The sequence below is a fragment of the Rhizobium sp. 05L429 genome (assembly GCF_056397645.1).
The window spans coordinates 57,672-114,540 of sequence record NZ_JBFTNV010000024.1; the positions used below are offsets into that span (position 1 = coordinate 57,672).

56 protein-coding genes (2 of these 56 only partly in view) are annotated in these 56,869 nt (G+C 59.9%); 37 read left to right on the top strand and 19 right to left on the bottom strand.

What is annotated here, in order from left to right; genetic code table 11:
- On the top strand, positions 1-1,873 hold the 3' portion of the coding sequence (locus tag AC1DNW_RS23300) for a bifunctional rhamnulose-1-phosphate aldolase/short-chain dehydrogenase (protein ID WP_113307853.1). The gene continues 224 nt to the left of window position 1, outside the view; only the last 1,873 of its 2,097 coding nucleotides appear in the window; the start codon falls outside the window, past its left edge; its stop codon occupies positions 1,871-1,873.
- A gap of 63 nt (positions 1,874-1,936) precedes the next feature.
- Positions 1,937-3,229, top strand: a complete 1,293-nt coding sequence (gene rhaI, locus AC1DNW_RS23305; RefSeq protein ID WP_113307852.1) for an L-rhamnose catabolism isomerase — start codon at positions 1,937-1,939, stop codon at positions 3,227-3,229.
- 24 nt (positions 3,230-3,253) lie between these two features.
- Here rhaI and AC1DNW_RS23310 read toward each other — a convergent pair whose 3' ends face one another.
- From AC1DNW_RS23310 to AC1DNW_RS23320, 3 genes are all read right to left on the bottom strand, one after another.
- Positions 3,254-3,712 (bottom strand): carboxymuconolactone decarboxylase family protein, encoded by a 459-nt coding sequence (locus tag AC1DNW_RS23310; RefSeq protein WP_113301670.1) that lies wholly within the window; start codon positions 3,710-3,712, stop codon positions 3,254-3,256.
- A 278-nt stretch (positions 3,713-3,990) separates the two neighbouring features.
- Entirely contained in the window at positions 3,991-4,680 is a 690-nt protein-coding gene (locus tag AC1DNW_RS23315) for a RibD family protein (protein WP_113307851.1), read from the bottom strand.
- Between the two features lie 35 nt (positions 4,681-4,715).
- The gene (locus AC1DNW_RS23320; protein WP_477854496.1) at positions 4,716-5,390 is read right to left on the bottom strand and encodes an HAD family hydrolase; all 675 of its coding nucleotides are present in this window, start codon (positions 5,388-5,390) and stop codon (positions 4,716-4,718) included.
- A 152-nt stretch (positions 5,391-5,542) separates the two neighbouring features.
- Here AC1DNW_RS23320 and AC1DNW_RS23325 point away from each other — a divergent pair, with 152 nt between their 5' ends.
- The 7 genes from AC1DNW_RS23325 to AC1DNW_RS23355 all read left to right on the top strand — a co-directional run bounded on the left by AC1DNW_RS23325 (position 5,543) and on the right by AC1DNW_RS23355 (position 11,945).
- On the top strand, positions 5,543-6,412 hold the full coding sequence (locus AC1DNW_RS23325) for a sigma-70 family RNA polymerase sigma factor (protein ID WP_113307850.1): 870 nt from the start codon (positions 5,543-5,545) through the stop codon (positions 6,410-6,412).
- A 491-nt stretch (positions 6,413-6,903) separates the two neighbouring features.
- On the top strand, positions 6,904-7,527 hold the full coding sequence (locus AC1DNW_RS23330; protein ID WP_162748437.1) for a c-type cytochrome: 624 nt from the start codon (positions 6,904-6,906) through the stop codon (positions 7,525-7,527).
- An 8-nt stretch (positions 7,528-7,535) separates the two neighbouring features.
- Positions 7,536-8,789: a c-type cytochrome gene (locus AC1DNW_RS23335; RefSeq protein ID WP_477854497.1), complete on the top strand. Its 1,254-nt coding sequence runs from the start codon at positions 7,536-7,538 to the stop codon at positions 8,787-8,789.
- A 7-nt stretch (positions 8,790-8,796) separates the two neighbouring features.
- Positions 8,797-8,964 (top strand): hypothetical protein, encoded by a 168-nt coding sequence (locus AC1DNW_RS23340; protein ID WP_477832974.1) that lies wholly within the window; start codon positions 8,797-8,799, stop codon positions 8,962-8,964.
- Positions 8,964-9,521: a cupredoxin domain-containing protein gene (locus tag AC1DNW_RS23345; protein WP_113301674.1), complete on the top strand. Its 558-nt coding sequence runs from the start codon at positions 8,964-8,966 to the stop codon at positions 9,519-9,521. The genes AC1DNW_RS23340 and AC1DNW_RS23345 overlap by 1 nt, the downstream gene beginning before the upstream one ends.
- Complete coding sequence (locus tag AC1DNW_RS23350) at positions 9,511-11,133, top strand: b(o/a)3-type cytochrome-c oxidase subunit 1 (RefSeq protein ID WP_477854498.1); 1,623 nt, start codon at positions 9,511-9,513, stop codon at positions 11,131-11,133. Before AC1DNW_RS23345 ends, AC1DNW_RS23350 begins: the two co-directional genes overlap by 11 nt.
- The gene (locus tag AC1DNW_RS23355; protein WP_477854523.1) at positions 11,133-11,945 is read left to right on the top strand and encodes a c-type cytochrome; all 813 of its coding nucleotides are present in this window, start codon (positions 11,133-11,135) and stop codon (positions 11,943-11,945) included. Before AC1DNW_RS23350 ends, AC1DNW_RS23355 begins: the two co-directional genes overlap by 1 nt.
- 67 nt (positions 11,946-12,012) lie before the next feature.
- Here AC1DNW_RS23355 and AC1DNW_RS23360 read toward each other — a convergent pair whose 3' ends face one another.
- The gene (locus AC1DNW_RS23360; protein WP_113307846.1) at positions 12,013-12,861 is read right to left on the bottom strand and encodes an IclR family transcriptional regulator; all 849 of its coding nucleotides are present in this window, start codon (positions 12,859-12,861) and stop codon (positions 12,013-12,015) included.
- A 608-nt stretch (positions 12,862-13,469) separates the two neighbouring features.
- Positions 13,470-13,685: a hypothetical protein gene (locus tag AC1DNW_RS23365; RefSeq protein WP_113307845.1), complete on the bottom strand. Its 216-nt coding sequence runs from the start codon at positions 13,683-13,685 to the stop codon at positions 13,470-13,472.
- Between the two features lie 129 nt (positions 13,686-13,814).
- On the opposite strand from AC1DNW_RS23365, the gene AC1DNW_RS23370 reads away from it, so the two are divergent.
- Positions 13,815-14,438 carry a TetR/AcrR family transcriptional regulator gene (locus AC1DNW_RS23370; RefSeq protein ID WP_113307844.1) on the top strand — a complete coding sequence of 208 codons (624 nt, stop codon included), beginning with the start codon at positions 13,815-13,817 and terminating at the stop codon, positions 14,436-14,438.
- Between the two features lie 86 nt (positions 14,439-14,524).
- Positions 14,525-14,710 (top strand): hypothetical protein, encoded by a 186-nt coding sequence (locus tag AC1DNW_RS23375; RefSeq protein WP_113301680.1) that lies wholly within the window; start codon positions 14,525-14,527, stop codon positions 14,708-14,710.
- A gap of 97 nt (positions 14,711-14,807) precedes the next feature.
- Here AC1DNW_RS23375 and AC1DNW_RS23380 read toward each other — a convergent pair whose 3' ends face one another.
- Both AC1DNW_RS23380 and AC1DNW_RS23385 read right to left on the bottom strand, forming a co-directional pair.
- Entirely contained in the window at positions 14,808-15,248 is a 441-nt protein-coding gene (locus tag AC1DNW_RS23380; protein ID WP_113301681.1) for a DUF1810 domain-containing protein, read from the bottom strand.
- A gap of 74 nt (positions 15,249-15,322) precedes the next feature.
- Positions 15,323-15,616, bottom strand: coding sequence for a hypothetical protein (locus tag AC1DNW_RS23385; RefSeq protein ID WP_113301763.1), 294 nt, complete (start codon positions 15,614-15,616; stop codon positions 15,323-15,325).
- A 273-nt stretch (positions 15,617-15,889) separates the two neighbouring features.
- On the opposite strand from AC1DNW_RS23385, the gene AC1DNW_RS23390 reads away from it, so the two are divergent.
- Both AC1DNW_RS23390 and AC1DNW_RS23395 read left to right on the top strand, forming a co-directional pair.
- Positions 15,890-17,260: an amidase gene (locus AC1DNW_RS23390; protein ID WP_113307994.1), complete on the top strand. Its 1,371-nt coding sequence runs from the start codon at positions 15,890-15,892 to the stop codon at positions 17,258-17,260.
- Between the two features lie 70 nt (positions 17,261-17,330).
- Complete coding sequence (locus AC1DNW_RS23395; protein WP_113307843.1) at positions 17,331-18,191, top strand: TIM barrel protein; 861 nt, start codon at positions 17,331-17,333, stop codon at positions 18,189-18,191.
- Here the strand turns inward: AC1DNW_RS23395 and AC1DNW_RS23400 are convergent.
- Positions 18,188-19,078, bottom strand: coding sequence for a helix-turn-helix domain-containing protein (locus tag AC1DNW_RS23400; RefSeq protein ID WP_113307842.1), 891 nt, complete (start codon positions 19,076-19,078; stop codon positions 18,188-18,190). The genes AC1DNW_RS23395 and AC1DNW_RS23400 overlap by 4 nt on opposite strands.
- A gap of 116 nt (positions 19,079-19,194) precedes the next feature.
- Between AC1DNW_RS23400 and pobA the strand changes: the two genes are divergently transcribed.
- The 6 genes from pobA (at position 19,195) to AC1DNW_RS23430 (ending at position 25,026) form a co-directional block, all read left to right on the top strand.
- Positions 19,195-20,367 (top strand): 4-hydroxybenzoate 3-monooxygenase, encoded by a 1,173-nt coding sequence (gene pobA, locus AC1DNW_RS23405; RefSeq protein ID WP_113307841.1) that lies wholly within the window; start codon positions 19,195-19,197, stop codon positions 20,365-20,367.
- A gap of 69 nt (positions 20,368-20,436) precedes the next feature.
- Complete coding sequence (locus AC1DNW_RS23410; protein WP_113307840.1) at positions 20,437-21,609, top strand: ABC transporter substrate-binding protein; 1,173 nt, start codon at positions 20,437-20,439, stop codon at positions 21,607-21,609.
- Between the two features lie 94 nt (positions 21,610-21,703).
- Positions 21,704-22,567 carry a branched-chain amino acid ABC transporter permease gene (locus tag AC1DNW_RS23415; protein WP_113301686.1) on the top strand — a complete coding sequence of 288 codons (864 nt, stop codon included), beginning with the start codon at positions 21,704-21,706 and terminating at the stop codon, positions 22,565-22,567.
- The gene (locus AC1DNW_RS23420; protein ID WP_113307839.1) at positions 22,564-23,568 is read left to right on the top strand and encodes a branched-chain amino acid ABC transporter permease; all 1,005 of its coding nucleotides are present in this window, start codon (positions 22,564-22,566) and stop codon (positions 23,566-23,568) included. The genes AC1DNW_RS23415 and AC1DNW_RS23420 overlap by 4 nt, the downstream gene beginning before the upstream one ends.
- Positions 23,565-24,329, top strand: coding sequence for an ABC transporter ATP-binding protein (locus tag AC1DNW_RS23425; RefSeq protein ID WP_113307838.1), 765 nt, complete (start codon positions 23,565-23,567; stop codon positions 24,327-24,329). The genes AC1DNW_RS23420 and AC1DNW_RS23425 overlap by 4 nt, the downstream gene beginning before the upstream one ends.
- A complete protein-coding gene (locus AC1DNW_RS23430) occupies positions 24,310-25,026 on the top strand; it encodes an ABC transporter ATP-binding protein (RefSeq protein ID WP_113307837.1) in 717 nt (238 codons plus the stop codon). Before AC1DNW_RS23425 ends, AC1DNW_RS23430 begins: the two co-directional genes overlap by 20 nt.
- A gap of 7 nt (positions 25,027-25,033) precedes the next feature.
- On the opposite strand, the gene AC1DNW_RS23435 is transcribed toward AC1DNW_RS23430, so the two are convergent.
- Positions 25,034-25,723: a GntR family transcriptional regulator gene (locus AC1DNW_RS23435; protein ID WP_477854499.1), complete on the bottom strand. Its 690-nt coding sequence runs from the start codon at positions 25,721-25,723 to the stop codon at positions 25,034-25,036.
- 280 nt (positions 25,724-26,003) lie between these two features.
- Between AC1DNW_RS23435 and AC1DNW_RS23440 the strand changes: the two genes are divergently transcribed.
- Genes AC1DNW_RS23440 through AC1DNW_RS23450 form a run of 3 tightly spaced genes read left to right on the top strand, consistent with a single transcriptional unit; the run spans position 26,004 to position 29,451 of the window.
- Positions 26,004-27,131: a tartrate dehydrogenase gene (locus tag AC1DNW_RS23440; protein WP_113301690.1), complete on the top strand. Its 1,128-nt coding sequence runs from the start codon at positions 26,004-26,006 to the stop codon at positions 27,129-27,131.
- Positions 27,132-27,167: 36 nt separating this feature from the next.
- Positions 27,168-28,646, top strand: coding sequence for an NAD-dependent succinate-semialdehyde dehydrogenase (locus AC1DNW_RS23445; protein ID WP_113307836.1), 1,479 nt, complete (start codon positions 27,168-27,170; stop codon positions 28,644-28,646).
- A 10-nt stretch (positions 28,647-28,656) separates the two neighbouring features.
- Entirely contained in the window at positions 28,657-29,451 is a 795-nt protein-coding gene (locus AC1DNW_RS23450) for an aldolase/citrate lyase family protein (RefSeq protein WP_113307835.1), read from the top strand.
- 90 nt (positions 29,452-29,541) lie between these two features.
- Here the strand turns inward: AC1DNW_RS23450 and AC1DNW_RS23455 are convergent, their stop codons facing one another.
- The 6 genes from AC1DNW_RS23455 to AC1DNW_RS23480 form a co-directional block, all read right to left on the bottom strand.
- Positions 29,542-30,267, bottom strand: coding sequence for an SDR family oxidoreductase (locus AC1DNW_RS23455; RefSeq protein WP_477854500.1), 726 nt, complete (start codon positions 30,265-30,267; stop codon positions 29,542-29,544).
- Positions 30,268-30,279: 12 nt separating this feature from the next.
- A complete protein-coding gene (locus AC1DNW_RS23460) occupies positions 30,280-31,341 on the bottom strand; it encodes a sn-glycerol-3-phosphate ABC transporter ATP-binding protein UgpC (protein ID WP_113307833.1) in 1,062 nt (353 codons plus the stop codon).
- 61 nt (positions 31,342-31,402) lie between these two features.
- Complete coding sequence (locus tag AC1DNW_RS23465; protein WP_113307832.1) at positions 31,403-31,609, bottom strand: DUF2160 family membrane protein; 207 nt, start codon at positions 31,607-31,609, stop codon at positions 31,403-31,405.
- 4 nt (positions 31,610-31,613) lie between these two features.
- Entirely contained in the window at positions 31,614-32,450 is an 837-nt protein-coding gene (locus AC1DNW_RS23470) for a carbohydrate ABC transporter permease (protein WP_113301696.1), read from the bottom strand.
- A gap of 4 nt (positions 32,451-32,454) precedes the next feature.
- Positions 32,455-33,330 (bottom strand): carbohydrate ABC transporter permease, encoded by an 876-nt coding sequence (locus AC1DNW_RS23475; RefSeq protein ID WP_113307831.1) that lies wholly within the window; start codon positions 33,328-33,330, stop codon positions 32,455-32,457.
- Positions 33,331-33,424: 94 nt separating this feature from the next.
- The gene (locus AC1DNW_RS23480; RefSeq protein WP_477854501.1) at positions 33,425-34,858 is read right to left on the bottom strand and encodes an extracellular solute-binding protein; all 1,434 of its coding nucleotides are present in this window, start codon (positions 34,856-34,858) and stop codon (positions 33,425-33,427) included.
- 295 nt (positions 34,859-35,153) lie between these two features.
- On the opposite strand from AC1DNW_RS23480, the gene AC1DNW_RS23485 reads away from it, so the two are divergent.
- The 6 genes from AC1DNW_RS23485 (at position 35,154) to AC1DNW_RS23510 (ending at position 41,130) form a co-directional block, all read left to right on the top strand.
- Complete coding sequence (locus AC1DNW_RS23485; RefSeq protein WP_477854502.1) at positions 35,154-36,038, top strand: sugar phosphate isomerase/epimerase family protein; 885 nt, start codon at positions 35,154-35,156, stop codon at positions 36,036-36,038.
- Between the two features lie 64 nt (positions 36,039-36,102).
- Entirely contained in the window at positions 36,103-37,317 is a 1,215-nt protein-coding gene (locus AC1DNW_RS23490; protein ID WP_113307829.1) for an ROK family transcriptional regulator, read from the top strand.
- Between the two features lie 26 nt (positions 37,318-37,343).
- The gene (locus tag AC1DNW_RS23495) at positions 37,344-38,321 is read left to right on the top strand and encodes a tagatose kinase (RefSeq protein ID WP_113307828.1); all 978 of its coding nucleotides are present in this window, start codon (positions 37,344-37,346) and stop codon (positions 38,319-38,321) included.
- The gene (locus AC1DNW_RS23500) at positions 38,321-39,595 is read left to right on the top strand and encodes a D-tagatose-bisphosphate aldolase, class II, non-catalytic subunit (protein WP_113307827.1); all 1,275 of its coding nucleotides are present in this window, start codon (positions 38,321-38,323) and stop codon (positions 39,593-39,595) included. Before AC1DNW_RS23495 ends, AC1DNW_RS23500 begins: the two co-directional genes overlap by 1 nt.
- Positions 39,596-39,619: 24 nt before the next feature.
- Positions 39,620-40,345 carry an SDR family oxidoreductase gene (locus AC1DNW_RS23505; RefSeq protein WP_113301702.1) on the top strand — a complete coding sequence of 242 codons (726 nt, stop codon included), beginning with the start codon at positions 39,620-39,622 and terminating at the stop codon, positions 40,343-40,345.
- 11 nt (positions 40,346-40,356) lie between these two features.
- Positions 40,357-41,130 carry an SDR family oxidoreductase gene (locus AC1DNW_RS23510; protein WP_113301703.1) on the top strand — a complete coding sequence of 258 codons (774 nt, stop codon included), beginning with the start codon at positions 40,357-40,359 and terminating at the stop codon, positions 41,128-41,130.
- 89 nt (positions 41,131-41,219) lie between these two features.
- On the opposite strand, the gene AC1DNW_RS23515 is transcribed toward AC1DNW_RS23510, so the two are convergent.
- Positions 41,220-41,705, bottom strand: a complete 486-nt coding sequence (locus AC1DNW_RS23515; protein WP_113307826.1) for a MarR family winged helix-turn-helix transcriptional regulator — start codon at positions 41,703-41,705, stop codon at positions 41,220-41,222.
- A 50-nt stretch (positions 41,706-41,755) separates the two neighbouring features.
- On the opposite strand from AC1DNW_RS23515, the gene AC1DNW_RS23520 reads away from it, so the two are divergent.
- From AC1DNW_RS23520 to AC1DNW_RS23545, 6 genes are all read left to right on the top strand, one after another.
- Positions 41,756-43,270, top strand: a complete 1,515-nt coding sequence (locus tag AC1DNW_RS23520) for an FAD-dependent oxidoreductase (RefSeq protein WP_113307825.1) — start codon at positions 41,756-41,758, stop codon at positions 43,268-43,270.
- 191 nt (positions 43,271-43,461) lie between these two features.
- Positions 43,462-45,015 carry an ABC transporter substrate-binding protein gene (locus AC1DNW_RS23525; RefSeq protein ID WP_477854503.1) on the top strand — a complete coding sequence of 518 codons (1,554 nt, stop codon included), beginning with the start codon at positions 43,462-43,464 and terminating at the stop codon, positions 45,013-45,015.
- Positions 45,016-45,082: 67 nt separating this feature from the next.
- Entirely contained in the window at positions 45,083-46,855 is a 1,773-nt protein-coding gene (locus tag AC1DNW_RS23530) for an ABC transporter ATP-binding protein (protein ID WP_477854504.1), read from the top strand.
- Positions 46,852-47,706, top strand: coding sequence for an ABC transporter permease (locus AC1DNW_RS23535; RefSeq protein WP_477854505.1), 855 nt, complete (start codon positions 46,852-46,854; stop codon positions 47,704-47,706). The genes AC1DNW_RS23530 and AC1DNW_RS23535 overlap by 4 nt, the downstream gene beginning before the upstream one ends.
- A 3-nt stretch (positions 47,707-47,709) precedes the next feature.
- Positions 47,710-48,699, top strand: coding sequence for an ABC transporter permease (locus AC1DNW_RS23540; RefSeq protein WP_477854506.1), 990 nt, complete (start codon positions 47,710-47,712; stop codon positions 48,697-48,699).
- Between the two features lie 115 nt (positions 48,700-48,814).
- Entirely contained in the window at positions 48,815-49,282 is a 468-nt protein-coding gene (locus AC1DNW_RS23545; protein ID WP_113301709.1) for a helix-turn-helix domain-containing protein, read from the top strand.
- Positions 49,283-49,363: 81 nt separating this feature from the next.
- Here AC1DNW_RS23545 and AC1DNW_RS23550 read toward each other — a convergent pair whose 3' ends face one another.
- Together AC1DNW_RS23550 and AC1DNW_RS23555 are read right to left on the bottom strand one after the other, a co-directional pair.
- Positions 49,364-51,643, bottom strand: a complete 2,280-nt coding sequence (locus AC1DNW_RS23550; protein WP_477854507.1) for a PAS domain-containing protein — start codon at positions 51,641-51,643, stop codon at positions 49,364-49,366.
- Between the two features lie 53 nt (positions 51,644-51,696).
- Positions 51,697-52,347 (bottom strand): response regulator transcription factor, encoded by a 651-nt coding sequence (locus AC1DNW_RS23555; protein ID WP_477854508.1) that lies wholly within the window; start codon positions 52,345-52,347, stop codon positions 51,697-51,699.
- 897 nt (positions 52,348-53,244) lie between these two features.
- Here AC1DNW_RS23555 and AC1DNW_RS23560 point away from each other — a divergent pair.
- Both AC1DNW_RS23560 and AC1DNW_RS23565 read left to right on the top strand, forming a co-directional pair.
- The gene (locus AC1DNW_RS23560; RefSeq protein WP_113307135.1) at positions 53,245-53,892 is read left to right on the top strand and encodes a response regulator transcription factor; all 648 of its coding nucleotides are present in this window, start codon (positions 53,245-53,247) and stop codon (positions 53,890-53,892) included.
- A gap of 51 nt (positions 53,893-53,943) precedes the next feature.
- Positions 53,944-54,330, top strand: coding sequence for a response regulator transcription factor (locus AC1DNW_RS23565; protein WP_477854509.1), 387 nt, complete (start codon positions 53,944-53,946; stop codon positions 54,328-54,330).
- Positions 54,331-54,438: 108 nt separating this feature from the next.
- Here AC1DNW_RS23565 and AC1DNW_RS23570 read toward each other — a convergent pair whose 3' ends face one another.
- Positions 54,439-55,974: a PAS domain-containing protein gene (locus AC1DNW_RS23570; protein ID WP_113307089.1), complete on the bottom strand. Its 1,536-nt coding sequence runs from the start codon at positions 55,972-55,974 to the stop codon at positions 54,439-54,441.
- Between the two features lie 377 nt (positions 55,975-56,351).
- Between AC1DNW_RS23570 and AC1DNW_RS23575 the strand changes: the two genes are divergently transcribed.
- Positions 56,352-56,869, top strand: the 5' portion of a protein-coding gene (locus AC1DNW_RS23575; RefSeq protein ID WP_113307090.1) for a glucose 1-dehydrogenase. The gene runs 229 nt beyond the window's last position; the window shows 518 of its 747 coding nt (coding positions 1-518); the start codon lies at positions 56,352-56,354; its stop codon lies off the right edge, out of view.

The window sequence follows — 56,869 nt, forward strand, 5'->3', positions numbered from 1 at the left end:
CACGATCAAGCTTGATGGTTTTGCCACGCTTTATCAGGACAAGCTAGAAGCGCTGAAGGGCATCTACAAGGGCGTCGAGGATGAAGACCGCATGGTTGGCTTCCTGCCCCATTGCACCTTCAACCTGAATGCCCGCGCGGCTTCCATTGACACGCCGCTGCATGGTTTCGTGCCTTATACGCATGTCGACCACATGCATCCGGACGCAATCATCGCGATTGCCGCTTCCAAGAATTCGAAGGAATTGACCAAGCAGGTCTTCGGTAACGACATCGGCTGGCTGCCCTGGCGCCGTCCGGGCTTCCAGCTCGGTCTCGATCTTGAAGCCTTCGTCAAGGCGAACCCTGGCGCCAAGGGTGTCGTGCTGGAAAGCCATGGCCTGTTTACATGGGCGAATGATGCCAAGGCTTGCTACGAGCTGACGCTCGATATCATCAACAAGGCAATCGAGTGGTTTGCCGGCCAGACCGAAGGCAAGACGATCTTCGATGGCGCAGTCGTCGAAAGCCTGCCGGTCGCCGAGCGTCGCGCCATCGCCGCCCGCCTGATGCCGGAAATCCGCGGCCGCATCGGCAAGCAGGAGCGCAAGCTCGGTCATTTCGACGATCAGGATGCCGTGCTCGAATTCGTCAATTCCAAGAGCCTGCGCCCTCTCGGTGCGCTCGGCACCAGCTGCCCCGACCACTTCCTGCGCACCAAGATCCGCCCGCTGATTGTCGATTTCGATCCGGCCAAGCCCGATGTCGATGCGATCGTCGCCGGTCTCGACAAGTCGCTCGAAGACTACCGCGCCGACTATGCCCGCTATTACAACAGCTGCAAGCACAACAATTCGCCGGCTATGCGCGACGCCAATCCGGTGATCTTCCTGGTGCCTGGTGTCGGCATGTTGTCCTTTGCCCGTGACAAGGCGACGGCTCGCATCGCCAGCGAATTCTACGTCAACGCCATCAACGTGATGCGCGGTTCCTCGACCGTATCCGAATATCAGGGCCTGCCGGAGCAGGAAGCCTTCGATATCGAATACTGGCTGCTGGAAGAGGCCAAACTGCAGCGCATGCCGAAGCCGAAGAGCCTTGCCGGCAAGGTTGCCTTCGTCACCGGCGGGGCCGGCGGCATCGGCCGGGCAACGGCTGCCCGTCTCGTCGGCGAGGGTGCCTGCGTGGTGCTTGCCGATATCGATCAGGCAGCACTTGAAGCGACGGAAGCAGAATTCGTCAAGAAATATGGTGCTGACGCGGTTCGCGCCGTCAAGCTCGACGTGACCAAGGAAGATGCGGTTATCGCTTCCTTCGCCGAATCCTGCACCGAATTCGGCGGCATCGATATCCTCGTTTCGAATGCGGGCATCGCTTCTTCGGCACCGATCGAATTGACCGAGCTTTCGACGTGGAACCGCAATATCGACATTCTGGCGACCGGCTATTTCCTCGTGTCTCGTGAAGCCTTCCGGCTGTTCCGCCGCCAGGCCCTCGGCGGCAACGTCGTCTTCATCGCGTCGAAGAACGGCCTTGCCGCTTCGCCGAATGCTGCCGCCTATTGCACGGCGAAGGCTGCCGAAATTCATCTTGCCCGTTGCCTGGCGCTGGAAGGTGCGGACGCAGGCATCCGCGTCAACACCGTCAATCCCGACGCCGTCCTGCGCGGCTCGAAGATCTGGAGCGGCGAATGGCGCGAGCAGCGTGCGGCTTCTTCCAAGATTGAAGTGGATGATCTCGAAGAACATTACCGCAAGCGTTCGATGCTCAAGCTCAACGTGTTCCCGGAAGACATCGCCGAAGCCGTCTATTTCCTGGCGTCCGATCTTTCTGCCAAGTCGACCGGCAATATCATCAATGTCGATGCGGGCAACGTTCAGAGCTTCCCGCGCTAAGCCCAACTTTTGCGGCGGGTGTCATACCCGCCGCTTCTCACGCTAAAGTACCGGGAGGAACTCATGGCCGAGTTTAAGATCGCGCAGGATCTGATTGCGCAGGAAAACGACAAGCGCGCATCTGCGCTCAAATCCGATTATGAAGCGCTCGGCGCCAATCTTGCTCGCCGTGGCATCGATATTGATGCGGTGACCAGAAGGGTGTCGGAATTCTTCGTGGCCGTGCCGTCCTGGGGTGTCGGCACGGGCGGTACACGCTTTGCCCGTTTTCCCGGCACCGGCGAACCGCGCGGCATCTTCGACAAGCTCGATGATTGCTCGGTTATCAACGAGTTGACGCGCGCGACCCCGAATGTTTCGCTGCACATTCCATGGGACAAGACGGACGCCAAGGAATTGAAGGCCAAGGGCGAAGCGCTCGGGCTCGGCTTCGATGCGATGAATTCCAATACGTTCTCCGACGCACCGGGACAGGCGCATTCCTATAAGTACGGTTCGCTCAGCCACACCGATGCGGCAACACGCGCCCAGGCGGTCGAGCACAATCTCGAATGTATCGAGATCGGCAAGGCAATCGGCTCCAAGGCGCTGACGGTCTGGATTGGCGATGGTTCGAACTTCCCCGGCCAGAGCAATTTCACCAAGGCATTCGAGCGTTATCTCGCCTCTATGGCGGATATCTACAAGGCGCTGCCGGACGACTGGAAGCTGTTTTCCGAACACAAGATGTACGAGCCGGCCTTCTATTCGACCATCGTCCAGGACTGGGGCACCAACTATCTGATTGCCCAGACGCTCGGCCCCAAGGCCCAGTGCCTGGTCGACCTCGGTCATCATGCGCCGAATACGAATATCGAGATGATCGTCGCCCGCCTGATTCAGTTCGGCAAGCTTGGCGGTTTCCATTTCAACGATTCCAAATATGGCGACGATGATCTCGATGCCGGTTCGATCGAGCCTTACCGTTTGTTCCTCGTCTTCAACGAGCTTGTCGATGCCGAGCAGCGCGGCGTCAACGACTTCAATCCCGCTCATATGATCGACCAGTCGCACAACGTGACCGACCCGATCGAAAGCCTGATCAACAGCGCCAACGAAATCCGCCGCGCTTACGCGCAGGCCCTGCTCGTCGACCGCAAGGCGCTTGCCGGCTTCCAGGACGATAACGACGCGCTGATGGCGACGGAGACGCTGAAGCGCGCCTACCGTGCCGATGTCGAGCCGATCCTTGCCGAAGCCCGCCGGCGTAAGGGCGGTGCGATCGATCCGATCGCTACCTACCGCGCCAGCGGCTACCGCAGGCAAGTCGCCGCCGAGCGTCCCGCCTCGGTTGCCGGCGGCGGTGGTATTATCTGATCTGAACGAAACGGAAGCCGTGGATCACGGCTTCCATCTCCCCGCAATCTGCCGGGTGGCGACGTTCAGGCGGTTCCAGACATTGATATTGGCGATTGCGATGACGAGTGCCGCAAGGCTCTTGCCATCGTAATGGCGCGTGCATTCGTCCCAGATCTCATCCGATACCGGGTCGGCGCGGTCGCTGAGACGGGTGAGGGCCTCTGTCAACGCGAGGGCGGCGCGTTCGGCATCGCTGTAATAAGGCGCCTCGCGCCAGCCAGCGACGGCAAAGAGCCGTTCGTCGGTCTCCCCGTGTTTGCGGGCAATGCGCCAATGCCCGTCGATGCAAACGCTGCAGCCGTTGATCTGGCTGGCGCGCAGATAGACGATTTCCAGGAATCCCGGCGCAAGTCCGGCCGCAACAGGCATTTTGCCGAGGGCATTCAGGGCCTGCATGGCTTCTGGGATGACGAGGGCTGGATTTCCCATTCTCTCTTGCATGTTCAATCTCCTGATAACGTATTCCGTTTGACGCAGAGCCGGCCGGTTGCCGGCTTTCGGTCGTCATGGAGTTGACGCATCAGGATAAGGCAATGTGACTGAGGCAGGAAAAAATGGACGTCTCAGGATTCCGGGAACGACCGCACCATCTGGTCGATATCCTGTGGCTTGCCCCACGCTTCGACGGCAAGCGGATTATCAGGCACACGATATCCGGATCGGTGGTGCTTATGGGGCAGGACATGGCGCTTCGCAGCCACGGCCATCCGTCATGCGCGTCAGGCGTGGACTTTATAGCGCATGGCGACGGCACCGTTGTCTTTCGTTTCTGCCGATATCAGCGATAGCCGGGTCTTGCCCGCCAATCCGCCGTCGAAAGTAACGACGGGTTGGCCGCCACTGCCATCCAGGGCCGGAGCGACGAGCAGATAAAACTCATCGATGAGCCCGGCGGCAAAGAAGGCGCCGTTGATCGCGGCTCCGCCTTCGAGCAGCAGCTTGCGAATGCCGAGTTCCTGCTCCAGTACACCGAGCGCTGCAGACAGGTCGATCTCGGGGGATGGTGAGACGATGTAGGAGATGCCGTCGGCCGCGAGCTCGGCAAGATGCGTGTCCGGCACGTCGCTGCCGAGAATGACAACGACATGGTCGCCATCGATGTCAGGCCGCGTGAAATGCAGCTTGCCAGAGGTGTCGAGGGCGATTGCATAGTTGGTTGCCTCGCGATCGGCAAAATGGTTTGGCCGTTCTGCTGAACCCGCTGCTTGCGGCGGATGCGGCTCTCCCTTCGCCATTTCGGCCATAGTGACGCGGCCAACGATCCAGGCATCACCCTGCAGATCTTCATGGGCTTTCTGATAGAGCGCCGTCCATTCCCTGCGGCCGCCATCGGGGCTTTCTGTCCATTTGCTCGGATGCAGGCCGCCATCGAGCGACGACATCATCAGGCAGACGATTTCCGGTTTCATGGGCGATTCCTTTCCGGCGGTGTGCGGCAGGCCGATCAGAACTTGATCGAAAGGTGACCGCTGTCAGAAATGAGAACGGAAGCGCCGCCATAATGTTCGATTTCCGGATAGCCCTGCAGCGAATGCTTGTGGCCGGCCGCGGTGATGACCATGATATCGGCGCCCGCCGCCGTTCCTGCCTTCACGCCAGCTTCGACGTCTTCGAAGACCAGGCATTCATGCGTGGCAAAACCGAGCTTTTCGGCGCCGAGTATATAGCATTGCGGGTCGGGCTTGCCGATGGTCACATCTTCGGCAGTCACAATAGCCTGGGGCATGGGGAGCCCGGCTGCCTCAAGCCGACGCTCCGCAAGGCGACGCGGGGAGGAAGTGACGATCGTCCACCGGTTCGGCGGCAGGGACGCCAGGAAATCGGCAGCACCCGGAAGTGCGACGACGCCTTCGACATCGCGGATTTCGTCCTCGGTAATCTGTGCCGCTTCCGCCTCTGCATCGACACCCGGAAGGTTCAGCCGCCTGATCGTGTCGATGCCGCGCGATCCATGCATGATTGGCAGGAATTTTTCCACATCCAGCCCGTGCCGTTCGGCCCAGCGTCCCCATACGCGCTCTGCCGACGCAATCGAGCTCAGGATCGTGCCGTCCATGTCGAAGAGGAAGGCGGCATATTGTTTGGAACTGTTAAATCGGGGGGACATGGGAAACACCATAGGGAGGGATCTGCCTGCCATCAGCCAATGAAAAACGCGGCAGGTCAAGTCATGAGCCAAACCTCGCCGGGACTTGATACGATGGCGCACCTGTCACATCGTCCGGTTTCCGTTCGTCATGGCCTTTGATGCAACAGGATTGGAGTGGATTGATGGACGAGAATAAATGGCTGGCCGGTGAGTTCGAGGCGAACCGCGGGCAGCTGCGGGCCGTCGCTTTCCGCATGCTCGGCTCCCGCGCAGAAGCTGAGGATGCGGTGCAGGAGGCGTGGCTGCGCCTGACAAGGTCGGACAGGGGCAGCATCGATAATCTTGGCGGCTGGCTGACGACGGTCGTGGCACGCATCTGCCTGGATATGCTCCGTTCGCGCAAGACGCGACGCGAAGAGCCGCTCGACCTGCCGGCGCATGGTGCGATCGCGGATATCGCCAGCAATCCGGAGCACGAAGCAGCCTTTGCCGATTCGGTCGGCATCGCCCTGCTCGTCGTGCTGCAAACTCTCTCGCCTGCCGAACGCGTCGCCTTCGTTCTGCATGACATGTTCGAGCTGCCCTTCGAGGAGATCGCTGCGGTGATCGGGCGAAGCGCTGCCGCTGCCCGGCAGCTTGCCAGCCGAGCTCGGCGCAGGGTGCAGGGGCAGCCGGAAACGCCTGATATCGATCTCGCGCATAAGCGCAGCATAGCCGAAGCCTTCCTCATCGCCTCCCGCAATGGCGATCTGGAGGGGCTGATTGCGGTCCTCGCGCCGGATGCCGTCTTCCGACCGGATACGGCTGCGACCCGTCTGGGTAATGTGGTGCCGCTTCGCGGCGCTGGTGCCATCGCCGAAAGCTTCAAGGGGCGGGCGACATCGGCGAAAGTCGCCCTTGTCGATGAGGAAGTCGGTCTCGTCGTCTTCATCGAGGGCCAGTTGCGCGTCGTGCTGGCGCTAGGCTTTGACGGCGACAGGATCTCGGCGATCGATGCTATCGCCGACCAGAATCATCTGCGTGATATCGGTTATTCGGTTTTCGAAGGCTGAGCGATCATAAGCGGTGAGTTTCTTCAGACAGGTGGCTTCCGATCAGGTCGCCTGCCGGCACCCTGCAGCGACGCACGAAGATCCAGTGCCCACAACCAAGGACTATAAAAGCCTTGTCTGGCAACACTGCCATGAGGCGGCCCTGACTCAAAAAGGAGGATTGCTAGGCCGCAAAACTAGGTCAGCACTCCGACCGCACTAGCATCCATCAAAATCGCTAATATCAAGCGCTTCGCGGCACTTTCTTGACTTTTGTCAAGGCGGGAGCCTTCGAATGCAGCTACTGATTCAACGCGGATCGGGCGCAGTTTCACGCCTCTCACCGATGTAATTTCTTTCGGGGTACGATCCCCATCAAGATTTTTCACTGTCACGTGATTGTGCTTCGGAGAAACGTAGTGCGCATACGAGAAATCTTCCTGGCATTCTGTCTTTTCTTCCTGGGCGCAAGCCTGGCGTCTGCCCAGGAAGCCAAAGCCTACCCAGCCGATATGTCGGAGCGCGTTCAAGCCTGCACGCCATGTCATGGCGTGGAAGGGAAAGGCACGAACGACCCCTATTTCCCCCGGCTCGCCGGCAAGCCGGCCGGGTATCTCTTCAATCAGTTGGAAGCCTTCAAGTCGGGCAGGCGCAAATACCCGCCGATGAACTATTTGCTCGCATATCTGACGGACGATTATCTGCGGCAGTTCGCAGAATATTTTGCCGATCAGCGGCCGGCGCTGCCCGAACAATCGCCCCCCGATGTCAGCCAGGCGGTGCTCGATCGCGGCCATGCGCTCGTTACGCAGGGCGACGTCGACCGATCGATCCCGGCTTGCGTGAGCTGTCATGGCGGCGCTCTGACGGGGCAGTCGCCTGGCATTCCAGGCCTTCTCGGACTACGGGCGAGTTACATCAGCGCTCAGCTCGGCGGATGGCGTTATGGAACGCGCACGGCAATCGCGCCTGATTGCATGCAGATTGTCGCGGGACATCTCACTGAAGATGACGTGCGTGCCGTCGCAGCCTATCTCGCCAATCAGCCGCAGCCCGCCGATCCCGCACCGTCTTCTGCCGGATCCTATTCCTTGCCCTTCGCATGTGGCAGCCAGCCGGAGGGCAACAAGCCATGAGCGCGCATATGAGAATTCTGCCGGCCCTTGTTCTGTCGTCGATGGTGGCGCTTGTGGCAGCCCTTTCGCCCGTCGCAGCACAGTCTCCACAGCCGAACAACTCCTCCGATGTGGTCAAAAAGGGCGAATATCTCGCCCGCGCCGGAGACTGTGTCGCCTGCCATACGGCACCGGAGGGAAAGCTCTTCTCGGGCGGACGCGCCATGCCGACGCCGTTTGGCACCATCTATACGTCGAACATCACGCCGGACGGGACGGGTATTGGCGCGTGGTCCGCTGACGACTTCTACAACACGATGCACCACGGCCGTTTCCCCGATGGGGGGCTGCTCTATCCAGCCATGCCGTTCGGGTCCTATACCAAGGTGACCCGCGAAGACAGTGATGCGATCTTCGCCTATCTCAAGTMAATCCCGCCTGTCCATCAACCAAACCGTCCGCACGAGCTCGACTTTCCCTACAATAATCGCTCCCTCATTCTCGGATGGAGAACGCTCTTTTTCAAGGAAGGCGAATTCACGCAGGACMCTAAGCAGTCCGAGGAATGGAACCGGGGTGCCTACCTGGTGGAAGGCCTTGGACATTGCGGCATGTGCCATAGCCCGATCAATGCGCTCGGAGGAAGTCGCGAGTCGGAAGCTTTTCAGGGCGGGCTGATACCGATGCAGGACTGGTATGCGCCGTCGCTGACGTCCAACAAGGAGGCGGGGCTGGGCGACTGGTCGATCGAAGAGATTTCCGACCTCCTGCAGAAAGGCGTCTCGACGCGTGGCGCGGTCTATGGCCCGATGGCGGAGGTGGTCTTCAACAGTCTCCAGTATATGACGGATGAGGACATCCGGGCGATGGCCGTTTATCTGAAGAGCATCGCGCAGGATGAGCCTGCGCCGCCTCGGACATCCGTCAGAACGCAGGAGGCAAGTCTTCTCATCAGTCTCGGGAAGGCAGTTTACGACAAGCAATGTGCGAGCTGTCATGGCGCGGGCGGCGAAGGCAGGCCGCCGCACTATCCGCCACTGGCCGGCAATCAGTCGATCCAGATGGAATCGGCAGTGAACGGGATACGTATGGTGCTCAACGGCGGCTATCCGCCTGCGACCGAAAAGAACCCCATGCCGCACGGAATGCCGCCATTTGCCGTGACGCTGTCGGACGACGAGGTTGCCGCCGTGGTGTCCTACATCAGGACCGCTTGGGGCAATCGCGGCACGCCGGTCAGCGCGTCCGAGGCGAACAAACTTCGTTCCGCTCCACTCCAATGAGGACGTCATGATCAATTCGGAAGATCCTTCAGATGCTCCCGACGACGCCCTCGTCGAGAGGATCGTTGCCGAGGGACCGCATGGTGCCGTCGTCGTCGCGGGGATAGCGACTGCGATCGTCGTTCTTATGTGGTTGCTTTTCTATCTGCTCGTATTCGTGCCCAGGAGCGGCTGATGACCGATATGCATAATCAGGCAGCGGCAGTCTCAGAGCGCGTCGAGCGACGCTGGGCAACCGTTGCGGTCCTCATCATCGTCTTTCTGGCGGGGATGGCAGCTTTCGCAGGCATCCACAACGCCACGATGCCGCAGACGACCGTCGAGACAATCGATCCCACCACGATCCACCTGGCGGGCGAATTCATCGAATCCAATCTCGGCAGCGCCGTCGAATCCGACGGCTCCGTGACGGTGCGCGCGATCGGGCAGCAATATTCCTTCTCGCCGCCCTGCATCGTGGTGCCGGCTGAGACACCGCTCACGTTTCGGGCCACCAGCGCCGACGTCGTGCACGGTTTCCTCATTCAGGGCACCAATATCAATACGATGCTCGTGCCGGGCTACGTGTCGATCCAGAAGGCGAGCTTTGCAGCGCCCGGCGACCATCTGATGCCCTGCCAGGAGTTTTGCAGCGTCGGCCACGAAGGCATGTGGGCAAGGGTGAAGGTCGTGGACAAACAGCAGTTCCTTTCGGAAATGGCAGACAAGAGGAGGCTTTCCTGTGCTCCATAATCGCAGGCTGATTATCGCGCACTTCTGGCTCGCCTTTGCCGTCTTCGGCGTGGCTCTGCTGCTCGGTGCCTGGCAGATGTATGTCCGCAGCCCGCTTTCTCCCTGGGTCAACAATCCGGAATGGTATTACCGCTCGCTGACGGCGCACGGCACCGTCATGGGCTACGTGTTCCCGACCCTGGTGGCGATGGCCTTCGGATATGCGATCAGCGAGTCTTCCCTGAAGCAGAATCTCATCGGCGTGCGCTGGGCGTGGGCGGGATTCTGGCTGATCGCCGTCGGCTCTGTGGTCGCGATGATCCCGGTTGCGCTCGGGATGGCGTCCGTTCTCTACACCTTTTACCCGCCACTGATCGGTAGCCCCTTCTACTACCTCGGTGTCGTGATGGTCGTCGTCGGATCCTGGATTTGGGTGGCGCTGATGTCCGTCAATCTGGGGATCTGGAAGAAGGCCAATCCCGGCGCTCCGGTGCCGCTGCCGATGTTTGCCAATGTTGCCGGATCGTATMTTTGGGGCTGGACCGCCGTCGGGGCGGCGCTCGAACTTCTGTTGCAGATCCTTCCGGTAGCGCTCGGCTTCAGGTCGACGATCGATGCTGGCCTTGCCCGCGTGTTCTTCTCATGGACATTGCATGCGATCGTCTACTTCTGGCTGATGCCCACCTATATCGCCTATTACACGATCGTTCCGCGGTCGATCGGCGGGCGGATCTACAGCGATACGATGGCTCGGATTTCATTCATCCTGTTCCTGGTTGTGGCTATGCCGATCGGCATCCACCACGCTTTTGCCGATCCGCAGGTTGGAGCTGGCTTCAAATTCATACACTCCGCCTTCACCGCTCTTGTCGCACTTCCGACACTACTTACCGTATTTACCATCTGCGCTTCGGTGGAGATCGCAGCCCGCGCACGAGGCGGCAAGGGCATATTCGGCTGGCTGAAGGTGCTGCCGTGGCGCAATCCGATGATGCTGGCGGTGACATTCTCTTTCATCATGCTCGGCTTCGGCGGTGCGGGCGGCCTCATCAACATGAGTTACCAGCTGGATGCCTCGATCCACAACACGCAGTGGATTACCGGGCATTTCCATCTCATCTTCGGCGGCGCGATCGTTATCATGTACTTTGCGATCGCCTATGACCTCTGGCCCCATCTGACCGGMCGCCCGCTCGTCAGCCTCGGGCTTGTCAGGCTGCAGCTCTGGCTCTGGTTCGTCGGAATGATCGTGACGACATTTCCCTGGCACTATGTCGGCATCCTTGGCATGCCGCGGCGAATGTCGTTCTTCGACTACACGGACCCGGCGCTTGCCAACGAGGCGTTGTCCGTCGTGTTCTCTGCCTTCGGCGGCTTCATTCTCGTTGCTTCCGGCCTCCTGTTCATCGCCATCCTGGTCCGGACGCAGTTTGCAGTACCGCGGCAGCCCGAGGAATATCGCTTCGCAATCGCCGTTCATCCGCCCACCAGGGTGCCAGCGGCGCTCAACAGCTACCGTCTCTGGATCGCCCTGATGGTCGGGCTGACCATCACGAACTACGGCTATCCAATCCTGCAGCTTGCCGTGCGGGACGATACGTCCGTACCGGCGGTCTATGTCGGAGAACGATGATGGCGGATGACAAGCTGATCAGGTTCCGCAACAGGTGGACGGTCATGAGCGTGACCCTTACGGCCATCATTTTCGTTATCGCAGCGGGTCTTGGTTTCGTGCTTCTGCCGCGTCTTGAGGCAAGAGAGCAGGTGGCCAGCATCTGGGATTCGATCTGCCGGGCCGCCGGATTACCTCAGCCAGGAGCGCCTTCCGAGACGGTCAAGCCAGACTACAAGACGTCGCTGGTCAAGGTCGCGACGGCGGTGCCGAGAAAGCGGGACAACGAGGCAATCGGGCGCGGAGCAACGCTGGCTCAACAGTGTGCGATCTGTCACGGCCCGACAGGTATCAGCCGTGCGGATTCTCCCAACCTCGCGGGGCAGTATGCGAGCGTCACCTACAAGCAGCTTCGCGACTTCAAGGACGGCGTGCGTGTCAACGCCGTCATGAGCCCGTTTGCCGTAAAGCTGACCGAGCAGGACATGCAGGATCTGGCTGCCTACTATTCCTACCTGCCGCGGCTTCCGGGCTTCCATCCATCGGGCAGCAATCCGGTGCCGAGGATCGTCGCCAGCGGCGCGCCGACACGCGGCGTTGCGCCTTGCGGTTCGTGTCACGGCGGTATCGAGAACAAGATCGGCAGTCCCTGGCTCGAAGGCCAGTCGGAATTGTACTTGAAGACGCAGCTCATGGCGTTTGTATCCGGGTCGCGGCAGAACGACATCAGCAGCCAAATGCGCAATGTCGCCCGCGCGATGACGCCGGAAGAGATCGATGAGGCAGCGAAGTACTATGCGAACAAGGAGCCGCCCTTCGCCGCGGCGGAATGACGTCGTTCGCTTCGCCGCCTCCTGCCAGGGTCAGGAAGCAGGGCGCGCGTCCGTTTGAGGCAACCGCTCAGTGACCGCGCCAGCCCATCAGCTTTTCGATGCGTTCGGCGGAGCTGCGCACATGCGCGGTGTAGTGGCTTTCGTCCGAAAATGCCTTCTGCTCCGGCAGAACGATGGAAATGGTGGCAATGCACTGGCCCTCACGATCGCAGATCGGTGAGGCGATGCAGGCGACCGCATAATCGGATTCACCCGCCTGGATCGACAGGCGCGATTCGAAGGCCTTGCCCGCCGATTCGGACAAAGTCGCTGCGTCGATTTCGGCGCGCCCTGTCGGCGAAGAGCGGGCGCAGCGCTTGAAGAGCTCGATGCGCTCGTCTTCCTGTAGATGGCCGACCAGAAGGCGACCGGACGCCGTCCAGTTGAGGGGCACGCGGGTACCGACACGCGAGGCGACCTGGAAATGGCTGGGCCCATCGGCCATGGCGAGAACCAGCATGAAATCACCGTCACGACCGCAAACCTGAACGGTTTCGCCAGCCTGACGGCAAAGGTCGTGCATTTCGTGCGTAGCCACACTCATGAAGTCCAGCGAGCGGGCATAGGCAAGGCCGTAATGGTAGAGCCGCGAGCCGAGCCAGATGGAGCCGTCGGACTGGCGCGTCAGCATGTTCTTTTCGACCAGATCGTCGACAATGACATAGACGGTCGAAAGCGGCGCCTTCACAGCCTTGGCGATGGCATAGACACCGGCCGGCGATCCCGTCTCGTAAAGGTGGTCGATCACCTGCAGCGCGCGGTCGATACCGCTGACGCGGGCGCGGCGGGCGCCCTTTGTGCCAGCCTCTTCAGCCGGACCTTCATCTTCGGAGTGGATTGCGGGTGATGTCTTTCCGTCCAATTCAACGTACCTCATATTACCATGCCAACCTGTTACATTACTATGGCATAGCTGCTTGCGAAGCAAATCCCAAAATCTTCCGAGATAAAATCTCCGGCCGGTCATCGCGATGCCGTTTGCCAACGCAGCCAGCCGCACGTAGCCGAGCGTTGAAATTGCTGGATCGGGAAGGGACTGAAGGATTTTCTGTCGAGTGTTGAAGGCGCCGCGGCGGTCTGCGAGCCTCTTGCCATCCGCCGACGTGGAGCAGTTCTCAGCGCGAGACCGGAACAACAAGCCGCAGCCCGAGTTCTTGTCCCATCAGAGCAGATACCGGCTGATCGAATGCGGGCTATGTCTCCGGCCGGGCATTGCGGTCAGCGGTGGCAAGCCGGTGCTTTTTGCGGCTTGCCGAAGCCACCGCCGGTGGCGCCGTTATGAGGACGGCGTCCCCGGCGGCGAACGTCGCATCGTCTTGGGAGAGATTTCAGAATTGATTGTTCCAGAACACTACAGGAACACTGGCGACATGGAACGCAACGATTGCACGTCGCAAGGGCTGCCGCCTGTTTATAGCGGCAGCCCGTCTGGGAACAGGGCTTATCCCCAGTGCCGATCGGGGCCTTATGGTGCCAGCGGTCAGATCAGCCGAAGCAGGGCATCGCCGGCAGATTGGCGCGGCTGGCAAAGGACCCGATCATATCGCTCGCCGTGGAGGGACGCGGCTCGCGTTTACGGGCAGCCACTTCAAGGAGTTGCTTGAAATCTTCAAGCTTTACGCCGTCGGCGCGGAGCACCATGGCGATCAGCGGGTCGCGAAGGGCTTCTGAAATGGTCAAATCTTCTCTGGTCTTTCTCATGGTACGGTCCTCCTTTCGTGGGCGGTCGCCCGTGTTCCACTCCTGCTGCCAAACGCTCCGGCGTTGACTTCTGCGGAGAGTGGTGTTACCGGTAAGTAACAATGCATTTGTTACCGATCGGTCACATCGATGTCAAGGACTCTGTCCGCGAAAAAATCAGAAACATTGAACGAAATCTCCGCAGCCGCTTCAGACGATCGAATCCCTCCGAGGGAGCGTATAGTTTCGACCGCTTCGGAGCTTTTCCGTGAACGCGGCATTCGCGGCATCGGCGTCGATGCCATCGCGGATGCGGCTTCTACCAACAAGATGACGCTCTACCGCCATTTCGGCTCCAAGGATGAGCTGGTCTGCGAGACGTTGCGCCGCGCCTCCGATAAGGCCGAGAAGATCTGGCGCGATCTCGAAGCCGCCCATCCCGGCGATGCGCGCGGTCAGCTGCTTGCCTGGGTCGAAGATCGGGCTCACTGTTTGAACGGCGAGCCCGCAGGTTGCGATCTCGCCAATGCGGCCATCGAACTCAAGGGCGAGGGCCATCCGGCGCACGAACTGATCGAGCGCCACAAGGCCATGCAACGCAACCGGCTTGCGGCCCTGTGCCTGGCGGCCGGCGCACGTGAGCCGGAGCTTCTTGCCGACACGCTGACACTGCTGCTTGAAGGCGCGCGGGTTACACGCCAAGCCATGGCGGATGGCGGCTGTTCCTGCCATTTCGAAAAAGCTTGCAACGTGGCTATTTCAGCCTTCGGCTGATTTGAGGCTGCCAAGGAACTCAGGCTGGGAACCTTGGGGTTCCGCGGCCGTTTTTCTGCTGATCTGCGAGCAATCTGGAGGCAGAGATGAATCACGCTTATCTCCGGCGTCTATATGCCAGACGTGCCGAGCTCGAAGCCAAGCTCGAATTATATGATGCACGCTACTGCTTCGGCGAAGAGGAAGTGGACGACGGCACGGAAAACGAATTGAAACAGCGCATCGAGGAAATCTCCGACGAGATTACGGCGCTGGAGCATTCGCGGGGCTAGAGCAAGTCGCGTAAACGTGTGCAGCGGTTTTGCGATGCCGACATGCTGAAAACAGGGACTTAAAGCGTCGGGAGCGAGACTGAAAGATCGCGGCGCTTTAGGTGTTGCCGGCGCTCAGTATGGAAATTGTCCGTTCGTCGAATTTTCCATCGTAGAAATGGTCGATCGCTTTGTGAAACGGCGAGCCGTGATCGCTGACCGCAGCAAACAGGGTCATAGACGAGCGCAGCTTCAAATCATCAGGGGAGCCCATGATATCATGGGCGCTGCGGGCATCGATGGAAAGGATTGCCTCGACGCAACGCAACAGGCGGCTGCCGAGGATTGGATCGGCGAGATAGGATGACGCTTCCTCGGCAGAGCGGATGGCATATTTCTCCGCCATGGAAGATGTGCCGAGACCGGCGATCTGGGGGAAAATGAACCACATCCAGTGGGACCGCTTGCGACCGGCTTTCAGCTCTGCAAGAGCCTGTTCGTATATGCCGTTCTGTGCTTCGATGAAGCGGTGGAGGTCGTAGTCTACGTCACCGGCCATGGCTCTTTTCCGTTCCTATGCTTCTCATGCACGTCAGACGAAAGATTTCCATGCCCGGCGAAAATCGCTGGCTCTTAGCAGACCTTGTCTGCGTAGGGGCTCGTTTCACGGCAGTGGCCGTAGCGCTGATGGTGCGACACCAGACTATCACCCGGAGGAGTAACCTCTTCAATGGCTGAAGTGGTCATCGGATCGGTCGCTGTCGTCTGTGCMGATGGTGCCGTGAAGCCTACAAAGCTCAGCAGTACCAGGGCGCCGACGACCACGATCCGCTCCAGGACCGACAGCTTCTGTGCGCTGACGTGGTCGGCGTAGTCGCGTTCAGCTTCGCCGTAGCTCACGTCCTCCTTCACATGCTGGTGCACCATATCCTGGTGACCGGAGGTCCAAGTTTCAGATTGTATCATTTCAAGTCTCCTGCAATGCACCGGGATACGGCTTGGGAAGGCAAGCTAATGGCGCGCCTATCCGCTTCCCGCGTGCAGCAMCGCATGTGTGTCTTAATTGCGGTAAATTGAAGAGGGCTAAATCAAACTCAGTGTTCACAAAATCGTACCAATCATCGTGAAAAGCTGTGCAAGGGCTGGTCGCGCTAAATGATAGGCGGTAAATCCTATTTGTTTTCCACAGGACTCTCCTTCATGGCCCTTTCTTTCGGTGCGATGTCGATCGCTCAGCTTTCTCTTCTCATCCAGGGCGGCAAAGCCGATCCTGTGGCTATTGCCGAGGCGCTTTTCGACCGGATCGATCAATACGCCGACAGGGCTGTCTTCACGGTCCTGTTGCGTGAGCGGGCGATGCAGGAAGCACACGCGTCTTCGAAGCGCGTTCGCGACGGGCGTTCCCTCGGCGTCCTCGACGGCATTCCAATCGCCTGGAAGGATCTCTTCGACATTGAGGGCATGGCAACCACGGCGGGTTCGGTTGTTCTGGCGGGTAATGCGCCTGCCAAACAGGATGCCGTCATCGTCACGACCTTGAAGAATGCCGGGATGGTGGCCATCGGCCGCACCAATATGAGCGAATTCGCCTTTTCCGGCCTCGGCATCAATCCGCATTACGGCACGCCGGAAAATCCCTCCAGCAAGGATGAGCCACGTATCCCCGGCGGTTCGTCCTCCGGCGCCGGCGTGGCTGTTGCCGCAGGCCTGGTGCCGGTTGCAATGGGCACGGATACCGGCGGCTCGGTGCGTATTCCGGCCGCCCTGAACGGTATTGTCGGCTACAAGGCCACCCGCGGGCGCTATGCCATGGAAGGCGTCTACCCGCTTTCGACGAGCCTCGACTCGCTTGGCCCCCTCTGCCGGTCCGTGCAGGACGCCGTCTGGATCGACGCTGCCATGCGCGGACTGACGGCGTCCGCCATCACTCGGCAGCCCCTGCGGGGCGCGGAGATCGTCATCCCCGGGAATGTCGTGTTCGACGGCCTGGGTTCCGGCGTGGCCGAAGCCTTTGAAGGTGGTGTCGCGCGCCTGCGTGCCGCAGGTGCCCATATCAGTCCGATCGAAATCCCGGCTTTCGATGAGATCCTGGCACTGATGGCAAAATATGGTGCTCTCGTCACTGCGGAAGCTTTCGCTCTCCATCGCGAACGGCTGGCGGGACAGGAGGCCGCACGCATGGACCATCGCGTCGTCATGCGCACGCGCCTGGGCGAGAAAACCAGCATGCCTGACTATATCGCCATTCTTGCTGCGCGTGCCCGGCTGATCGCCGATGTCGAACGGTTGGTCGGTAACCGCTTGATCGCCTTTCCTTCGGTCGCCCATGTGGCGCCGCCGATCGCAGCGCTGGAGCGCGACGATGAGCTTTTCATTGCGACGAACGGCAAGACGCTACGCAATACTGCGCTCGGTAATTTCCTGGACTGGTGCGGCGTCTCCATTCCCTGCGGCCGCGGCGAGGCGGATATGCCGGTCGGTTTCCTGTTGTCGGCACCGGCAAACCGTGACGAAGCGCTGCTTGCCGTTTCGCTTTCGGCCGAAGCGGTCATCCGCGATGACCGGATCTAGGTGATTGCGGGCTTGATGCCGCCCGCCATTCTTGCCAATGTCCTCCCGAGGAAATGKGAGGAGATGAAAGATGCAGGCTTTGCAGAACGGCCGGTTTGCGGTGTCCACGTGGTCGCTTCACCGGATGCTGGGTGCAACCTACCCCTATAGCCCCGATCCGCAGAAAAGCGCGGCGCGCCAGGAGCCTTACGGGCCGGGCACGGTCAGCCTGCTCGAAGTGCCGCGCATGCTCGCCGAGCGTGGGCTTGGCCGGCTGGAGGTCTGCTCCTTCCATTTGCCGAGCCTTGACGCCTCCTACCTTGGTGAAATGCGCGATGCGCTGAAGGCGTCCGAAATTCTTTTCCAGACGCTGCTGGTCGAAGACGGCGATCCCAGCAACGCCGAGACGGCAGAACGCGACATAGACTGGATTGCCGGCTGGATCGGTATCGCAAAGGCTCTCGGTGCCGAGCGCATCCGCGTTATCGCCGGCAAGCAGGCGCCTGTTGAGGAAAACCTTGCGCGCTCCGCGCAGCATCTGAAATGGCTGGCGGGACAGGCGGAGGGAAGCGGCGTGCGCGTTGTTACCGAAAACTGGTTTGCCCTTTTGCCGTCGCCGAAGGAAATGAACTGGCTGCTGGACGAGATCGGCGGCAAGGTGGGTCTGAATGGTGACCTCGGAAATTGGGCGGCACCCGGAAAATACGAAGGCCTTGCGGATATCATGCGGCGTGCGGAAATCTGCCATGCCAAAGCCAACTATGATGCTTCCGGCATCGATGCTGCAGATTATCGCCATTGCCTGGAGATGTGCGAGAAGGCCGGTTATGCAGGACCCTACACGCTGATCTATGACTCGCCGTTCTTTGCGGACGAGTGGGATGGCATTCTCCTGCAGAAGCGCTTCATCGAAGAATTCCTGCAGGACGCGCCGGCGCGCCGCACGGCTTAGGCTCGTTCAAGCCTGTTCTTTTCCCGCTTGCGCCAATCCTTGGGCGTCTCGCCCGCATGTTTGAGGAAAAAGCGGGAGAAATAGGCCGGGTCGGCAAAGCCCAGCCGATAGCTGACCTCCTGCATGCTCGCGAGTGTGAAGACGAGTTCGCGTTTGGCCTCGTCGATGAGCTTGCTGGCGATCAGCTCGTGGGCCGTCCTTCCCGTCATCGAGCGGACGATGCGGTTGAGGTGCGTCGGTGAAACGCCGACTTCCCTGGCGTAGAAGGAAGCCGGCTTGTGGGAGCGGAAGTGCTGCTGGATGAGGCCATTCAATTGCTCCATCCGCCGCTCGTTTTCATCGGCCGGGAACTGGCTGGCATCCTCCTGGTAGGAAATCCTCACCGTCAGTCTGAGCGCGATATCGACATAGGAGGCGAGAAGCTCACTGCGGCCGCTGCGATTGTTGCGATATTCTTCGCCCAGCCGCTTGAGGCTCTGCATGAGATAGGCGGCGTCGGGATCTTCCGGATCGAGCGGGGTGAGGTGCGGCACAGCAAGCCACTCGCCGAGCCTGCTGCGGTCGCCCGGAAGATGGCTGAGATTGGTGCTCAGCATTGTGATGACGAGGCCGTCGATATCCCGCGAGAAACGAAAGCCGTGGTCGAGCCCCGGAGGAACCGTGACGACTGCCGGTGGCTGGATCGCGTGGCTCCGCTCTCCGAAAATTGCATCGCCGGCGCCGGCATCGATGTACAATATCTGAAAGAAACTCGCATGCCGGTGCAGCTTGATCTCCCAATGGTGCAGGCTGCTGCGTGAGGGAATCGTTTCGCAATGCAGCCAAAAATCGGGTTCATTGCCTGATGTTTCCCCGTAGAGCTCATAGGTCGGCACATGCCTCATCATGAGTTTCCTTCCATTCTAATGTTCGATTTGTGCAATTTTTCGGTGGGAAAGTCCATTGTTGCTTCGGGCACGACGCGGCAGAATTGTCAAAACGCAAAATTGCGGGGAGGAAGCAATTGCGCACCCAGATCGCCATCATCGGCTCGGGACCTTCGGGTCTGCTGCTCGGCCAGCTTCTGACGGAAGCCGGCATCGATAATGTCATTCTCGATCGGGTGGGCAAGGACTACATTCTCGGCCGCGTTCGCGCCGGTGTGCTGGAAGAGGGCACTGTCGGCCTCCTGGATGAGGCGCGATCAGCTTCCCGTCTGCATGCCGAAGGCCTGCCGCACGACGGCTTTTCATTGGCATTTGACGGGCGCGATCACCGCATCGACCTTTACGAACTCACCGGCGGCAAGCGCGTCACCGTCTACGGCCAGACCGAGGTGACGCGCGACCTGATGATTACGCGTGAGGCAAGCGGCGCCCTGACGGTCTATGACGCTGCCAATGCAACGCCGCACGACTTCGACAGCAGCTCGCCTCACGTGACCTATGAGAAGGATGGCGTCACCCATCGTATCGACTGCGATTTCATCGCCGGCTGCGACGGTTTTCACGGGGCGAGCCGCAAGGCGGTTCCGGAAAAGGCGATCAGGACCTTCGAGAAAGTTTATCCCTTCGGCTGGCTTGGCCTGCTTGCCGATGTCGCCCCTGTCAATCACGAGCTCATCTATGCCAATCACCCGCGCGGCTTTGCGCTCTGTTCCATGCGGTCAGCGACCCGCAGCCGCTATTACATCCAGTGTTCCCTCGATGAGAAGGTCGAGGACTGGAGCGACGACCGCTTCTGGGACGAATTGCGCCGCCGCCTGCCGACCCATCACGCCCAAGCGCTGAAGACTGCGCCGTCCTTCGAAAAGTCGATCGCGCCGCTKCGCTCCTTCGTGGCCGAACCCATGCGCTTCGACCGACTGTTCCTTGTCGGCGATGCTGCCCATATCGTGCCGCCGACCGGTGCCAAGGGGCTGAACCTTGCCGCGAGCGACGTGCATTATCTGTTCGAAGGCTTGAGGGAATTCTATGACGCTCGCTCGAGCGCCGGCATCGACGCCTACTCGCAGAAAGCGCTCGCACGGGTCTGGAAGGCGGTGCGTTTTTCCTGGTGGATGACGACGATGATGCATCGTTTCCCGGATACCGGCGATTTCGACCAGAAGATCCAGGAGGCCGAACTCGACTATCTCACGCATTCCCGCGCCGCTTCGACGGCGCTTGCGGAAAACTACGTCGGATTGCCGTTCTGACGGAATGATTTAAGACCGGTGCCTATGCCATGGAGGGCGGCACCTTTGACAAAGGGAGGAACTGCAACAATGAAAAAGCTGGTTATCGCCGCCGTCGCGGCTATGGTCCTTGGCGGGGCCGCCTATGCCGACACGATCAAGGTCGGCGTGATCGGGCCGTTTTCCGGTCCGTTTGCCCTCCAGGGCAAGAATTTCAAAGCCGGTATCGATGCCTATATGGCGCTGAACGGCAACAAGGTCGGCAATGACACGGTCGAAATCGTCTACCGGGACGTGCCGCAGGCCGATCCGGCCCAGTCCAAGGCGCTGGCGCAGGAGCTGATCGTCAAGGAAAAGGTCCAGTATCTCACTGGCTTCTACTTCACACCGGATGCGATGGCGGTGACGCCGATCCTGAAGCAGGGCAACGTGCCGATGGTCATCATGAACGCCGCCACCTCGGCGATCGTCACCAAAAGCCCGCTTGTCGTGCGCACATCCTTCACCACCTGGCAGACCTCGACGCCGATCGCCAAGGTCGCCTTTGATGCCGGCGTCAAGAAGGTGATCTCCGTCGTCAGCGATTACGGTCCGGGCATCGATGCCGAAAACGCCTTCAAGGCGGGCTTTGAGAAGGCTGGCGGACAGGTGGTTGAGGCGATCCGCATGCCGCTCGCGACCAATGACTTCAGCCCGATCATGCAGCGCATCAAGGATTCCGGCGCACAGGGCGTTTTCGCCTTCCTGCCGTCGGGTCCGACGACGCTTGGCTTCGTCAAGGCTTACAATGAAAACGGCCTCAAGGCTGCCGGCGTCAAGTTCTTTGCGCCCGGCGACCTGACGCAGGAATCCGACCTGCCAGCGCTCGGCGATGCGGCCCTCGGCATCCAGACGACCTTCCACTACGCGGTGTCGCACGGCTCGCCGGAAAACAAGACGTTCGTCGAAGCGGCCTCCAAGGCGATCGGCAACAAGGCGGAGCTCTCCTTCCCGGCCGTCAGTGCTTATGACGGCATGTATGTCATCTACAAGATGATCGAGGCGACAGACGGCAAGCAGGATGCGCAGAAGGCCGTCGATGCGGTGAAGGGCCTCTCCTGGGTAAGCCCGCGCGGCCCGGTTTCCATCGATCCGGAAAGCCGCCACATCACGCAGAACATCTATCTGCGCGAAGTCGCCAAGACCGATGATGGGACCTACATCAATAAGGAAGTCCAGACCTTCGAAAAGCAGGGTGATCCGGGCCTTGCGGCCGCAAAGTAAAGGTCACTCTTTTCGAAAGAGACATGCGACGGACCCGGCGGAGATCTTCCGCCGGCTTCCGGCAGGGTCCGCCGCATTAACGCAGGGTCGTTCCATGCAGACAGTCTTCAGCATAGCCGTGGATGCATTTGCTTATGGCATGGTGCTTTTCGTCATATCGATMGGCCTTTCGGTGACGATGGGGCTGATGCGCGTGGTCAACCTGGCGCATGGCGCCTTCGCGATGATCGGTGGCTATGTGGCCTCCTATGTCGCCCGCGATCTGGGCCTCGGTTATGCGGTCGCAATCATCACTGCAGTTGCCATGACCATTCTCATCGCCATTCCGATCGAGCGTTTCCTCTATCGGCGCATCTATGGCGCGCCGGAACTGACGCAGGTGCTGATGACGATCGGCATCACCTTCTGTGTCATCGGTATTGCCAACTATCTCATGGGGCCGACGCTGAAGACCATTCCGCTTGCCGAGGCTTTGCAGGGATCAGCCGATCTGGGCTTCCGCACCATTCCCGTTCACCGGCTCTTTGCCATCGTCTGTGGTCTGGCTGTCGCCCTCGGCCTCTGGTTCGTGATCGACCGGACAAGCTTCGGTGTGAAGCTGCGCGCCTCGGTCGATAATGCGCCCATGGCGGCCGCCCTCGGCGTGCGCACCGAGATCATCTATGCCGTCAGCTTCGGCGTTGCGGTTGGCCTCGCCGCGCTCGGCGGTGTCGTCGGCGCCGAGCTTCTGCCGGTCGAGCCCTATTATGCGCTGCGCTACATGGTGACGTTCCTCGTCGTCGTCTCGGTCGGCGGTGCGGGCTCTATCCCCGGCGCGCTGATCGCCTGCCTGCTGCTCGGGGCGATCGATACGACAGGACGTTATCTCATGCCGGAATTCGGCGAATTCTTCTTCTATCTCGCTGTCATCGCCATCATCTGCATCTTTCCCCGCGGCCTTGCCGGGAGGGCGAAATGACGCTCGCCATGCACGACAAGGAAATCCTGATCCAGCGCCGGCGCAGTGCGCTCAGCCGTGATCTTGCCGGTCTTGCTGTTATCATTGTTGCCGCTGTCATCGGATACTTCGCCTTTCCGGACAATCTGGCGCTGCTGACGCGCATTATCGGCATCGCCCTCCTGGTCCTGTCGCTCGATCTCGTCACCGGCTATGCCGGCATTGCGACCCTCGGCCATGCTGCGCTCTTCGGCTCTGGTGCCTATGCGGCCGGCATTCTTTCGGCCCATTACGGCATCAACGATCCGCTGTTGATGACGGTCGCCGGCATTTTGGGCGGAGCGATCGCAGGCCTCATCTGCGGCGCGGTCATCCTTCGTGCTCAGGGCTTGCCGCAACTCGTCCTGTCGATTGCGCTGATCAACCTCTTCCATGAATTCGCCAACAAGGCGTCGTCCTGGACCGGTGGCAGCGACGGCCTATCCGGCATTTCGCCCGATCCGATCTTCGGCATGTTCGAATTCGATCTCTATGGCCGCACTGCCTACGGCTTCGGTGTCGCTCTGCTCTTGATCGTCTTCATGCTGCTGCGGCTTCTCGTGCGCTCGCCCTTCGGCATGCTTTGCCGCGGCATCAAGGAGGATCCGTTGCGCATCCGTGCCATCGGCGCATCGCCGAAGGCGGCCCTTGCAAAGATGTATATGCTCTCGGGTGCTGTCGCCGGTGTCGGCGGTGCCTTGAACGCGATCTCCACCCAAGTCGTCGGCCTCGACAGCCTGTCCTTTACGCAATCGGCGGAAGCGCTGGTCATGCTGGTGCTGGGCGGCACGGGCTCGCTCTTCGGCGCCCTTTCAGGCACTGTCATCTTCATGCTGTTCGAGGACTATGTTTCCGCGGCCAATCCCTTTCACTGGTTGACTATGATCGGCGCCCTGTTGATAGCGGTCGTGCTTTTCGCACCCAAGGGCCTTTATGGCACGGCTGCAACCTTGATTGCCCGCGGCAAGGAGCCACGCCCATGAGCGCCGTTTTCGAAGTCGCCCATCTGAAGAAAGCCTTCGGCGGTCTGGCTGTGACCAATGACGTGTCGCTTTCCATGTCATCAGGCGATCGCATCGCCCTGATCGGCCCGAACGGCGCCGGCAAGACGACCTTCGTCAATCTGGTTACCGGCAATCTGCCGCCCGACTCCGGCGAGGTGCGGCTTGCAGGTGAGGTGGTGACGAGAGTGGACGCCATCGGTCGCGTGAGGCGTGGGCTCGTTCGCTCGTTCCAGGTCACGCGCTTGTTCCAGGATATGACTCCATCCGAACATGTCGCGCTTGCTGTCCTGCGCCGGAAAGGACGAACCGGTCGCCTCATTGGCAATTTTTTGGCCATGCCTGATGTCATGGCAGAGGTCGATGAGCTGCTGGACAAGCTCGGCCTCGGAACGCTGATGCATCGCAAGGTCGCCGAGATCGCCTACGGCCAGCAGCGGCTGTTGGAAATCGCGCTGGCGCTTGCGCTCAAGCCGAAGGTGTTGCTGCTCGATGAGCCGGCAGCCGGCGTGCCGCAAAGCGATACCGGCCGTATAGAACAGGCGCTTGCCGATCTTCCGGCCGACCTCGCGGTATTGATGATCGAGCACGACATGGACCTCGTCTTCCGTTTCGCCAAGCGGGTCATCGTGCTGGCGGCCGGCGCGATCATTTTTGACGGCTCACCGTCCGAGGTGACGAAGGACGCCCGTGTCCGTGAGGCCTATCTGGGGAGCTATGCCAATGCCAGCCATGTCGCTTGATGTTGAAAACCTCTCCGCCGGCTACGGTCCGACCAAGGTGCTGGAAGGCGTGTCCTTCTCGGCGCCATCAGGCTGCCGTCTCGCCGTTCTTGGCCGAAATGGCATGGGCAAGACGACGCTGCTTGCAACGCTGGCCGGCCAGACGAAACGATATGGCGGGCGCATCAGGCTCGGCGAAACCGATCTCACAGATGCGCCGAGTGCCACGCGCGCCCATCGCGGCCTCGGCTATGTACCCCAGGCACGCTGCGTCTTCCCGACGCTGACTGTAGAGGAAAACCTGTTCGTCGGTCTGAAGGGGCGCCCGAAGACGGCGCTGGAAGAGGCCTATGCGATGTTCCCGAGGCTGAAGGAAAGGCGCAGGAACCTCGGCAATCAGCTCTCCGGCGGGGAGCAGCAGATGCTCTCGACGGCTCGCACTATTCTCGGTCGCCCGTCCGTACTTTTGCTTGATGAACCGTTGGAGGGGCTGGCGCCTGTCATCTGCGAGGAACTGATGGCGGCTTTTGGCGAACTCGCCACGGCTGGCGATGTAACCATCCTGCTTGTCGAGCAACGTATCCAGAGCGCACTTGATTTTGCCGATCGCGTTATCATTCTTGAACGCGGCCGGCTCTCCTGGACCGGCACGCCGTCGGAACTAACGGCGGATCACGATGCCGTGGAACGGCTGCTCGGCGTCGGCGGGCTGCATTGAGTGAGGTTTAGCGGAACGGATGCGCCCATTGCGTGCTCGCCAGCCGTAGGTAGGCTTCCTTCGACGGTAGGATATGATCGCCAACGATCTCGATGAGCTTTTCTCGATCGCCTTTTTCCATATAGTCGATCATCAGACCGTGCTCCTCGCGGGCGCGGTTGACCAGGCTTTCATCGACGATCGCGTGAAAGCGGATCGCATGTGCGCGTGAGGCCAGCGCATCGATCTGCTCGGCGAGATAGGGATTGCCGCAGGCGCCGAAGAGCACCCGGTGGAATTCCAGATTGGCGCGAAAAACCACGCGCGGCTCGTGGTCGTCAACGGCCTTGCTGTGGCGGGCTTGGATCACACGAAGTTTTTCCAGCACCTCAGGGGCGGCCGGCAGCGGCATGATCAAGGCGGCGTGGCCTTCGAGCAGCAGCCGAACGTCGTAGATCTGTTCGACCTCGAGTGGGGAGAAATCGCGCACTGCCGCACCCTTGTTGGGCTGGCGCACGATGATGCCCATCGTCTCCAGTTCGGCGAGTGCGGCACGGATCACATGGCGCTTGGCATCGAAATGCTTGGCCAGTTCCTCCTCGAGCAGACGCTCGCGCGGCCTCAGCCGCCCGAGCACGATTTCTTCCTCAAGGCTGCGCACGATCCGCTCGATGCGGGCTAAGGATGAGGTGTCATCCTGCGTCTCGATTTGATCCACGGTGTCTCCTGTCGCATGTTTCCACCATGTCTTTGCGCCCTATACGCGGGCAGCGGATATCGCAACAATATTGTTGGGAATCTTGGCAGCCTGTGCAAGAACTCAACAGCCATGAAAGCAGGATCGCCGACGGAGTGAAGCTGCAATGCATTCCCGAGGAGATCAAGGTCTAGGATTTGGCCGATGCCTGCCTGTTTCTTGCCTGCGACGACAGCCGCATGATTAGCAGGCAGATACTGCTGCTCAATGGCGGCCTCATCTGACGATTAGTGGGGATATCATGAACGCCAATACCAATACCCCGCTCCGCCGCTACCGCATCGCTTCCGTTCCGGGCGACGGCATCGGCCCCGAAGTCATCGCCGCCGGCCTCGAAGCGCTCGACGTACTGGCCGCCCGCAGTGGCACCTTCGCGCTCGACATCGAGCCCTATGACTGGGGCAGCGAGCGCTATCGCAAGACCGGTGCCTTCATGCCGGACAACGCCCTGTCTCTGCTCAAGCAAGCCGATGCCATCTATTTCGGCGCTGTCGGCGCGCCTGACGTGCCCGATCATGTGACGCTTTGGGGCCTTCGCCTGCCGATCTGCCAGCGTCTCGACCAGTACGCCAATATCCGCCCGACCCGCATCTTCCCCGGCGTGAAGAGCCCGCTGAGGGGTGTCGAGGAAGGCGATCTCGACTGGCTGATCGTGCGCGAAAATTCCGAGGGCGAATATTCCGGCCATGGCGGCCGCGCCCATGTCGGCCTGCCCGAGGAAGTGGCGACCGAGACCTCGATCTTCACGCGCCGTGGGGTCGAGCGCATCATGCGCTTTGCCTTCCGCGAGGCGCAGAAGCGGCCGCGCAAGCTCTTGACCGTCGTCACCAAGTCCAATGCCCAGCGTTATGGTCTCGTGCTGTGGGACGAGATTGCAGCTGAGGTCGGCAAGGATTTCCCAGATGTGACCTGGGACAAGGAACTGGTCGACGCGATGACCTTCCGCATGGTCGCAAAACCGAAGAGTATCGACACGGTCGTTGCAACCAACCTGCATGCCGATATCCTGTCTGATCTGGCGGCCGCGCTCGCCGGCTCGCTCGGCATCGCGCCAACTGGCAATGTCGATCCGGAGCGCCGGTTCCCGTCGATGTTCGAACCGATCCATGGTTCGGCTTTCGATATCACCGGCAAAGGTATCGCCAACCCGGTCGGAAGTTTTTGGACAGCATCGCTGATGCTGGAACACCTTGGCGAGGTGACTGCGGCAAAGATACTGATTTCGGCAGTGGAACAGGTCTGTGCAGCCGGCATTCTCACACCAGATCTTGGTGGCAAGGCAACCACGGCGGATGTGACCCGCGCCGTTTGCGAAGCGTTGCGGGGATCGAACTTCGCCCCTGATGACGAAAATATTCCGGCCGCCTGATCCCTGGCGGCCGCGTTTCATGGAAGGTATCCAGTCATGAGCAATAGACTTTCGGGCTACAAGCTCCGCCGCTCGGAGCTTTTTCGCGAAGCGAATTATGTTGACGGCCAATGGGTGCAGGCCGATAGCGGCCGCACTTACGATGTCACCAATCCTGCGACCGGCGAAGTGATCGGCACCGTACCGGCCATGAGCGCCGTCGAGACGAACCGCGCGATCGACGCTGCCTATAAAGCGCAGAAGGCATGGGCGGCGCTGACCGCTGAGCAGCGCGCCAATTATCTCTGGAAGCTCGCCGAGCTGATGCACGAGAATATCGAGGATCTCGCGGCGATCATGACGATCGAGCAGGGCAAGCCGCTTTCAGAAAGCCGTGGCGAGGTCGTCTATTCCGCAAGCTTCATCGAGTGGTTCGCCGAGGAGGCGAGGCGCATCTATGGCGACACGATCCCATCGCCGGTTGCCGGCCGACGCCTGATCGTGCAGAAGCAGCCGATCGGCGTCTTTGCTGCGATCACCCCCTGGAATTTCCCCTCGGCAATGATCACCCGCAAGGCCGGGCCCGGTTGGGCGGCAGGCTGCACCGGCATCATCCGTCCGGCGAGCCAGACGCCCTATTCGGCGCTGGCGCTGGCCGTCATGGCGGAAGAAGCCGGCTTTCCGGCCGGCGTCTGCAACGTCATCACCGGCCCCTCGTCTGAAACCGGCCCTGCGATTACCGGCAGTCCGAAGGTGCGCAAGCTCACCTTCACCGGCAGCACCGCGGTCGGCGCCAAGCTGCTTGCCGAATGTGCGTTGACCATCAAGAAGACCAGTATGGAGCTTGGCGGCAACGCGCCCTTCATCGTCTTTGACGACGCCGATCTCGATGAAGCGGTCAAGGGTGCCATGGGCTCCAAGTTCCGCAATACGGGGCAGACCTGCGTCTGCGCCAACCGCATTCTTGTGCAGGACAAGGTATATGATGCCTTTGCCGAAAAGCTTGCAGCCGCCGTTGCCAAATTGAAGCTCGGCGACGGCATGGAGGAGGGCGTTACGCTCGGCCCGTTGATCGACGAAGCTGCGGTCAAAAAGGTCGAGACGCATGTCGAGGATGCCGTCAAGCGCGGTGCCAAAATCGTTTCCGGCGGCAAACGTGATGAGCGCGGCGGCAACTTCTATCTGCCCACCATTCTCTCGGATGTCTCCCGCGAGGCGGAAATCTTCTCGGACGAGACGTTCGGTCCGGTTGCCCCGCTTTTCCGCTTCAAGACAGAGGAGGAGGCAATCGAAATGGCGAACGATACGCCCTTCGGTCTCGCTGCTTATTTCTATGCCCGTGACGTCGGCCGCATCTTCCGGGTTGCCGAGGCTCTCGAATTCGGCATTGTCGGTATCAACGAGGGACTCATTTCGACGGCGGTCGCTCCTTTCGGCGGCGTGAAGCAATCCGGCATCGGCCGCGAAGGTTCGAAATACGGCATCGAAGAGTTTCTCGAGGTCAAATACATGGCCATTGGTGGCTTGTTGAACTGAGGAGAATGCCATGAGTGCAGCTGACATCGACGGCTTTTCAGCCCGGATCCGGAACCCTGAAAGCGCGATGATCTCCGCTTGGGTGGGCATTCCAGATCCGCTGCTGGTCAATCATCTGGCCCAGGAAGCCTTTGATGCCGTTGTGCTCGATATGCAGCACGGCATGTGGGACCTGCCGTCTGCAGCTGCCGCTGTCGGCCATGTGCGTGTGACCGGCAAGCCGGCGCTCGCCCGCATTCCGGTCGGCGATTTCGCCTCTGCCTCGCGTCTGCTCGATGCCGGAGTTTCCGGTGTCATCGCGCCGATGATCAATTCGGCCGAGGATGCGAGGGCCTTCGTCAAGTCTACCAAATACCCGCCGGTCGGCGAGCGTAGCTGGGGTCCTTCGCTGGCCCTCAACCATACCGGCCTTTCGGGTGACGACTATCTCAGGAACGCCAATGATCTGACTGTGGCGATCGCCATGATCGAGACACGCGCAGCGCTCGAAGCTATCGATGATATCCTTGGCGTGCCTGGCATCGATGGCATCTTTGTCGGCCCGTCGGATCTCTCCATTGCTCTATCGAACGGGGATCAGGTGGCGCCGAATGCCGCCGAGATCGACAGCGCCATGCAACATGCCGTTGCCCGTTGCCGTGCACATGGCAAGTTTGCTTGTGCTTTTGCCAATGACGGTGAGCGTGCCGGTGAACTTCTGAAATTCGGCTTTGCCTTCGTCATCGCTGGAGCGGAAACCGCGCACTTGCGATCCGGTGCCCGCAAACAGATCAACGCCGCCAGGAAGATTGCTTCCGGCGGCTGATCCGTCCCAGCCACGGGGTTCGCATATGCGTATCGTCAGAAGTCCCGCGCTTTTCATCGCACAGTTCGCGCCCGGCCACGCAATACGGTCTCACGCGATCATGTAGCCGCCATCGATAGGCATGGAAATGCCGTTGACCATCGCGGCTTCGTCGGAGAGCAGGAAGAGGATCACCTCTGCCACGTCCTCGGGTTCTGCGAACCGGCCGACCGGGATGCGCTTTTGCATTCCGKCGGCCTTCTCCGGATCGCTCCAGGCCTTGATCGCCATCGGCGTCAGCGTCACCGTCGGATGCACGCCGTTTACCCGGATGCCCTGCGGTGCCAGTTCCTTCGCCATGACGCGCGTCAGGCCGTCCAGGCCGCCCTTCGAAGCGCAATAGGCTGCATGATCCGGGATGCCGACGAAAGCGGCAACGGAGGATACATTGACGATGGCGCCGTGGCGGCCGTCTTCGATCAGGGACCGTGCATATTCCTGCGCAACGATCATCGGGGCGCGCGTGTTGACGGCAATCAGGTGGTCAAAGGCTTCGACCGTGGTTTCGAGAAAGGGCTGCAGTTCGGTCGTTCCAGCGCAGTTGATAAGGAAATCTGCCGGAAGTGCGGCGCGCGCGGCTTCTCGCGTMGCCTTTGCGTCGGCAAGGTCAACCTGAAGGGCCTCGCAACCAAGGTCCTTACGTAGGGAAACGACATCGTCAGCACTTCTGGTGAGTGCCGTAACCTTGGCCCCACGCTTGACCAGTATCTCTGCGACAACGCGACCGATGCCCTTGCCGGCACCGGTGACGATCACTTTTTTGCCTTCGAAATTCATTTGTTCCTCGCCTTACAATCGCTGTCCTGTTGCCTGATCAAAGATGTGAACCCGTCGCGGATCAATATGAAAATACAGCGTCCGGCCGGGTTCGACCTCGATGCGCTCACGGATCAGCGCATCGATCGGCACTCCGCCGACACGGCCGAAGATCAGTGTTTCGGAACCTGTCGGCTCATACACCGACACTTCCACCGGAATACCGTCATCGCCAATGGTTATGTGTTCCGGGCGAATACCGTAGGTCACGGCCTTGCCTTCCTCTGCATTCACGCGGTCTACGGGAAGGGTAACGCCCTGATCGGTGATGACAACCTGCTTTCCGTCCCGGGTTGCGATCTTGCCCTGGAGAAAGTTCATCGACGGGCTGCCGATGAAGCCGGCGACGAAGAGGTTTGCAGGGAAGTCGTAGAGATCGAGCGGTTTGCCGACCTGCTCCACCCTTCCGTCGCGCATGACGACGATCTTGTTGGCCATCGTCATCGCCTCGATCTGGTCATGCGTAACATACACGGTGGTCGTCTTCAGCCGCTGGTGCAGTTCCTTGATTTCGACGCGCATGGTAACGCGAAGCTTGGCATCGAGGTTCGACAGCGGCTCGTCGAACAGGAAGACCTGCGGGTCGCGGACGATGGCTCGGCCCATGGCAACGCGTTGCCGCTGTCCGCCCGACAGCTGTTTCGGGTAACGGTCGAGATAGCGCGTCAGATCGAGGATCGCAGCTGCCCTGCCGACCTTTTCGTCKATCTCCGACTTCGGTCGTTTCGCCATCTTCAGCGGAAAGCCCATGTTCTCGGCGACCGTCTTGTGGGGGTATAGCGCATAGCTTTGGAAGACCATGGCGATATCGCGCTCCTTCGGCGGAGCATTGGTCACCACGCGGCCGCCGATGCGGATATCGCCGCTGCTGACAGTCTCCAGACCGGCGATCATGCGCAGCAGCGTGGACTTGCCGCAGCCGGAGGGGCCGACCAGCACGACGAACTCGCCATCTTCTATGTCGACGCTGACGCCGTGCATGACCTGAAGAGCGCCATACCTCTTGGTGACGTCGCTGACCTGTACGTTTGCCAATGTCTTTTCTCCCTAATCCAGCACGGCTTGCGTCTTGATGTTGTTGACAAAGCTCACCGGCTCACCCCTTCCAGACGATGTAGGCGCCGAGTACGGCGGAGATAGCCGCCGCAAACCACACCGAGAGCCCGAACGGTTCGATGAACCGCATCCAGAGCAGGGAGAGCGCGACCCAGATCACGACCGAGATGAACAGCCGGTCGAACCAGTTCGTCTCGATCGGCAGGAAGCCCGGCTGTTTTTCGTTGTTTCGAGTATCCGAAGCCATCTTGCTATCCTTTCACTGCGCCGAAGGTCAGGCCGGCAACGATGTGACGCTGCACCACCGAGAAGACGATGAGCGCCGGGATCAATGTCAGCATGGAGATCGCAGCCATGATGCCCCAGGCCGTCCCTGTCGTCGTCACGTATTCCGACAGGCCGGTTGTCAGCGTGCGGGCGTTGAAGTTGGTGAGTGTGGCGGCAAGCAGATATTCGTTCCACGCGAAGACCCAGGTGAGAATGAGTGTCACTGCAAGTCCCGGTCGCGCCAAGGGAAAGACGATGTCGTAGAGGACCATCCAGGGGCTTGCGCCGTCCATATAGGCAGCCTCATCCAGCTCCTTCGGAATACTCTCCACCGTCGGACGCAGAGTCCAGATGGCGAAGGGAAGGTTGAAGGAGCAGTAGACAAGGATCATACCCAGCCGGGAATCCGCCAGCGTGAAGTCGCCGATCCTGTAGACCTGCGTTAGAAGCAGGAAGAGCGGCAGCAGGAAGACTGCCGGTGGCGCCATGCGGTTGGTGATCGTCCAGAAGAAGATGCTCTCCTTGCCCGCAAGATCGAAGCGCGTCAGCGCGTAGCAGGCAAGAAAGCCGAGGGTCGTCACCAGGATCGCGTTGCCTGACGAGATGATCAGCGAGTTGAGCATGTATCGCCGCAAGGTCTCGTTCGTCAGCACGTCCTGATAGTTTTTCCAGAAGAAGCTCCGAAGCACGACATCGGGCGTCGAGAACAGGTCGAAGGGCTGCTTTACCGATATGACGAAGAGCCAGTAGATCGGAAAAAGGGTTGCGAAGCTTATCAGCGTCCACATGAGAACCGAAAGCCAGGGATTATGTCGGTTCATCGCCTCAGCCTCTCTTCGCGCGGGGAGCAATCAGGCCGACATAGAGCAGCCAGCAGACGACGATGGTGAGGTAGAGCACGACGACGGAGATCGCGGAACCGTAGCCGTAGTTGGTCTTGGGGAAGACTTCCTTGAAGATGTGGACACCGAGGTAGCGCGTCGCCGACCCCGGACCGCCGCCGGTCAGCATCAGGACTTCGTCGACTGTGCGCAGCGCGTCCATGAGCCTGATGAACACCGTGGCCAGCAGGGCAGGGCGGATAAGCGGGAGCGTGATGTGCCAGAAGATCTGGCTCTTGCCGGCGCCATCGATCTGCGCCTGTTCGAAGGGGTCAGGCGGAAGCGAGACCAGTGCGGCGATCAGAGAGAGGGTGACCAGCGGCGTCCAGTGCCAGACGTCCATGATGATGGTGATGACGAAGGCCGCGGTGGCGCTTTGGCCGATGTTCAGGTCGTATCCGAACCAGCTTCGCAGGAGATAGGGGATGATGCCGATCGACGGCGTCGTCATCAGCTTCCACACAGACCCGACGATGATGGGTGCCATGATCAGAGGAAGGGTATGGATGGTGCGGAAGAAGGCTTTTCCCGGAAAGTCTTTCATCAGCGCCTGCGCGAGCACGTATCCGAGCACGAGTTCGGACACGACCGCGAAAAAGACGAATGCAATGGTGATGCCAAGAGAGGCCAGGAATTGTGGGTCGAAGACGAGGGTTCGATAATTCGATGCCCAGTTGAAGACCATCAGTGGATTAGCGGCGAAAGGGTTCCACTGGTGAAACGAGACCCAGACGACGTAGATGAAAGGAAAGATGCCGAAGAGCCCGAGGATCAGGATCGTCGGTGACAGCAACAGCCATCCAAGCTTTTGTGAATGCATTGCCTCATCMTCTTTGGCACCCTTGGGGGCCTATCGAGCCGGGAAAGAGGCGAGTCGCCTTGCGAAGACGACCCGCCAAGGTGGGGAGGATGATTTATTTGCGATAGCCGAGCGACGTAAGCTCTTCTTCCGTCTTGGCGGCCATCTGGTCGAGCCCTTCGTCGGGCGCAATCTTGCCGGTCAGGATGTCGAAGAAGATCGGCGTGGTCGCTTCACGCACCTGAGCGTGGAACGGGTACGGGGGAGCGCCGGCGAACAGCTTGCCCTCGTCCTTCAGCATCGTGTAGAAGCCGCCGAGCTTGACGTCCATCGCCTTGACCTTCGGATCGTCGAAGGTCGCTTTGTTGGTGATGCGCGGCGCGGCGATGGCCCAGTCGGGCTGCACGTCGTTCTGACCCATGAATTCGAGGAACAGCAGAGCTGCTTCCTTGTTCTTGGATGTAATAGGCAGGCCGAAGGCGCCGCCGTCATAATAGCCGATATAACCCTTTCCCGACGTTGCGTCCTCCATGACGCCCGGCTCGAGCGGCGGCAGAGCGAAGCCAACCTTGTCGACCACCTTCGACTGCGCAGGATCACTTGCGATCCATGCCGCGTTCTCGCCGTAGATCAGCCCCTGAGCGACACGGCCCGCGGCAAATGTCGTCGCGGTTTCCGTCCAGGTCGACTGGGTCGATTCAGGCGGAGCGATGTCGCGCAGGTGCAGCCAGTATTTCAGCGCGGCCTTCGCCTTGTCGCTGTTCATCGCACCGCCATGCTCGACCGTCGCTGCGTAGTTGTTGCTGGCGTCGATGCCCCAGTTGTAGACGCCAAAGGTCGGCGCGATGGATTCGAAATATTCGTACCAGGACGCGGCGTGACCCGTATGGGCCTGGGCGGTGGTGCCCCAAAGCTCAATGCCGTTATCCTTGCCGTATTTGGTGAAGAATTCGGCGATCTGAGTGTAGTCTTCATGCGTGGTCGCCGGCTTGAGGTCCTTGCCGGTTTCCTTCTTGAAGGCCTCCTTGATCTTCGGATCGTCGAAAAGATCCTTGCGATAGAGGTAGGTCTTCAGGAAGGCTTCCATCGGTACGCCAAAGAGATCGCCCTTCTTGTCCTTGAAGTAGTCGGCAAAGCTGGTGAAGTTCGCGTCGTCGTAGGTCGGCGCCTTCAGATCCGCCTGATCTTTGAGCGTCTGGGTAATGTTGACGAGGAAATTCCGGGACAGATATGAATAGATGATGTCCTGCTCGATATAGACCATGTCGTAGATGCCGGTCTTGGCCTCCATGTCCTTGATGGCCTTGTCGTACATCTGATCCCAGGACGTCGTCTCGATTTCAACCTTGATGCCGGTCTTCTTCTCGAATTCCGGCGCGAGCACGTTCTTGATATAGTTGGATGGAGGCGTGCTTTCGGTCACGCCGTGCAGGGTCACGCCTTTGAACTTGGCGCCGGCATCGGACCAGAAGTCTGCCCATGCCGGCGAAGCGGCGGTGGCGAGACTGAGCGTCAGCGCAAGCGMGCTGGCCTTCAGAGCGTAATTCATTTCAATCCTCCCAGATAGCAGCGAGATCATTTCGCCGAGCCATTGTGTAGACGAAAAAGGCCGGCCACGCAATATTTGTTGTCTAAACCTGCAAATATGTCAGCTATGTTGTTGATTTTTGTGGGAACTAATTCTCACCGAAGTAAAAGATACAGAGTTTCTAAAATAAAATGCTGCAACGCAACGAATTTTCTCGCAAAGGCAAAATTATAAATGGCAAATTTATTTGTTGCTTTACCATACTAAATGACATAGCTGTGGCGCAACGGAAGGCTTCCAGCGGAGGAAAAAGGCCATGCGCCGATTGGGTATCCATTCATTTGTATGGACAGGCGGCCAAACGCAGGAAGGGCTCGAAATGGCCCTTAACAAAACGGCCGAGCACGGATATCGCACAATCGAATTCGCTTATCTCCGCCCCGAGAAGTTCAATCTCGACCGTCTGGCGAAGCTCGCGCAATCGCTCGATGTCGAGATCGGCGTGACGATGGGCTTGCCGATCGACAAGGATATTTCGAGCGAGGATGCCGCTGCGGTATCCGCCGGCAGGCAGACGCTGGCCGATGCCGTGCGTGCGGTCCGTGACATCGGCGGAAACAAGCTCGGTGGGATCCTTTATTCTGCGCACACCAAGTACAACCGCCAGCCGACGAGGAAGGGCTGGGACAACAGTGTCGCCGCTATCGCCGCGACTGCCGATATCGCGAGGGATGCGAAGGTCGATCTCGTCCTGGAGATCGTGAACCGCTTCGAGACGAACCTTTTGAATACGGCCGCGCAGGGCTTGAAGTTCATTTCAGACACCGGATCGGACCATGTCCGACTGCATCTCGACACGTTTCACATGAATATCGAGGAGGCAAATCCGGCTGCTGCGATCCGGCTCGCCGGTGACAAGATCGGTTATTTCCACATCGGTGAAAGTAACCGCGGCTATCTTGGTGACGGCGTCATCAATTTCGATCTCATCYTCGACGCGCTGCTGGATATCGACTACAAGCGCGACATCGTGTTCGAAAGCTTTTCGACTGCTGTTGTCGATGAAGGCCTTTCGCTCGCCTGCGCAATCTGGCGTGATACGTGGACCGACAATGATCCGCTGGCGGCACATGCCAAGCGCTATATCGAACTGAAATACGAAGAAGCCAAACGCCGCCGCGTCACGAACGCGCGCCCCTGATAATCCTTCTGCCGATCTGCTTGGTAAGTATAGGCTGGAGCAGTCGATTTGAAGGGAAGTGGACATGAACGACACCGTCTCCATCGGAAGCTCACCGCGCAGGATCAGGCAAAACAACATTGTTGCGGCCCTGCAGACGATCTACAGCCATCGCCGCCTGAGCCGGGCCGATCTGGCGCGGAAGCTCGGCATGAACCGCTCGTCGTCCGGAGAAATCGTTGCCGAACTGACGGAAAGCGGCTTTGTTCAGGAGTCGGAGGAGAGCAGCAAGCAGCGCTTGGAGCAATCCCGTGCCGGCCGGCCGGGCATCATGCTCGAACTGGTTCCGGATGCGGCATTCTTCGTCGGCATCGAAATCGGCGTCGAGCATATATCTGCTGTTGTTGTGGACCTTTCCGCCGATGTCCGGGCCTGTCGCAGGCTGGCCTTCCACGCGCAGTCCTCGACGGTGGAGGAGGCCGTGGCAAGCGGCGTCGAGCTGATCGTCAGTGCCATGGCGAAAGAGATGATCAAGCGCTGCAAGGGGCTTGGCATATCCGCGCCGGCGCATATCCGGCCCGACGGAATTGTCACGCTTGCGCCGATCATCGGCTGGCGGGAGGTGCCATTGAAGGAGATCGGCCGGAGCGCCTTTCCGGCCGACGTGCCGATCTCGGTGGAAAACGACGCCAACGCTTTCGCGATCGGTGACAGCTATCGTCACGGCGTTGCCGGCGTGACGCTCTTCCTGCTCATGGAGACCGGGGTCGGCGGCGGCATCATGATCGACGGAAAGCTGTTTCGTGGCGGTCACGGCCTTGCGGGTGAAATCGGCCATACCCTTGTGCCGGGAAGCGCCGGGCAGAAATTCGAGCAATTGATTGGCCGCGAGGTATTGATCAGGCAGTACCGGGAAGCGACCGGTCGCGCCGACGTCGATTTGCAGGAGTTCCTCACTGACGTTCGCGATCGTGTTCCTGATGCCGTGAACATAGCGGAAAATTGGTCGCGGCATCTTGCCTATGCGCTGCTGCAGGCCTGTCGTCTGCTTGATCCGGATCGGATCGTGCTCGGGGGTTCCGTAGCGTCGCTCTATCCGATGGTGGCGGCCCGCGTGGCGGTCCACATGTCGGAGGGGCAGAACATTCCTTTTCCGACACCCGAGATCGTCGTCGATGGCGACGCGGAGTTCGGTTCCGCCTTCGGGGCGGCATGCATGCTGCACCAGCGTTTCCTCTCCCTCGAAAACGAGGAATTCGGTGGCGAAGACGCTGCGATACAACGAACAACGACGATTTAGCGAGACCTTTTGAAAGCGGGATTGCAATGGCTTCAGTGCTGGCTCCGGACCATCTCGGTCCCACGGTTTGCGTCGGCGAGATTCTGGTGGAGATCGTTGCTACGACGGTCGGAAACGGGTTCCGTGAAGCCCAGCCGCTCGTCGGGCCGTTTGCCAGCGGCGCGCCGGCGATCTTCATCTCGCAATGCGGCCGGCTGGGCGGAGCGGCGGCCATGGTCGGAGCGGTAGGAAACGACGATTTCGGCCGCGTCAACATCGACCGCCTCAAACGTGACGGCGTCGATGTCTCGACCATTTCCGTCGACCCTGACTATCCGACCGGAAGCGCCTTCGTCCGCTACCGCAAGGACGGTTCGCGCGACTTCGTCTATAATATCGCGAGATCTGCGGCCGCGCGCTTCGGCTGGTCTCAAGGCGTCAGCGATCTCATCAACCGCACCGGCCACCTTCATGTGATGGGATCGGCTTTGTCTGTTCCGAGCGCGCGGGAGGTGATCGACAAGGCGGTCGACATCGTGAAGGCACGGGGCGGCACGCTTTCGGTCGATCCCAACATCCGCAAGGAACTGCAACTCGACGAGGATACCGAGCGGCGATTTGCCAGGCTCGTTGCCGCCGCCGATCTTGTTCTGCCTTCAGGGGAAGAGCTTGAGCGGGCTGCCGGCGTCGCAGGCGAAGCCGAGGCGATCCGCCGCCTGTTTCAAATCGGTGTGAGGGAGATCGTGCTGAAGCGTGGAGCGGGAGGCGCCACCTATTTCGGCGGGGACGGGGACCGCATCGACGCTGCCGCGTTTCTCGTGGAGGAGGTCGATCCCACCGGCGCCGGCGACTGCTTTGGCGGGGCGTACCTCACCTGCCGGCGTCTTGGAATGTCTCCAGGGGATGCGCTCACTTACGGTTCGGCGGCAGGCGCGCGCAATGTGACGATCCGTGGACCGATGGAGGGCGCTGGCACCCGTCAGGAACTCGATGCGTTCATCGCTGCAACGGAAAGGCGTTCCTGATGCAGATAGAACTGAGTAAACTGGCTGCCCTTAGGGCTCAGGGCCGTCCCACAGGCATCACCTCGGCCTGCTCAGCCCATCCGATCGTGCTGCGCGCGGCTCTGCGCCATGGGCGTGATCATTCGAGCACGGTTCTGATTGAAGCCACCTGTAATCAGGTCAATCATCTGGGCGGCTATACCGGGATGACGCCTGCGGACTTTGCCACGCTCGTGCGCCGCATCGCCGATGAAGAGGGATGCCCGGAAAACCTCATCGTGCTTGGCGGTGACCATCTCGGACCGAATCCCTGGCGAGACCGGGCGGCAGAAGAGGCCATGGCGGAAGCCGAGAGGATGGTGGCTGCCTATGTCGATGCCGGATTCCGCAAAATCCATCTGGATGCGTCGATGGGCTGCCTGGGCGAGCCCGCTGCATTGGACGATGAGACGACGGCCCACCGCGCCTCGCGGTTGGCCGCTGTCGCAGAGGCTTCGGCAAGGCAAGCAGGGGGCGCTATGCCGGTCTACGTGATCGGCACGGAGGTTCCTCCCCCCGGCGGGGCAGATCATGCTCTCACCACGATCGAACCGACCGCGGCTTCGGCGGCCAGGCAAACCATAGAGGTACATCGCCGTGTCTTCGCCGAGGCTGGCCTTGCGGGCGCCTTTGAGCGCGCTATCGGCCTGGTGGTGCAGCCCGGCGTCGAGTTCGGCAACCACAATGTCATCCGGTACGACCGCAGCAAGATCGACGCGTTGAAACAGGTGCTCGAGGACGAGCCGCAATTCGTGTTCGAAGCGCATTCCACTGACTATCAGGGCGCGGATCCGCTGACGGCCCTGGTCGAAGACGGGTTTCCCATTCTCAAGGTCGGGCCGGAGTTGACCTTCGTGCTGCGCGAGGCGCTTTACGGGCTGGACCTGATTGCCTCTGATCTCGTGCCTGATTATGGCGAGCGTCCGCTCTACGCGGCGATGGAGGCTTTGATGCTGGCACATCGGGAGAACTGGAGCCGTCACTATCACGGCACGGTGGAAGAGCAGCGCTGGCTTCGGCATTATTCGCTGTCCGATCGCATCCGATACTACTGGGCGTCTAAAGAAGCTCAATCCGCCGTCGCACGCCTTTGCGACGCGCTTGCCGGAAAATCCGTGCCGCTTCCGTTGATCTGGCAGCACATGCCCGCTGCCCAACAGTTTTCCGACACGCCGCTGAATCCGGAAGAGGTTCTGATCTGGCGGGTGACGAAGAGCCTTGCCGAATATCATGCAGCATGCGGCGCAGGCAGATAGCGCCGCTCAACCGAGGAGGAAAGAATGAACGAGTTGAAAGGGAAGGTTGCCGCAATCACCGGCGCGGCGTCGGGTATCGGAATGGCGTCGACGGAGGCGATGATCGCAGCGGGCGCCACGGTCGTTCTCGTTGATCGCGACGAGAAGGCGCTCCAGTCGGCCTGCGAACGCCTTGGGGAAAGGGCCATACCTCTCGCTTTGGACCTGCTGGATCCTCAAGCATGCGCTAAGCTTCTTGACCGCGTGTTGTCGAAGGTTGGGCAGCTCGACATTCTGCATGCCAATGCCGGCACCTATATCGGCGGGGATCTCGCAGATGCCGATCTGGACGCCATCGACAGGATGCTGAACCTGAACGTCAATGTCGTCATCAAGAATGTCCGGACCATCATTCCGCACATGATCGAACGTGGGACCGGCGACATCATCGTTACGAGCTCGGTCGCGGGCCATGCGCCCGTTCCCTGGGAGCCGGTCTATTCGCCGTCGAAATGGGCGATGCATTGCTTCGTCCAGACGATGCGCAGGCAATTGCTGAAAAGCGGTATTCGTGTCGGCTCGGTTTCGCCGGGACCAGTCATCAGCGCATTGCTTGCCGACTGGCCGGAGGAGAACCTGCGCAAGGCGAAGGAGGCCGGTGCCCTGATCGAACCCAAGGAGGTTGCGGACGCCATCATGTTCATGCTGACGCGACCCCGCAACGTGACGATCCGCGACATCGTCGTTCTTCCAAGCGCATTCGACATCTGAGGAGCCGAACCATGAGCTATCAGGAAAAATTCCGCCTTGACGGTGAGCGCGCCGTCGTCACCGGTGGCGGACGGGCCATCGGACTTTGCTGCGCCCACGCGCTCGCCGAAGCTGGCGCCGCCGTCGTCGTCATCGAGCGCAATGAATCCGACGCCGAGCAGGCTCTGGCGCTTAAGGACAAGGGATATGACGTCGAGCTGCGTCTTGGTGACGTGACCGATTCCGCCCGGATGGAGGCGATCGCCAATGAACTCGCCGCCAGCGGCCTCCCAGCGACGATCCTAGTGAACAATGCGGGCATCGGCCAGAACGGGATTGCGGCAGAGGACGTCACGGACGCCGATTGGCTGCGGATGATGAATGTCAACGTCAATGGCGTATTCTGGTGCTCACGCTCCTTCGGCCGCCATATGGTGGCGATGAAACGCGGTGCAATCGTCAATCTCGGCTCAATGTCCGGCATCATCTGCAACCGGCCACAGCCGCAGACGGCTTATAACGTCTCGAAAGCTGCCGTTCACCACCTTACCCGTTCCATGGCCGCTGAATGGGCTCAGCACGGTGTGAGGATCAATGCGGTTGCCCCGACCTATATCGAGACGCCGATGGTCGCGGCCGTCGAAGCCAATCGCGAGCGGATTCCAATCTGGCTTGCCGATACGCCCATGGGGCGAATGGGCACGCCGGAAGAGGTCGCAAGCGCGGTTCTCTTCCTTGCATCCGGTGCAGCGAGCTTGATGACGGGAGCAATCGTCAACGTTGATGCAGGATTCACCTGCTGGTAATCCGGCTTCGAATGAGAGTCTCAAGGCGCCGGCGATCCTGCTGACGCCTCACTTCCTTCCGCCAGCCCGCCCATCTGCACGGTGGCTCGTCAGCTTTTGGCCGGATCATCCTTCACGGCATCAGCAAATTTCCGCATCAGGCGAACCAGATTGTCCAGATCCTCGGGATCCCAGCTCTTGAATATCTCGATCCCGATCCTCTCGCGTGCAGCATCGACACGATCCGTCATCGATTTGCCCTTCGTGGTGACGACCGCTTCGCTGACGCGCCGGTCCGTTGCACTCGGCCGACGCTGAACGAGGCCGAGGCTCTCGAGCTTGGCGACCTGGCGGCTGACCGTCGTGTAGTCCCGCCCAGCGCGGTCAGCCAGATCGACCACGCCGATCGGCCCCAATCTTTCAATGCCCACCAGCAAGGGGAAGAGGGCGCGGTCGAGCGAAATTCCTGCCTCTCTGACCATGGCCTCATCCCGTTGGGGCCGGTTCATGACACTGACGATCTCGAGCAGCGATCCATGAAGCTCATGGATACGGGCTGAGATATGTGTATTTTGCACATTTTTCATTGACGGCATTCCTGATCTCCTGTTATGTGCATAATACACACAAACGAGGAGCAACAGCAATGACGGAAGATGACGCAATCGATGTATTGATTTGTGGCGCCGGCGCAGCCGGCCTGACGCTGGCGATCGATCTCGCCCGGCGGGGTGTATCCTTCCGGCTGATCGAGAAGATGAATGATCCGTTCGGCGGTTCGCGCGGTAAGGGCATCCAGCCGCGAACCATGGAAGTCTTTGAGGACCTCGGTATTGTCGACAGGATTGCCGCCTCGGGCGCCTTCTATCCACGCCAGCGCGAATATCATGGCGACGGTAGCGTAAAGGACGGCGCGCTTTTCGAGGCCGGTGACCCAATCCCGTCGGAACCCTATGGCGCGCCTCTGCTCGTGCCTCAATTTCTGACGGAGGGAGCGATGCGGGAGCGCCTTGCCGAACTCGGCCACGCTCCGGAATTCGGCTGCGCGTTGATCGCCTTCAAACAGGACGGGCAGGGTGTAACCGCAAGGCTTGCCAATGGCAGTGAAGAGCAGACTATCCGCGCACGCTATCTCGTCGGCACCGATGGTGGCCGGAGCTTTGTGCGCCAGGCGCTCGCCGTCGGTTTTCCCGGAAAGACGCTCGGCGTTCGCGCCATTGTTGCCGACGTGACCCTGACAGGCCTCAGCCGCGATGTCTGGCATCGCTTCAACGAGGGGTCGATGGAGATGCAGATATCCTTTTGTCCCTTGGCCGAAACAGGAGTTTTCCAGCTGCAGGGACCGGTGCCTCTAGAAGGCGACATAGACCTGTCGGCTGAAGGACTTTCTGCGCTCACTGCCGAACGCACCGGCTGCACGGATATCGTCATCCAGTCTGTCTCCTGGGCATCGGCATTCAACATGAATGCCCGGCTTGCCGACAGCTATCGTGTCGGCCGCGTCTTTCTCGCCGGGGACGCCGCCCATACCCATCCGCCGACGGGCGGCCAGGGTCTGAACACCAGCGTTCAGGACGCCTACAACCTCGGCTGGAAGCTGGCGGCCGTCCTGTCAGGTGCTCCGGAGGCGCTTCTCGATAGCTATGAGGAAGAGCGCCGCCCGATCGCGGCAAGCATGCTGGGACTTGCTGTCAGACTGCTCGAAGACATGAAGCGTGGCGAAATTCGGCGTGGCCGCGAGGTTCGGCAACTGGACATCGCCTATCTCGGCTCGAGCCTGTCGCTCGAAGAACCCAAGCGTCAGGCTCGCGTCCTTGCCGGCAGCCGCGCTCCCGATGCGCTGTTAAAGGGCGCCGCAGGGCAACCCGCGCGGCTGTTCGATCTCTTTAAAGGTCCGCATTGGACGCTGCTGGGATTTGATATGGAAACGGCTGGCGTCCAGCCGCGCAAGGGATTGCATATTCATACCATCGGGCAAGGCGGCAACCTCATCGACAGCGAGAACCAATTCCGCGAGACCTACGAGCCGGCGCCTGGCGACTGGATCCTCGTCCGCCCGGATGGTTATGTCGGTGCGGTGGTCTCGCAGGGCAAACTGCCAGCATTGGAAACTTATCTTCATGATGTCGGACTGCGAGCAGGGGCGGTAGCTAGGCGATGAAAATGCTTCCGCGGCATCGCTTGCTCAACGGAAGCAAAAATATTTATGGCGCGGAATCTTCAAAGCTTTTCAGTAGCGCGGCGCTATGATTGTGATGACGATGGGCGTTCGACGACGGTTGAGCACCAGAGCAATGACAGCCTCACGCTTCCGCCGTCCGCGGCCGGTATGACGCAATCACGGATCACCTAATGCCGAAATTCCTGTTCACTTCGATATTCTCACGTTTCAACTGCGTTATCAGCCTTCGCCTGCTCGCACTTTCGCTCGGATTTTTGATCGCCGTTGCCTCGGGTCATGCCGAGGATGTACTGCGCATTCCCTATTCGTCGGATATAGGCACTCTGGATCCCGACAACGGTTTTGAGGTTGCCGGATTGACTGCGCTGGATAGCGTCTATGAGGGGCTGGTCAAATATGAGACCGGCTCGACGAAGATCGTGGGGGCGCTGGCCAAGAACTGGGAGATATCGGGAGACGGGCTGGTCTATACGTTCCACCTCGTAAACGGTGTCAGGTTTCATGACGACACAGCCCTGAATGCAGATGCGGTGGTCACCTCGTTCAAGCGGCGCCGCGACGGCGGATTTGTGCAGAATTACACGCTCGCCAACATGGCGGATATCGCAGCACCTGATGGTTCCACCGTCGTCATCACGCTGCGCCATGCGCAACCCTCCTTTATGGACAGTCTTGCAAGCCCGTGGGGGCCGAAGATCATCAGCCCGACGGCACTTTCCGACCACGCCGGAGGTGACCGTGCGACGGCATGGCTTACCGATCATGCGGTTGGAACTGGGCCGTTCAAGCTCGCCGAATTCAAGCGCGGCGAACGTTATGTGCTCGAACGTAATGAAGATTATTGGGGCGCCAAACCGTCTTTCGGCAAGGTAGAGCTTCCTGTCATCCCCGATATCGGMCAGCAAATTCTGAAATTGAAGGCCGGCGAGATCGATGGCGTTCCGGCCAATTTCCCGTTTGCGCAGMTCGGCAATCTGCCGACCGATCTGGAAATAACGTCGGCTCCCAGCATGACACAATACGAGGCCTTCATTAGGCCGGGGTCGCCGCTTGACGATGCCGAAGTTCGCAAGGCGGTTCTAACCGCAATCAACCCGATTTTATGGGCGAGCGACGCCTTCGGACAATATGCTCATGTCTCGAAATCGCTCTATCCAAACGTCATGCTGGATCCGGGCCAACCAGTGCAGTTTCCGACGGATTTGGAGGCGGCAAAATCTGCCATCGCCAAGCGCGGACCGGTCACCATCAGCATCGGGCTCTACAGCGCCAATCCCAGTTATGGACGTATCGCCGACCTGATGATCGCTGAGCTATCGCTGATCGGCGTGCAGGCGACGTCACACATCATGCCGCCGGGCGCGGCCTACGCCATGAAGGGCGATCCCGCCGCCCCCGACATGCTGCTGATCATTGCTTCTCCCGATGCGGCTCATCCCGACAATCAGGCAAAGGCCTTTTTCACCAAAGATGCGCCGCTGAACCTCTATGGAAGCGCTCTTCCGGAAGCCGATGCCGTCGTCGCCGAAGGTGGTTCCACCGCGGACATCGCTACGCGAAACGCGCTTTATGAGAAGGCCGGGAAAATGTATTTCGATGCGGGCTATTTCATCCCGCTGGTCGATGTCGACGACGTGGTCGTCCATCGCAGAGGGCTGAAGGATCTGGGGCTTCGTCCGGTTTTCCCGAGGGGCAGTATCGACTTTTCCAGTGTGAGGCGCTGATGGCTGAGCAGGCGGCTTCCGGCAGGGTTTATGGCTGTAACTCGACCTTTGAGGAGTTGCAGAGGCTGTGACCGAAGCTGCGCTCTCCATCGCCGGTCTCAATGTCTTCCTGCGGCGAAACGGTAGCGATCATCTTGTGCTCGACGACATCGGTTTCGAGGCGATGCCGGGTGAAATCATCGCCATCGTCGGAGAAAGCGGCTCCGGCAAATCCACCCTCGGAGCGGCAATTCAGGGCCTGTTGCCGGCCTCCAATGAGCCCAAGGTCAGCGGCTCCATTCGTCTTGCAGGCACCGAGATCGTAGGAGCAAAGCCATCGGTGCTGCGCGCGGCTCGTCATTCACTCGTGCGTGCCATCCCCCAGGATCCGATGGGTGCACTCAACCCGACGATGACGATCCGCCGTCAGCTCAGGGAATCGGCCAGTGGAAACGACGGCTTCGTCAGGGATTGGCTGAGCCGGGTCGGACTCGCGGATGCCGATGTCATACTCGATGCATTTCCGAATCGCCTGTCTGGCGGGCAGCGCCAGCGCATCCTTATCGCAATGGCGTTGATGGCACAGCCAAAGGTGCTGATTGCCGATGAATCGATCACCGCGCTCGACTTCGCTTTGCGCGGCCAGGTCATCGAACTCCTGCGCAGGATCGCGCGCGAGCAGCAGACTGCAATTCTTTTCATCACCCACGACCTTACAGCTGCCGCATCGCTCGCGGACCGCGTGCTTGTGCTCTACGGCGGACGTATTCTGGAAGTGGGAAGAACCGATGATGCTTTGAAAAATCCCGGCCACCCCTATCTGGCGGGCCTGCTGGCGACTCAGTTCGATTTTGACACGGATCGCCAGCACTCTCTGCCCACTCTACCGGTCGAGCGGATGCGCCTTGCCGATCGGGGAAACGCTTGCTGCTATGCCTCCCGTTGCCTCATCGTCGGGGACCAGTGCATAAACAGACGGCCCGAACTCGCGCCACTTTCGGCCACCGGTCATGTTGCCGCCTGCTTCTTCCCCGACTTGGTGCAATCCAGCGTCGCTCAATATCGCTCCGCGGAACTCTGGCCAACCACGACAACCCTGAAGCCTGTTGACGCGCTGCTATTGTCCGATGTCAGCAAGAGCTTTACGTCCACCGGCCGATTTGGGCGTCGCCGGTCGCGGCAGGTGCTGGAATCGGTCAATCTTTCGGTCGCTCTTGGTGAGTGTGTTGCCCTGCTTGGGGACAGCGGCGCCGGCAAATCGACGATTGTCAGGCTCGCGGCCGGGCTTCTGAAGCCTGATAGTGGAGAGATTTCCTGTATCGATGATGCGCCGCAGGTTGTTTTTCAGGACGCAGTTGCATCCCTGACGCCCTGGCTTTCGATCGGCGAGCAGATCGGCGATCGGTTGCGGCCTCTGCCTCTCGGCAAGGCAGAGCGTCTTCACAAGGTTGTCAAAGCGCTAGAAATGGTGGGCCTCGATGAGAGCCTTATGTCTTCGCTGCCCGCCAGCCTGTCCGTTGGTCAATGCCAGCGCGCAGTGATTGCCCGAGCGATCATTGTGCCGCCGAAACTTCTGCTCTGCGATGAGCCGATCAGCGCGCTTGATGTGTCGCTGGCTGCTGCGACGCTGAACCTTCTCGGTGAGATCAGGCGGCGTCTTGGCATGGCGGTGCTGTTCGTCACCCATGATCTGGCGGCCGCGAGGATAATCGCCGACCGCATTGCAGTGCTGGAACACGGCCGGGTGGTGCAGCAGGGAGATCCCGACGCGATCACCGCCGGTTTTAATCGCCTGTCGATGGGCACCATTCTCACGGCAATACCGAAAACCCATGCGAGCACAGGCGGACGGGACGCATGAACGTTCCCGAGTTTCTTCCCGAAGAGCGCTTCGTGCGCTGGTCCGTCGTTCTCTGCCGAACAGGCTGGATCGACCGAATTGGCTTGTTCGGCGTCATCGCTACAACGATCGTTGCCTTGTTCGCCACATGGCTGACACCGTTCAATCCGCAGCTCCGCGTGGCGGCGGCCTATCTGCCACCTTCCACTGAGCATTGGTTCGGGACAGACGAGATCGGGCGCGATCTTTTTTCGCGTATCGTCCTCGGTATCCAATATACATGGCTGCCCGCACTTGCCCTTGTCATCATCAGCCTCGTCGTCGGCACATGCATCGGCATGATACCTGGGCTTATCAGCCGCAGGCTCGACATGCTGGCGCAATGGGTCGCCGAATTCTTCCTGATCCTGCCTTCGACACTCGTGGCGCTGGCGGTGATCGCGACGCTAGGCGGGGGACTTGCCAATACGATGATTGCGATGGGTATCGCATGGTGGCCCTGGTATGCGCGCATATCCCGCGATGAGCTTCGCCGGCTGAATGTTCGCCCGCATGTCGAGGCTGCCAGAATTGCTGGCATCAGCGGCCCACGCCTGCTGTTGCGCTACCTTCTTCCCGGTGCCCTTCCGGCCCTGCTAGTGGCGGCGACACTGGATGTGGCAACCGCCATCATGACGATGTCGCTCATGTCCTTCATCGGTCTCGGCCAACCAGCTCCGGCGCCTGAACTTGGGGCGATGACATCAAGGGCACTTGATAGCCTGTCCGTTTATTGGTGGCTTCCAATGCTGCCCGCGGCTGTCATTTTTCTCGTCTGCCTCCTTGCCAATCTCGCGGGAGACGGTCTTCGTGCGGCGTTGCGAGGAGCCTAGGGTATGCTGGCCTATCTCTTTAGACGCATAGCGGGTCTCGTCGTCGTTCTCCTGGCGATGAGCTTTGCAGTGTTCTGCCTGCAAAGCATCATTCCCGCTGACCCCGCGCGCGCCATCGCCGGGCCGCTGACGCCGCTTTCGAATGTGAACGCTCTTCGCCAGCAGCTTGGCCTCGATGATCCCATTATCGTTCAGTATGGCCGGTTTTTGTCGCGAATCGCGCAAGGCGATCTCGGGACGTCGACCAGGACCCGTCAGCCGGTGGCCGTCGATATAAGGCAATATCTGCCCGCATCGCTCGAACTGTCACTGGCAGCTCTCTGCCTTGGGCTTTCGCTGGCAGGTGTCATTGCGGTGATGCCCCGTATCGCAGGCGGCTCCGGAGGGTTGAKGCTTCTCTTCATTGCGGCTGGCTCGGTTCCAACTTTTATGTCGGCCTTGCTTCTGGTCTATTTCTTCTGGTTTCGCCTTGGCTGGTTGCCCGGTTCGGGCAGGATGAGCGAAGATGATATCGGCGGCCCGACCGGCTTCAATTTGATCGACGCGCTTGTCGGCGGCAGGGGCGACCTCAGCCTGGATGCGACCAGGCATCTGCTCCTGCCGGCCTTCGCTCTGGCACTGCCGATCGCGGTCGCGGTGGGGCGAAGTCTCGACAGCGCGTTGCGCGAGGTGATGCAGCAGACCTATATCGGAACTGCGCGGGGAAAGGGTCTTCGGGAAACCGCGGTCGTCTTGCGGCACGGCCTTCGCAACGCCGCCTCGCCGGCTCTGGCGATGATCGGTCTGCAGATCCGGCTTTTGTTTGGCAATCTGCTGATCGTCGAGCTTGTGTTCGGGTGGCCTGGCCTTGGTCTCTACATGGTCCAATCTCTGACCAGCGCCGACCTCCCGGCTGTTCTCGGCGTCACCATCGTCCTTGGGACCTTCTACATCCTCGTGAACATCGTTATCGAAATCCTGCAGACATTGGCCGATCCCCGGATCGAGCTTTAGCCCGCCTGAAACCTATCCTTTCGGCCTAGTTCGCTAGACACCTACCTTATGGATTTCCCCTACATTCAGCGTTCATCTGAGACTGGCGATCCCGGCCATTGTCTAGGGCGGTCTGATGAATCAAGAGATCATGTTAAAAAGAGGTAATTCGGCACCGTCCCCGGACCGCGTTCTGTCCGATCCTCTTGATTGCTTGCAGGACGCCAGGTCAGACGGTGCGGACAAAGGCCGCCGCAGGACGGGCCTCAGCAATTGGCAGGTCAAACGCGTCACCGAATATGTCGATGAAAGGCTGGAGGGGCCGCTTCGCGTCGATGATCTGGCGGCCGCAGCAAAGCTCAGCCCCGCCCATTTCCGCCGCGCCTTTTCAATCAGCTTCGGGATGTCTCCCTACGCGTTCGTGATGCAGCAGCGCATCGAGCGCGCCCAGACATTGCTGCTGGCCGCCGAGCATGAAATGGGCGATATTGCCTTTGCCTGCGGCCTGTCGGACCAAGCACATTTCAGCCGTTTATTCCGGCGCTTCGTCGGCACGACACCCAGCCAATGGCGGCATGAACTCGGCGCGCAAAGCGCCTCTTAAACGGCTTGCGCCAGGTGGATCACGCTCTCACCATGATCCACCGGCTACGGGGAGCAGCCGCGATGCCGGCATCTCGTCCGGTTATGCCGACAAAGCTTCGAGCTCCCGGACTGTCGGTCTGGCCTGGTTTTCCCGCGGTGCGAATTTCGCCTGAACGTCCCGGACCGGCAGACTGAATGTGATGGACGCACCGCTGCGCGCACCGTTTTCCGCCCAGAGACGTCCTCCGTGGGATTCAATGATGGAACGGCAGATCGCAAGGCCCATGCCCATACCATCCTGCTTTGTTGTATAAAAGGCCTCGAAAATCCTCTCGGGGTCGCTGATGCCGCTCCCGAAGTCGCTCACTTCCACCTCAACCGTATCATCGTCCCGCAACCGCGACTCGATCTTCAGCATGCGGGCTCCAGGCTCGATGTCGTGCATCGCTTCGATGCCGTTGCGGATGAGATTAAGCATCACCTGCTCCAGCTGCACATGGTCTGCGCTGGTCGCCGGCAGATAGGGGTCGAGCTCGATGTCGAGCCTCACCTTGTTGGAGGCGAGCTTGTCGGCGAGCAGTTCGCAGGCATCACCGATCAGATTGTTCAGATCGACTGCCGTTCGGGGGTAGGCTGTCTTGCCGAAGAGCGCCCTGATGCGGCTGACGACATCGGCGGCTGCATCGGCATCGCGCACGATCCAGTCGGCAGAACGCAGTGCGCGCTCTAGGTTCGGCGGATCGGCACTCAGCCAGCGGCGGAATGCATTCGCATTAGCGACGACTGCCTGTAGCGGTTGATTGAGTTCATGCGCAATCGAGACGGAAAGCTCGGACATACTGGCAGCGCGCAGTGCCCTCGCCAGTCTTTCGTCGGACTGACGCAACGCCTCCTGCGCGCGAACCTCATCATCGATGTCGAGGTTGACGCCATACCAGCGGATGATTTTGCCGTTTTCGTCGCGTAAGGGTTCGACGCGTGAATCCATCCAGCGATATTGACCGTCCCTGTGGCGAAGTCGGCCCTTGTGGTTGATAGGCTGACCTGTCGCAATGGCGTTCCTGAACGCCTCCGTTACCGCCGCGCGATCATCCGGATGGACAAGTTCTGCCTGAGTGGCGACCTGTTCCGGCGTCTTCGAATGAATATCGCCTTCATCGAGCCCTGCCCATTCGGAGAAACGCTTGTTGAAATAGCAGGGAAGCCCCTCGGGCGTCATCAGCCAGATCAGCGACGGCACCGTATCAACGATCAGGCGCAGCTCTGCTTCACGCTCACGCGCCGCTTCATGGGCTTCCATCTCGTCGTGGATGTCGAGGCAAACGCCGTACCATTGAATGATCTGACCATCAGCGTCGCGTAGCGGCTCAGCCTTGCCGTCGATCCAGCGATAGACGCCGTCGAAACGCCGTTGCCGATATTTCAATACGAAGCGCTCGCCAGTTTCAAAGGCCTGCGACAGGCTCTTCTGGAATAGTGCGCGGTCTTCTGGGTGGATGGCTTCGATAATCGCCGTCGCGAATCTTTTTGTGTCCGCGGGATCGTTGCTCGCAAGCGAAATCCCGGTCCAGCGCATAAGCGGCCCGTTGATGTAAGAAGTTTCGCCGGCTGCGTTTGCGCACCAGATGAGGGCCGGCACCGTATCGATCATCTGTTGCAATTGCTGCTGGCTTTCCCGAAGGGCAGCTTCCGCCTTGCGTTGGTCATCGATGTCGACGGAGGTCGCGAACCAGGCCGTGATTCGGCCCTGTTCGTCACGCGAGGCGATGGCGGAATCGCGAAKCCATCGATAGGTCCCGTCGGCGCGCCGGACCCGCTGCTCTTCGAAGATCGGCACACCCGTTTTGAGGCTGTGCTCCCATCTTGCCTTGCATCCTTCGACCTCATCGGGATGGACGAAAAGACTCCACCACGAATGATTGTCAAGCTGGGCGATCCTGCTCATTTCTTCGGCGGTCACGCCGACAAAATCGAGCGCTTTCGGATTGAGGAAGCGCAGGCGACCGTCAGGATAGGCCGACCATCCGAAGCCTGGAATATCTTCGATATTGGGCTGAATATTCTTGTACACACGGTCGAAAAGGCTCTGCGGTTTGAAGACGTTGATGAAAAACCAGAGAGCCGCAGCGGAACAGGCAAACATGACGACTCGCATCGGTTCGTCATTCCCGAAATTGACAGGCGAAAGAACGACGGTTGCGGTCAACAAACAGCCGATGAGCAAAACGGCCAGGCCCGTGCGCCAGCTCGTATAGAGCCAGATGGCCACCATTGCGACGAGAATGCCGGAGGGATCTGCGAAAAGCCCTGCCATCAGGACGCCGCTGCCACCAACAGCCATGGCTGTGACGATCCGTTTTTTAGACGATGTCAACTGCATGGAAAACCCCTTTGCCTTTTCTATGTCTGACTTTCCATGACCTGGCGCTCATTTCAGCCATCGCTCATTCGAACATGCGAAGGCAGCGCCTGCCAGACATTGAAAAGCTGCGCCACCGAACTGACCTGCATTTTCTTCATCATATTGCTGCGGTGAAGCTTCACCGTAAATTCGCTGATCCCAAGGGAGAAGGCTATCTGTTTGTTGACTTCGMCGGAGACGACCAGTTTCAGAACTTGGCGCTCGCGTACCGTGAGGGTTTCAAACAGAGAAACGTATCTATCGGCTGCAGACAATGCGTTCCTGCGGCTGACATCGGTGGCAATGGCATTGGAAACGGCATCGAGAAAGGTCTGGTCCCGCACGGGTTTGGTCAGGAAATCCTGCGCCCCGGCCTTCATCGCCTGCACGCTCATTGCAATATCGCCATGCCCCGTCAGAAACAGGACGGGTGTCGTGACGCCGTTGCGGGTCAGATGATGCTGCAGGTCCAGGCCACTGATGCCGGGCATACGGACATCCAGCACGACACAGCTCGGGCGGTCGGGCAGCTTTGTATCGAGAAATTCCCGGCCCGACAAAAATGTCATTGCGTCAATGCCGACCGAATTCAGCAGGTTCTCCAGAGCCGCGCAAACCGTCGCATCATCGTCAACCAAGATCGCGACCGGACTTTTCGACCCCTTGGAGGTGGTCACCCCCATGCATCATCCTCCAACTGCCAGCAGACATGCTGCTTCCCGGAACTGCAGKAGAATACAGTCACTGACGAGGAAATTGAAGGAGGGGGTGACTAAACCAAATATATATGGCGCGGCGCATTTTTTTATGTCTGATTTTTTTGCAGCATCTGCTTCTGCTTTCAAAAATGAAGGAAGCCCTGCTGAAATACGCCTCGATTTCGGCTAACGAGACGCAACCTTCAATGCCGTCGGCCGATGCTCGAGTGATACCGCGAGCGTTTCGCCATTCGCGACAAAATAAGCGACCGTCGGGTCTGCCTGCGATGACGGGGAGGCGGCGAGCGGGACATAGATTTTTGTGGACGCCTTGGGTGCAAATGTCGCGCCGTAGCCGAGATACGCCAGTATTCCCGTGATCAGGCAGCCGATGACCAAGAGCGGAAACCTCGGTATCTCAAGAGGTCTGTACTGAGAGCTTGGGTCATGCCGCATGATCATCGCCTTCGACCGATTTTCGACATCATCAGCTTACAGACGGTTTGCTGCCTGAGGAGCTATACGAAGGTGTGCGCGGGGGCAACGAAGGTGTGCCTTGCGGCGGCTGTGTGTGGAGTGCATCCAGCCTGGAGCACCTGTCGCAGCTGGCGGAACTACCTGGTTGCAATTACGAGAGAATTTGATGGAACTCTGGACCGGTCTCGCCGCCCAACCTACACCCTTGGCGTATTTTTGTGAGGGGGTCCACGTGTTAGAGTGGTGAAGAGGCCACCATGCCGCCAAATGCAATTCCGGCGTGGACTTGGCTGATGGGGATCCCTTCATGAATGCCGCGGAACGAGGCAGTGTTGAACTCAGGCTTGGCCGTGGCGTGGCAGTAAGGAGGATGCGCAAAACCGTCGTTTGGAGGCGCAGAAAGCCATGATGTTCGATCAAGTCAGCACGAGGGACGAGCCGGTTGTCTGTATCGTCGATGACGAAGGCCCTGTCAGGGCGTCGTTGGTGGACCTTTTCGAGTCGGTGGCGATGAAAGCTATCGCATTCGAGAGCGCTTCGGATTTTCTGGAGCGCTGCGATATGGGGCAGGCAGGTTGCATTCTTCTGGATGTGCGGATGCCCGGCATCAGCGGCCTGGATTTCCAGGATCAGCTCGCTGCGGCCGGAAACACCATGCCGATCATCTTCATGTCGGGTCACGGAAGTGTTCCCTTGACCGTCAAGGCCATGAAAGCGGGAGCAACGGATTTTCTGATCAAGCCGTTTGCCGGCAGCGCCGTGATCGCCGCAGTCGGAGAGGCGATCAGGCGGGATACTGAGAACCGGAAAGAGGCCGCTGCACGCAACCAGCTGGAAAATTGTGAAGCCAAGCTTACCCCGCGCGAGCGGGAGGTTCTGGGCTATGTGGCTGCCGGGCTGATGAACAAGCAGATCGCGCATGAGATGCAGATCAGTGAAATCATGGTGAAACTGCATCGCGGGCGAATGATGAGAAAGATGCAGGCGGGTTCTCTTGCGGAACTCGTCCGCAAATTTGACATGTTGAAACCGGATCTGAAACTGTATCAGTAACCTGCGTGGCGCCTAKCTCATTGCCCGAAAAAGAAGAATTGTGCTGACGCAATGGCAAGTTTCCCCAATAAGACCGTCGCTGTCATCGATGATCATCGCTACCTCAGAGAATCCCTTAAGGATTTGCTCGAGGCGGCTGGCTATGAAAGTGAGCTTTACGACTCCGCCGAAACGTTCATGAACGAAAAAGGTTATTCGCTCGTCGATTGCATTCTTGCCGACGTCAGAATGCCGGGAATGTCGGGCGTCGAGATGCTCCAGGCATTGAGCAGGATGCCATCGCACCCGCCGGTCATCATCATGACCGCTCATGGGGACAAGGACGTCGAGGCAKCCGTTTTTCAGGCGGGCGCAATCGCCTTTCTGAGGAAGCCCGTCAATGCCGATTTGCTCATGTCGTGGCTGGAGCGGGCGATCAGCGATTATCGCGGCGGCTAGGGCGATTCAGCAAAACCGTGCAGCGGCCTTGCGTCCGGAATTGCGTGAAACAAAGCGATAGAGCATTCCGTAAAAACGGAACTGCTCCAACCGCCGCGGCCGCCGCCGTCACGCGTGAGCGATCTGTTCCATTTCAACCGGCAGGGTGAAGATGAACCTCGCTCCGTGTGGATCGGCCTGCTCCACGCTTAACCGTCCGCCATGGGATTCGACGATGGAGCGGCTGATCGCCAGCCCCATTCCCATCCCCTGGCCCTTCGTCGTGAAGAAGGGCTCGAATATTCTGTCGGGAAATTCGACGCCCGGCCCGCGATCGCTGATCTCGATCTGCACGGCATCTGTCGCGCGGCGGGCACGAATGTGCAGAATGCGGTCATCGCCAGCAGAATCCATGGCCTCAAGGCCATTGCGAATGAGATTGATCAGGACCTGTTGAACCTGAACCCGATCGAAGGCAATCGGTGGAAGATCACGCTCAAGCTCGATATCCATGCGCACGCGCCGCCGCATCGCCTCCTCGGCCATGAGGTCTCGCGCTTCCCTGACCACGTTGTCGAGTGCGGTATAATTCCTCGACGTTTCGGAGCGTTTGAACAAAGCGCGGATGCGGCCGATGACTTCGACGGCGGAATGGGCGCTTGCCGAGATGCGCTCGACTGCTTTCTGCGCCCGTTCGATATTGGGCGGTTCCGCCGAAAGCCAGCGCTGGCTGACATCCGAGCTTGATATGACGGCTGCGAGCGGCTGACTGATCTCATGGGCGATCGAGGCGGAAAGCTCGGCGAGGCTCGCCGCCTGGCTTGCGCGCGCAAGATTCTGCTGGGCGAGGCTCAAAGCCTCCTGCACGCGCACCTGATCGTCGACATCGATGGAAAGGCCGTACCATTCCACGATGGAACCGTTTTGATCGCGAAGAGGCTCGAACCGGCCCTCCGTCCAGTGGAACATACCGTCCGCTCCGCGCCGTCTGTACCGCATGACGAAAGGTTCGCCAGCCCGGATGCAATGCGCGGCCCTGAGCTGCACCTCCGGACTATCCTCGGGATGGACAAGTTCTTGCGCCGCCCGCGCAAATTCCGCGAAATTCGCTTTGGAAAGGCCCAATTCCTGCATGTAGCGCCTGCTGACGTAGGAAAGCTCGCCCACAGGAGTCCAGCTGCAGATATGGACCGGCAAAGCGTCAATGAGCCGTTGAAGGTGTCGTTCACTGCGCTGCAGCGCCTCTTCGGCATGAACCTGATCGTCAATATCGTGGCAGAGGCCATGCCATTGAATAATCCGTCCATGCCTGTCTTTTACCGAGTCCGCACGGCTCGACATCCAGTAATAGACACCGTCATGGCGGCGCAGGCGATATCGCGTGGAAAAGCTGTCTCCGGTGGCGAAACAATGATCCAGCGCGTCCCTGAACCCTTCGGCGTCATCGGGATGGATCGCCATTTCGATCATCGCATCAAGCCGGCTCATGCCTGGTTGCTGGATATCGGCGATATCCCGGCCGAGGTAATCGACCATCTGTTTGTTGAAAAAGATCGGTTCCCCGTCTGCCGTCAGTCGCCAGATGTGAGACGGCACCCTGTCGACGAGTTCGGAAAGGGCCCGTTCCCGCTTACGCAGTGCCCTGACGGCCCGACTGACGATCATCCGCTGCTCCTGACGACAAATTTGCGCCTCATCAGGCAGAAATGCCTGCAGCAGGATTTATCCTACGATACAGCGGAAAACGAAAGCAATTCATGCGGGACGATGCGTCATGGCTGTTGACCGCTGCCGCCCTGCCTAGAGGTCGTCGCGCCGGATGACGAACTGGACGCGTGCGCTGGCAAAGCGGATCTCGTGATAGACGATCGGCCGCGCTTCCGTATCKAGATTGACGCTTTCGACTGCCTGGGATTCTCGATGTCGTCGGGCGACGGCGGCGGCTCATTTGCCTGTTTTAGGCAAAGTTCCTTGTCCTGAGAACCAGCTAATTGCGGCCGATGCAACTGTTTATCTCCTTCGCATCAACAAGGAGAATTCAGATGCCAAGTCTAACGAATAAAGTGGCCGTCATAACAGGTGGCAATAGCGGAATAGGGAAAGCGACAGCGCGTCTTTTCGCAGAAGAGGGGGCGAAGGTTGTCATCACCGGACGCCGTCAGGATGTCGTCGACGAAGCGGTCCAAGAGATTGGCCACGGGGCAATCGGAATTTGCGGCGACGTCGCCAGCATCGATTATCACCGCCGGCTCGCGGCTGAGGTAGCGGAGCGCTTTGGTGCGATTGATGTCTATATGGCCAATGCCGGGATCATCAATCTTGCCGCTTCGGAGGCCGTTAGCGAAGCCGAATACGACCAGCATTTTGCGGTCAATACGCGCGGTGTCTTCTTCGGTGTTCAGGCCATCGCCCCGCATATCCGCGATGGTGGGAATATCATCGTCACGAGTTCTCTGGCCGGCACGAAGGTTTTGCCGAACCACACGGTTTATGCTGGCACCAAGGCTGCACTCGCCGCATTTGCCCGCAATTGGGCGATCGAATTCAGGTCGCGCCGGAT

Bases quoted from the DNA above. Each gene is read 5' to 3' on its own strand.
- rhaI (WP_113307852.1), top strand. From the start codon at position 1,937: ATGGCCGAGTTTAAGATCGCGCAGGATCTGATTGCGCAGGAAAACGAC.
- AC1DNW_RS23310 (WP_113301670.1), bottom strand. From the start codon at position 3,712: ATGCAAGAGAGAATGGGAAATCCAGCCCTCGTCATCCCAGAAGCCATG.
- AC1DNW_RS23315 (WP_113307851.1), bottom strand. From the start codon at position 4,680: ATGAAACCGGAAATCGTCTGCCTGATGATGTCGTCGCTCGATGGCGGC.
- AC1DNW_RS23320 (WP_477854496.1), bottom strand. From the start codon at position 5,390: ATGGTGTTTCCCATGTCCCCCCGATTTAACAGTTCCAAACAATATGCC.
- AC1DNW_RS23325 (WP_113307850.1), top strand. From the start codon at position 5,543: ATGGACGAGAATAAATGGCTGGCCGGTGAGTTCGAGGCGAACCGCGGG.
- AC1DNW_RS23330 (WP_162748437.1), top strand. From the start codon at position 6,904: ATGTCGGAGCGCGTTCAAGCCTGCACGCCATGTCATGGCGTGGAAGGG.
- AC1DNW_RS23340 (WP_477832974.1), top strand. From the start codon at position 8,797: ATGATCAATTCGGAAGATCCTTCAGATGCTCCCGACGACGCCCTCGTC.
- AC1DNW_RS23345 (WP_113301674.1), top strand. From the start codon at position 8,964: ATGACCGATATGCATAATCAGGCAGCGGCAGTCTCAGAGCGCGTCGAG.
- AC1DNW_RS23355 (WP_477854523.1), top strand. From the start codon at position 11,133: ATGGCGGATGACAAGCTGATCAGGTTCCGCAACAGGTGGACGGTCATG.
- AC1DNW_RS23360 (WP_113307846.1), bottom strand. From the start codon at position 12,861: ATGAGGTACGTTGAATTGGACGGAAAGACATCACCCGCAATCCACTCC.
- AC1DNW_RS23365 (WP_113307845.1), bottom strand. From the start codon at position 13,685: ATGAGAAAGACCAGAGAAGATTTGACCATTTCAGAAGCCCTTCGCGAC.
- AC1DNW_RS23370 (WP_113307844.1), top strand. From the start codon at position 13,815: ATGTCAAGGACTCTGTCCGCGAAAAAATCAGAAACATTGAACGAAATC.
- AC1DNW_RS23375 (WP_113301680.1), top strand. From the start codon at position 14,525: ATGAATCACGCTTATCTCCGGCGTCTATATGCCAGACGTGCCGAGCTC.
- AC1DNW_RS23380 (WP_113301681.1), bottom strand. From the start codon at position 15,248: ATGGCCGGTGACGTAGACTACGACCTCCACCGCTTCATCGAAGCACAG.
- AC1DNW_RS23390 (WP_113307994.1), top strand. From the start codon at position 15,890: ATGGCCCTTTCTTTCGGTGCGATGTCGATCGCTCAGCTTTCTCTTCTC.
- AC1DNW_RS23395 (WP_113307843.1), top strand. From the start codon at position 17,331: ATGCAGGCTTTGCAGAACGGCCGGTTTGCGGTGTCCACGTGGTCGCTT.
- AC1DNW_RS23400 (WP_113307842.1), bottom strand. From the start codon at position 19,078: ATGATGAGGCATGTGCCGACCTATGAGCTCTACGGGGAAACATCAGGC.
- AC1DNW_RS23410 (WP_113307840.1), top strand. From the start codon at position 20,437: ATGAAAAAGCTGGTTATCGCCGCCGTCGCGGCTATGGTCCTTGGCGGG.
- AC1DNW_RS23420 (WP_113307839.1), top strand. From the start codon at position 22,564: ATGACGCTCGCCATGCACGACAAGGAAATCCTGATCCAGCGCCGGCGC.
- AC1DNW_RS23425 (WP_113307838.1), top strand. From the start codon at position 23,565: ATGAGCGCCGTTTTCGAAGTCGCCCATCTGAAGAAAGCCTTCGGCGGT.
- AC1DNW_RS23430 (WP_113307837.1), top strand. From the start codon at position 24,310: ATGCCAGCCATGTCGCTTGATGTTGAAAACCTCTCCGCCGGCTACGGT.
- AC1DNW_RS23440 (WP_113301690.1), top strand. From the start codon at position 26,004: ATGAACGCCAATACCAATACCCCGCTCCGCCGCTACCGCATCGCTTCC.
- AC1DNW_RS23445 (WP_113307836.1), top strand. From the start codon at position 27,168: ATGAGCAATAGACTTTCGGGCTACAAGCTCCGCCGCTCGGAGCTTTTT.
- AC1DNW_RS23450 (WP_113307835.1), top strand. From the start codon at position 28,657: ATGAGTGCAGCTGACATCGACGGCTTTTCAGCCCGGATCCGGAACCCT.
- AC1DNW_RS23465 (WP_113307832.1), bottom strand. From the start codon at position 31,609: ATGGCTTCGGATACTCGAAACAACGAAAAACAGCCGGGCTTCCTGCCG.
- AC1DNW_RS23470 (WP_113301696.1), bottom strand. From the start codon at position 32,450: ATGAACCGACATAATCCCTGGCTTTCGGTTCTCATGTGGACGCTGATA.
- AC1DNW_RS23475 (WP_113307831.1), bottom strand. From the start codon at position 33,330: ATGCATTCACAAAAGCTTGGATGGCTGTTGCTGTCACCGACGATCCTG.
- AC1DNW_RS23490 (WP_113307829.1), top strand. From the start codon at position 36,103: ATGAACGACACCGTCTCCATCGGAAGCTCACCGCGCAGGATCAGGCAA.
- AC1DNW_RS23495 (WP_113307828.1), top strand. From the start codon at position 37,344: ATGGCTTCAGTGCTGGCTCCGGACCATCTCGGTCCCACGGTTTGCGTC.
- AC1DNW_RS23500 (WP_113307827.1), top strand. From the start codon at position 38,321: ATGCAGATAGAACTGAGTAAACTGGCTGCCCTTAGGGCTCAGGGCCGT.
- AC1DNW_RS23505 (WP_113301702.1), top strand. From the start codon at position 39,620: ATGAACGAGTTGAAAGGGAAGGTTGCCGCAATCACCGGCGCGGCGTCG.
- AC1DNW_RS23510 (WP_113301703.1), top strand. From the start codon at position 40,357: ATGAGCTATCAGGAAAAATTCCGCCTTGACGGTGAGCGCGCCGTCGTC.
- AC1DNW_RS23515 (WP_113307826.1), bottom strand. From the start codon at position 41,705: ATGCCGTCAATGAAAAATGTGCAAAATACACATATCTCAGCCCGTATC.
- AC1DNW_RS23520 (WP_113307825.1), top strand. From the start codon at position 41,756: ATGACGGAAGATGACGCAATCGATGTATTGATTTGTGGCGCCGGCGCA.
- AC1DNW_RS23535 (WP_477854505.1), top strand. From the start codon at position 46,852: ATGAACGTTCCCGAGTTTCTTCCCGAAGAGCGCTTCGTGCGCTGGTCC.
- AC1DNW_RS23545 (WP_113301709.1), top strand. From the start codon at position 48,815: ATGAATCAAGAGATCATGTTAAAAAGAGGTAATTCGGCACCGTCCCCG.
- AC1DNW_RS23560 (WP_113307135.1), top strand. From the start codon at position 53,245: ATGATGTTCGATCAAGTCAGCACGAGGGACGAGCCGGTTGTCTGTATC.
- AC1DNW_RS23570 (WP_113307089.1), bottom strand. From the start codon at position 55,974: ATGATCGTCAGTCGGGCCGTCAGGGCACTGCGTAAGCGGGAACGGGCC.